The 57671-nt window shown below is 61.7% G+C and carries 37 protein-coding genes, 1 tRNA gene and 1 pseudogene (1 of these 39 running past the window's edge); 23 read left to right on the top strand and 16 right to left on the bottom strand.

Translation table 11 applies throughout. The annotated features are described in order from the left end of the window. From AAFH49_RS10850 to AAFH49_RS10865, 4 genes are all read right to left on the bottom strand, one after another. Nucleotides 1–1954, bottom strand: a 1954-nt coding sequence (locus AAFH49_RS10850; RefSeq protein ID WP_342298026.1) for a hypothetical protein, incomplete at its 3' end; no start/stop codon positions are given. A 28-nt stretch (nt 1955–1982) separates the two neighbouring features. Further along, nucleotides 1983–4961, bottom strand: coding sequence for a right-handed parallel beta-helix repeat-containing protein (locus AAFH49_RS10855; RefSeq protein ID WP_342298027.1), 2979 nt, complete (start codon nt 4959–4961; stop codon nt 1983–1985). 212 nt (nt 4962–5173) lie between these two features. Beyond that, nucleotides 5174–5488, bottom strand: a complete 315-nt coding sequence (locus AAFH49_RS10860; protein WP_342298028.1) for a hypothetical protein — start codon at nt 5486–5488, stop codon at nt 5174–5176. 726 nt (nt 5489–6214) lie between these two features. Then, entirely contained in the window at nt 6215–14578 is an 8364-nt protein-coding gene (locus tag AAFH49_RS10865; RefSeq protein WP_342298030.1) for a T9SS type A sorting domain-containing protein, read from the bottom strand. A gap of 602 nt (nt 14579–15180) precedes the next feature. Between AAFH49_RS10865 and AAFH49_RS10870 the strand changes: the two genes are divergently transcribed. The 4 genes from AAFH49_RS10870 (at nt 15181) to AAFH49_RS10885 (ending at nt 19632) form a co-directional block, all read left to right on the top strand. Continuing rightward, entirely contained in the window at nt 15181–15813 is a 633-nt protein-coding gene (locus AAFH49_RS10870; protein ID WP_342298031.1) for a LuxR C-terminal-related transcriptional regulator, read from the top strand. Between the two features lie 49 nt (nt 15814–15862). Beyond that, a complete protein-coding gene (locus tag AAFH49_RS10875) occupies nt 15863–16540 on the top strand; it encodes an NUMOD4 domain-containing protein (RefSeq protein WP_342298032.1) in 678 nt (225 codons plus the stop codon). Nucleotides 16541–16614: 74 nt separating this feature from the next. Next, nucleotides 16615–17244: a hypothetical protein gene (locus AAFH49_RS10880; protein WP_342298034.1), complete on the top strand. Its 630-nt coding sequence runs from the start codon at nt 16615–16617 to the stop codon at nt 17242–17244. A 621-nt stretch (nt 17245–17865) separates the two neighbouring features. Next, nucleotides 17866–19632, top strand: a complete 1767-nt coding sequence (locus AAFH49_RS10885; RefSeq protein ID WP_342298035.1) for an SBBP repeat-containing protein — start codon at nt 17866–17868, stop codon at nt 19630–19632. Nucleotides 19633–20025: 393 nt separating this feature from the next. Here AAFH49_RS10885 and AAFH49_RS10890 read toward each other — a convergent pair. Beyond that, nucleotides 20026–20100: transfer RNA gene (locus tag AAFH49_RS10890), tRNA-Val, on the bottom strand. A 187-nt stretch (nt 20101–20287) separates the two neighbouring features. Here AAFH49_RS10890 and AAFH49_RS10895 point away from each other — a divergent pair. From AAFH49_RS10895 to AAFH49_RS10920, 6 genes are all read left to right on the top strand, one after another. Further along, on the top strand, nt 20288–20968 hold the full coding sequence (locus tag AAFH49_RS10895; RefSeq protein ID WP_342298037.1) for a porin family protein: 681 nt from the start codon (nt 20288–20290) through the stop codon (nt 20966–20968). An 82-nt stretch (nt 20969–21050) separates the two neighbouring features. Next, nucleotides 21051–21563 carry a DUF6992 family protein gene (locus AAFH49_RS10900; RefSeq protein ID WP_342298039.1) on the top strand — a complete coding sequence of 171 codons (513 nt, stop codon included), beginning with the start codon at nt 21051–21053 and terminating at the stop codon, nt 21561–21563. Between the two features lie 247 nt (nt 21564–21810). Further along, a complete protein-coding gene (locus AAFH49_RS10905; RefSeq protein WP_342298041.1) occupies nt 21811–22932 on the top strand; it encodes an alpha/beta hydrolase family protein in 1122 nt (373 codons plus the stop codon). A 231-nt stretch (nt 22933–23163) separates the two neighbouring features. Next, on the top strand, nt 23164–24360 hold the full coding sequence (locus AAFH49_RS10910) for an efflux RND transporter periplasmic adaptor subunit (protein WP_342298043.1): 1197 nt from the start codon (nt 23164–23166) through the stop codon (nt 24358–24360). Between the two features lie 184 nt (nt 24361–24544). After that, nucleotides 24545–27814, top strand: a complete 3270-nt coding sequence (locus AAFH49_RS10915; protein ID WP_342298045.1) for an efflux RND transporter permease subunit — start codon at nt 24545–24547, stop codon at nt 27812–27814. Nucleotides 27815–27865: 51 nt separating this feature from the next. After that, nucleotides 27866–29410: an efflux transporter outer membrane subunit gene (locus AAFH49_RS10920; protein WP_342298047.1), complete on the top strand. Its 1545-nt coding sequence runs from the start codon at nt 27866–27868 to the stop codon at nt 29408–29410. 193 nt (nt 29411–29603) lie between these two features. Here AAFH49_RS10920 and AAFH49_RS10925 read toward each other — a convergent pair whose 3' ends face one another. After that, nucleotides 29604–30182: a type 1 glutamine amidotransferase domain-containing protein gene (locus tag AAFH49_RS10925; protein ID WP_342298049.1), complete on the bottom strand. Its 579-nt coding sequence runs from the start codon at nt 30180–30182 to the stop codon at nt 29604–29606. A gap of 175 nt (nt 30183–30357) precedes the next feature. Here AAFH49_RS10925 and AAFH49_RS10930 point away from each other — a divergent pair, with 175 nt between their 5' ends. Then, nucleotides 30358–30498 carry a hypothetical protein gene (locus AAFH49_RS10930; protein WP_342298051.1) on the top strand — a complete coding sequence of 47 codons (141 nt, stop codon included), beginning with the start codon at nt 30358–30360 and terminating at the stop codon, nt 30496–30498. A gap of 402 nt (nt 30499–30900) precedes the next feature. Here AAFH49_RS10930 and AAFH49_RS10935 read toward each other — a convergent pair whose 3' ends face one another. The 4 genes from AAFH49_RS10935 to AAFH49_RS10950 all read right to left on the bottom strand — a co-directional run bounded on the left by AAFH49_RS10935 (nt 30901) and on the right by AAFH49_RS10950 (nt 33443). Beyond that, entirely contained in the window at nt 30901–32208 is a 1308-nt protein-coding gene (locus tag AAFH49_RS10935; protein ID WP_342298053.1) for an acyltransferase family protein, read from the bottom strand. A 290-nt stretch (nt 32209–32498) separates the two neighbouring features. Continuing rightward, nucleotides 32499–32885 (bottom strand): hypothetical protein, encoded by a 387-nt coding sequence (locus tag AAFH49_RS10940; protein WP_342298055.1) that lies wholly within the window; start codon nt 32883–32885, stop codon nt 32499–32501. 42 nt (nt 32886–32927) lie between these two features. Continuing rightward, nucleotides 32928–33218 carry a hypothetical protein gene (locus AAFH49_RS10945; protein ID WP_342298057.1) on the bottom strand — a complete coding sequence of 97 codons (291 nt, stop codon included), beginning with the start codon at nt 33216–33218 and terminating at the stop codon, nt 32928–32930. Between the two features lie 21 nt (nt 33219–33239). Next, complete coding sequence (locus tag AAFH49_RS10950; protein ID WP_342298059.1) at nt 33240–33443, bottom strand: hypothetical protein; 204 nt, start codon at nt 33441–33443, stop codon at nt 33240–33242. 521 nt (nt 33444–33964) lie between these two features. Here AAFH49_RS10950 and AAFH49_RS10955 point away from each other — a divergent pair. The 3 genes and pseudogenes from AAFH49_RS10955 to AAFH49_RS10965 all read left to right on the top strand — a co-directional run bounded on the left by AAFH49_RS10955 (nt 33965) and on the right by AAFH49_RS10965 (nt 36557). Then, nucleotides 33965–35302, top strand: a pseudogene (locus AAFH49_RS10955) (glycoside hydrolase family 88/105 protein). A gap of 158 nt (nt 35303–35460) precedes the next feature. Continuing rightward, complete coding sequence (locus AAFH49_RS10960; protein WP_342298061.1) at nt 35461–35832, top strand: hypothetical protein; 372 nt, start codon at nt 35461–35463, stop codon at nt 35830–35832. Nucleotides 35833–35873: 41 nt separating this feature from the next. After that, nucleotides 35874–36557 carry a GDSL-type esterase/lipase family protein gene (locus AAFH49_RS10965; RefSeq protein WP_342298063.1) on the top strand — a complete coding sequence of 228 codons (684 nt, stop codon included), beginning with the start codon at nt 35874–35876 and terminating at the stop codon, nt 36555–36557. 166 nt (nt 36558–36723) lie between these two features. Here AAFH49_RS10965 and AAFH49_RS10970 read toward each other — a convergent pair whose 3' ends face one another. The 3 genes from AAFH49_RS10970 to AAFH49_RS10980 all read right to left on the bottom strand — a co-directional run bounded on the left by AAFH49_RS10970 (nt 36724) and on the right by AAFH49_RS10980 (nt 40847). Further along, complete coding sequence (locus AAFH49_RS10970; protein ID WP_342298065.1) at nt 36724–37821, bottom strand: PKD domain-containing protein; 1098 nt, start codon at nt 37819–37821, stop codon at nt 36724–36726. A 47-nt stretch (nt 37822–37868) separates the two neighbouring features. Then, entirely contained in the window at nt 37869–39218 is a 1350-nt protein-coding gene (locus AAFH49_RS10975) for a TolB-like translocation protein (protein WP_342298067.1), read from the bottom strand. Nucleotides 39219–39338: 120 nt separating this feature from the next. Then, nucleotides 39339–40847, bottom strand: coding sequence for a rhamnogalacturonidase (locus AAFH49_RS10980; RefSeq protein WP_342298069.1), 1509 nt, complete (start codon nt 40845–40847; stop codon nt 39339–39341). Nucleotides 40848–41362: 515 nt separating this feature from the next. On the opposite strand from AAFH49_RS10980, the gene AAFH49_RS10985 reads away from it, so the two are divergent. Then, complete coding sequence (locus tag AAFH49_RS10985) at nt 41363–42331, top strand: hypothetical protein (RefSeq protein WP_342298071.1); 969 nt, start codon at nt 41363–41365, stop codon at nt 42329–42331. An 81-nt stretch (nt 42332–42412) separates the two neighbouring features. Here the strand turns inward: AAFH49_RS10985 and AAFH49_RS10990 are convergent, their stop codons facing one another. Further along, nucleotides 42413–44773, bottom strand: a complete 2361-nt coding sequence (locus AAFH49_RS10990) for a mechanosensitive ion channel domain-containing protein (protein ID WP_342298073.1) — start codon at nt 44771–44773, stop codon at nt 42413–42415. A 172-nt stretch (nt 44774–44945) separates the two neighbouring features. On the opposite strand from AAFH49_RS10990, the gene AAFH49_RS10995 reads away from it, so the two are divergent. The 3 genes from AAFH49_RS10995 to AAFH49_RS11005 all read left to right on the top strand — a co-directional run bounded on the left by AAFH49_RS10995 (nt 44946) and on the right by AAFH49_RS11005 (nt 49566). After that, a complete protein-coding gene (locus AAFH49_RS10995) occupies nt 44946–46802 on the top strand; it encodes a M1 family metallopeptidase (protein WP_342298075.1) in 1857 nt (618 codons plus the stop codon). 164 nt (nt 46803–46966) lie between these two features. Further along, on the top strand, nt 46967–48082 hold the full coding sequence (locus AAFH49_RS11000; RefSeq protein WP_342298076.1) for an inorganic phosphate transporter: 1116 nt from the start codon (nt 46967–46969) through the stop codon (nt 48080–48082). Between the two features lie 221 nt (nt 48083–48303). Then, nucleotides 48304–49566: a hypothetical protein gene (locus AAFH49_RS11005; protein ID WP_342298078.1), complete on the top strand. Its 1263-nt coding sequence runs from the start codon at nt 48304–48306 to the stop codon at nt 49564–49566. A 94-nt stretch (nt 49567–49660) separates the two neighbouring features. Here the strand turns inward: AAFH49_RS11005 and AAFH49_RS11010 are convergent, their stop codons facing one another. Beyond that, nucleotides 49661–50185 (bottom strand): acyl-CoA thioesterase, encoded by a 525-nt coding sequence (locus AAFH49_RS11010; RefSeq protein WP_342298080.1) that lies wholly within the window; start codon nt 50183–50185, stop codon nt 49661–49663. Nucleotides 50186–50319: 134 nt separating this feature from the next. Here AAFH49_RS11010 and AAFH49_RS11015 point away from each other — a divergent pair, with 134 nt between their 5' ends. The 3 genes from AAFH49_RS11015 to AAFH49_RS11025 all read left to right on the top strand — a co-directional run bounded on the left by AAFH49_RS11015 (nt 50320) and on the right by AAFH49_RS11025 (nt 54458). After that, nucleotides 50320–52326 carry an FAD-dependent oxidoreductase gene (locus AAFH49_RS11015; protein WP_342298081.1) on the top strand — a complete coding sequence of 669 codons (2007 nt, stop codon included), beginning with the start codon at nt 50320–50322 and terminating at the stop codon, nt 52324–52326. 105 nt (nt 52327–52431) lie between these two features. Further along, a complete protein-coding gene (locus tag AAFH49_RS11020) occupies nt 52432–53976 on the top strand; it encodes a glycosyltransferase family 39 protein (protein WP_342298082.1) in 1545 nt (514 codons plus the stop codon). A 71-nt stretch (nt 53977–54047) separates the two neighbouring features. After that, nucleotides 54048–54458 (top strand): hypothetical protein, encoded by a 411-nt coding sequence (locus AAFH49_RS11025; protein ID WP_342298083.1) that lies wholly within the window; start codon nt 54048–54050, stop codon nt 54456–54458. Nucleotides 54459–54514: 56 nt separating this feature from the next. On the opposite strand, the gene AAFH49_RS11030 is transcribed toward AAFH49_RS11025, so the two are convergent. Beyond that, a complete protein-coding gene (locus AAFH49_RS11030; RefSeq protein WP_342298085.1) occupies nt 54515–55981 on the bottom strand; it encodes an aldehyde dehydrogenase family protein in 1467 nt (488 codons plus the stop codon). A 305-nt stretch (nt 55982–56286) separates the two neighbouring features. Between AAFH49_RS11030 and AAFH49_RS11035 the strand changes: the two genes are divergently transcribed. Then, nucleotides 56287–57432: a phosphatase PAP2 family protein gene (locus AAFH49_RS11035; protein ID WP_342298087.1), complete on the top strand. Its 1146-nt coding sequence runs from the start codon at nt 56287–56289 to the stop codon at nt 57430–57432. Between the two features lie 80 nt (nt 57433–57512). Then, nucleotides 57513–57671, top strand: the start of a protein-coding gene (locus AAFH49_RS11040) for a DinB family protein (protein WP_342298089.1). The gene runs 324 nt beyond the window's last position; 159 of the gene's 483 nt are visible here — the first part of the coding sequence; its start codon is at nt 57513–57515; the stop codon falls past the right edge of the window.

Here is a 57671-nt window from a genome sequence, read left to right on the forward strand (position 1 = left end):
AGTATTTGTTGCCCTGCGTGTCCTGCAGCGTGCTTTGGCCGACACCTTGGTAAGCGCCGTTGCCGGCATTGTAGTCCGTGCCATCCACGGGCAGCACGTCGGGGAGCACCAGCGTGGCGCTCGTGCTCACCAGCACAATGTGAAACTCGCCGTAGCCCGAAAGCCCGCTGTCGGGGTTGAAGGTGATGGATGCCGAAGCCGCGCCCGTGGTGCGGGCCGCCGTGAAGGGCGTGTCGCGCGTGGGCTCCGTGTCGATAGCCGTGCCACGCAGCTTGTTGGCATCCACGCCCGCCAGGCCGCTCACGATGGTGGTAACGGTGTTGGCCGGTGAGGCCGTCACGTCGGGCGTCAGGTATTGCAGCACGGCCTGGGCCGCTCCCACGCGGCTGGGCGCATAGGCCACGTAAATGTCCTGGTCGATGATGTTGGTAACCGGGTCCGGGGTGAGCTGAATGAAGCTGGTGCTCGGGCTGGTGGGGTCGGTGTAGGTGACCCCGTCAGTTGAAATCTGGAACTGGGCATAGCCGTTGGGGTTGCCCAGCGCGCCGGCCGACTCGCCCGAAACCAGGATTTTGGTGGGGCTGCGCAGCAGCTCCGCATGAATGCGAATAAGCTGGGGCGCGGTGCGCACAACGGACCCGATAACCAGCGGGCCTTCCGGGCTATATACTGTGCGCGATTCGATGGTGCCGATGCTGTTGGCCCGCACAATGGCGGCTATCGATGTGGCCGGGGCGCTATCGAAGGTAATGCCCGTGCCGCTTTCCGTGCTCGCCACCAGCGGCACGTAGCGGATGTACACCGTCGTGTTGCTCACCGTGCCACCCACTGCCGCAATGGCGATGGAATTGCCCGTAATCGTGCCCACTCCACCGCTGCCCAGGCCGGTAAACGCGGCATCAAGCGACACCTGAAAGTTGTTCGGGGCCTTCACCGCAATGTCCTTCACGAGGAAGCTGCCGCTCACCACCAGCGTCTGGCTGGCCGAGGCTTTTTCCGGCACTGTGTTGAAGGGCAGCAAGGGCTGGCCGCCGCTGGGGTAGCCCGGCGTTATGGGGTTGCTGGGCGGCGTGCTCACGGTAAACGTGGAGGACGTATTGGTACCCGTGAATGGGTTGTTGGCCGTCACCTGCACCACGTTGTTGGGCGCGGCTACGGCCGCGCCGCTGGTGGCCGTAATGGTGCCCGTGAAATTGCTCTTGCTCGGAATCGGGCCCACGATGCGGGCTTCGAGGGTAGTTTCGGGCACCTGGCCGCCCACCGGGGTCAGGGTGAGCGAGGTCGTGAACGGGCTATTCGCCACCGCCGGGTTGCGAATCTGCACATTGCCCGAAGTGGTGCCGCCGGTGAGCGCCGTTGCCACCGTAATAGCCGTGCTGCCGAGGTTGCCCCCGCCCACCACAAACGTCAGCACCTGGCCCGACCCGCTTTGGGAAACCGAGCCAAAGGCCAGCGTGGCTGGGTCAACAAACACATACGGTCCGGCCGGAGACGTACCGGCCACGGCCACCGTTTCGGAGGCCGTGCTGCCGCCGCTGGGGGTCGAAACCACCACGTCGGCGGCGTAGGTGCCCGTGCCATCGGGCCGGGTGCCGGAAGCCACCGGCGCAAACCGGACATCAACCGCCGTGGCGCTGAGCGTGCCCGCTGCAGGGCTGAAAACAAGGTTGCTGGTGGAGAAGGCATTATTGCCCGTGCGCAGTTGGAAGCCCTCGGGCGCGGCTATCGTCACGTTGCCCGTCAGGTTATCGCCGCTTACCAGAAACGACTGGAGCACCGAGGTGCGGTTAACCGGTACGTTGCCAAAGCTTTGCAGCGGCAGCGTGTTGCCCGGGGCCGGCTGCACCGTTACGGACTGGGCCCGCAGAGCCGCCGGCAAAAGCAGGCACAGCAAAAAGAAGCCAAACAGGTGCTGCCAGCGAGCAGCCCATACACTCAGGTATTTATTTTTCATCGGAAATAGCTAGAAATAGAATGTGGAGTTATTGAATCACGAGGCGTTGGGGCCGGCCTAAAAAGCCGGTGGCCTGCACTTGCAGCAGGTAGATGCCGGCCGGCAAAGCAGCCGGCAAACTCACTTCCGGGGCCGCCCCCGCGCGCAGGGTTTGGGCATGCACCCGGCGGCCACTCAGGTCGGTGAGCTCCACCCCGACATCGCCACGCACTGCGGCTGGGAGCGCCAGGGTTACCCGGCCATGGGCGGGGTTGGGGAACATGGTGAACTGGTCGGCCACGGCCGTGGCAGGGGCGATGGCTAGCGGGCCACTGGTCAGGAACACCGAGGCCAGGGACGAGTAGCGGACCTGCCCGGCCGCGTTGGTTTGGCGCAGCCGGTAGTAGGCTTGGCCCGGACTCTGGGCGCGCTGGTCCTGGTAGGTGTAGGTGCGGGACTGGGCCGTAAGGCCCTGGCTGGCCACAAAGCCAATCTGCTGCCAGGTGCCCGTATTACCCCATTGTTCCACGGCGTAGCCGTAGGTATTGGTTTCGTTATTGAACATCAACGTCAGGGTCACCGTGCCAGGGCGCGGCTGCACGGCATAGAAAGCAACCATCTGCAGCTGTAGGGGGTTGACGGTGCCAGAAAGCGACCCCAAGGTGTAGGCCGCAAACCCACTAGCGGGCTGCGCCGACTCCACGGAGCCCGCCTGTAGGTTGCCGCTCAGGCCACCATTGCCCGCCGTTTGCCATTGGGTGCCGTTGAAAGCTGCTACCTGCAAATCGCTCGAAAAATCATCAATGCCGCTACGAATGGCATGTTCCCAGTAAAGCCGCACGCTCACCGCGTCGGCGGGGGAATCGCTGGTCAGGGTCCAGTATTCTACCTGGCTTACTTCGCTCAGCGGCGTGGCAGCCGTGCGGTTAGCAAACCCCAGGTACGCATATGCGGCGGTAAACGCGGAGGTGGCCGTGGCGGGTGGCGAAATGCCGAGACGCGCCCACTGGCCATTTTCGCCTATCGGAAACACAAACGCCTGCTGCCCTACTTTGCGCAACGGGCCATCCACGTAGGAAGTGGCGGTGCCAGCCGTGGCGGTGGCCTGCTCCGCCAGGGTAAGCAAGTTGAGGGCCGTGGTGTGTACCAGCCCATTGGTGAGGGTAAGGGTTCCAGTCAGCATGAGCGGGGCACTCAGCGTGAGCACCTTGCCGAAGCTGTCCATGGTCAGGTCGCGAAGGGTGGTAACGCCATTGTTGTTCAGGGTCAGGCTTTTGGCGATATTGATACTTTCATCGTACCCCGCCGCTTCCAGGTTTACCGTGCCGTTTTCGGTTACCAGAGCTACAGCCTCCGTCAGGGGGCCGGCTGCGCCGGATTGGGGGCTGTAGTGGTCCGCGTTGAGGTAGTCGAGGGCGGGCTGGAAGCCGGTGGCCGGGTCTGCATCCGCCGAAGAGTTCAAAAAGGGAGAATAGTCAATCAGGCCCGTGGGGGCCATGGCCGAGCGTTGGGCGAAGCTAGTGGCGGGGCCGCCCAAGGTCACAACCAAGCCGCCAGTACCGGCCGCACCACGCACGCCAGTGGCCGTGTTGGCTCCGAGCCAGTTCAGCGACGCATCGACCGGGTTGGTCAGGTTGACGGCCCGGATGGCGGTGGCGCAGCTGTCGAGGCGGTTGCCCCGGATGCTGTCGCCCGACGACACCACCAGCCAGTTGCGGCTCACGTCGAAAAAGGCCGTGTAGCCCGCGCTGTTGGCCGGGCGGTCCTGCACCTGCACGGCCCGCTGGCATTGCGCCACTACGTTGCCAAACACTTTGTTATTAGCACCTTCCAGCACCATACCAAAGCCGTTGATGTTGAACGACGTACTAGTGGCATCGGCCAGGTAGCCCCGCACGGTATTGCCTTCAATGAATGCGCCGCCCGTGACCAAATCGCCGGTGAGGCCGCCGCCAATCGTAATAACGTTGCGGTCGCGGTCGATGAAAGCCAGCCCGGCGTTGTCCTCGCCCAGGTTGGTGGGCGCGCCCACGGTGCGCACGATGTAGTTCTGGCGCACCACGAAGCTGCCCACGCCGCTGCGGCGGCCGGTGCCGGTGCAGGCCTTCAGTTCCATGCCGTTGGAGGCATTGTTGCGCAGGGCGTTGCCTTCGATGAGGGCAGCAAAGCCGGTGAAAGTACCGCTGCTGTTGCGCGGCCCGGCAGCGCCCAGCACGATTAGGCCGCCACCTGCATTCTGGGTAATCTGGTTGTTGCGCACCGTGAGGCCGCTCACGCTGCCGTCGTTGATGTCGATGCCACTGCGGCGGTTCATCTCGAACACGCCGTCTTCAATCAGGATGTCGGCCTTGGGGCCGTTCGTCAGGAACAGGCCCCGGCCCGCGCCGTTGGCGTTGGTATTGCCGGTTTCGGCGGTGTAGGCGGCCCGCACCCGGCGCAAGGTCAGGTCCTGCACACCATTTTGGCTGACCCAGAAAATGCCTTGGCGACGGTTGTGCACGGTTTCCACGTCCTCCAGCAGGATATGAGCCTGGGGAGCGGCGCCCGTGGCTTGAATACCATAGTCATAGGCCTGAAATGTGATATCGGCTACCGTGAGCAGAGCACTGCTGCTGTTGCCGTTGGCGGCAATGAGCAACCCCGCTTCGCTGGTTTGGGTGGCGCTGGCCAGCAGGCCGCCATCAAAAATGGTGGCACTGCCGGGCCGGGCGGTGGCGGTACCTGTGCCTTGCAGGCTCACGGGCTGGTTCAGCACCACGCGCTCGGCGTAGGTACCGGCGTCGATAAAGATGGTTTGGGTGGTGAGGCCCGCCTGGGCCAGCGCACGCGCCACGGTGGCGAAGGGCGCGGCAGCCGAGCCATCGCCGGTGACATCGCTGCCGGTGGCGCTGGTGAATACATCGCCGGTAGTCGCGCCGTCGTTAACGTAAAGCGCCGCCGGGATGGTGGCTTGAGCCGCCGCACGGTGGCCCAGCCCTCCCACCAGCGACAAAGCCGCCAGCGAGGTTAATAGTAGCTGTGAATTCATGGTAGAGCAGTGTTTTTTCGGGGCGCTATTACCTGATTGCAAATAGATTATATCGCAACGACTGAATCAGACGCATCAGCGCAACGCGGTAGCGGGGGGAGCATTCAGCCTGGGTTGCCCAGTTGCTTTATAAGCCAAACGGGATCGGAGCCAACCGTGCTCTCCCTTGCGGGTGGCATAGCGGACGCTCAATTCAGGTGTGGGTGCAGGGGCTACACGGGCACCGTCAGGTGAAGCACCTGAACAACCCGCGGCAGCTGCCGCCGCTGGTGCCGCTCGTCCTGCGAGCGCCGCTGCTCAGCTTCCTGACTGGTGCGCAGGGCCAACATCTGCTCGGTGAAAACCTGGGCCTCCTGGGGGGTCTGAAAGCGCCGGGGGGTCATCCGGTAGCTGCGGCCGGTGAACTTGCGCTCTTGCAGCGGGCGCCACACTGTCCACGGCAGGAACCACAGCTGGCGACACTCCTCTACTTCGTAAGGCAGGACATTGGTGAGTGGCCGCGTCTGGGTAATGCGGAATTTATTCATAGCGTTAGGTTGGGAGCAGGCCCTTGGTTAGAAAGTAGAAAGAGGAAAATGCCGATGGTTTTGTGAGAGCGGGCACCAGGTTATGGCGACCGGATAATAGGTAGGCTGCTTATACCCGGCTAGCTGTTGGGCTTTGTGTAAATAAGCCTATTTTTACAAAGCCCAGACCACAGTAGCGACAAGCAATACCGCTGGCGATTTGCAGCCTGCAGCCATGCTAATCGTTAGTGTAGCAGATAGCCATTGCTCTGGTTTGAAAAAGCTAAATGCGCTGACTAGGCCTACGTGACATATCCGAATTGGTCGATTCTACCTTTTTCCGGGAATTCATCACCAATCTGGCATTAGACTAGGAACTGCTACCAATCCCACTAGCAGGCTTAATGGGCAGGGTATAGCAAGCCGTCAGAAGAGAGTAACAAAGCTATTGCGGCGGCCTCCCCTTGTATAAAAAAAGTCCTACCTTAAATGCGGTAGTACGCTCCTTTATCGCCGGTTTAATTTAGCCGTGAGGGCAATGCTCAACCGCATTTGCCGCTCCTTTAATCCAAGCCTACCATTTACGCAAAAAGAGCAGCAGAGCTGAAGTCTCGCGAATTCGCGGGGCCTTCAGTTCTGCTGCTCTGAATCAGTAATTGATTATTGGTATTTACTCTTGGCTTTGTGCCGTACGGTCAAACGTTGAGCTTGCGCGAATGAGGCAGGAGGCCGCTCGAATCGCTGGCATTACTGTTTTAGCAAGTGGCACACCAGTTTCAGGCTGCCCCGGCGAATGATAACCAGATATGCGCCATTTGGCAAACCGCTCAGCGGCAGCTCGTGCGCCCGCCCACCGGCCAACGTGTAGGCCTGCACCACCCGGCCGGCCATATCTACCAAGGCTATATCAAACGTAGCAGCTGGCAGGGCATTCAGGTTCAGTGTGGTATGCGTGTAAGCCGGATTTGGGAACAGACTAGGTGCTTCCGGGGCAAATACCACCGCCCGCACGGGGCTGTAGGTGGCTTTGCCCGAAAGGTCGAGTTGCTGAAGGCGGTAGTAGACGGTGCCAGGATACTGCCGTCCCACGCCGACTTCCGTGTAAGTGTATTGCTGGGACCGGGCGGTAGTGCCCGCCCCGGCCACAAAATCCAGCGGCACGAAGCGGGTCCCGTCAAACGAGCGTTCCACGCGGAAACCCTTGTTGTTCAACTCCTGGGCAGTGGTCCAGCTCAGCTTGGCATCGGCCCCTACCGCCGTGGCCACAAAGCGCGTGAGCTCCACCGGCAATGGATAATCGCCAATGCGCAGCAGCACGACCTGGGTAGTTACGCCGCCGTTGGCGTCGACGGTGGTGATGGTGACCGGGTAGGTGCCGGTCACCAGCAGAGTACGGGCGAACACGCGCACCTGACCAGCGGTGGGGTCGAGTTCCAGCCCATCGGGCAGGGTACTGCCGGTGGTCACGGTGGCGGTGCGTATGCCGTTATCGGTCACGGACGCGATGGCATCGTAAGCGCCGCCGTTGTCGTCAAATACATTGGCGATGATATCGCCGTTCTGGTACTGATTAGTGCCACCCTTGAGGGGCGTGCTGGTATAGCGGGCAGCATTGTCCTGGCCCACGGCAATGGTGTAGAAGACCGGGGCAGAGGTAGCGCCCTGGTTGTCGGTGGCCGAGTAGGCAAAGAAAGCGTTGCCCACGAAGGTAGCTACCGGGTCGAAGGTGAGGTTGGCCGCGTCGCTGTTGCTGATAATCTGACCGGCAGTAACCGGGCTTCCGTTGAGCGCGAGCACCCCGGCCGCAGTAGCCGGTAGCGCCGTGATGGTGAAGGCGGCCACGCTGCCATCGGGGTCGATGCCTTTGATGGCCGTGAGCACGAGCGGCCCGGCGGTGTTGCCCTCTGGCGCTTGCAGAATGTTAGTCACGGTGTTGGCCAACGGCATTTGGTTGGTCAGGGTCGTGGTGAGCGAGGAGCTATTGTTGGCGGTGGTGCCGGCGGGCTCCGCCGTGCCGCTGCTCACGCTGCCTACTACGGTCGAAGCCGTGGTGGGAAGAACAAAGGCAATGGTGTTCGTGACTTCGCCGGCTTTGCCCACGGCCTGCGTGGCAATGGTAGGGAAGCTCACCAGGCCGGAGGCCGCGTCGTAGCTGCCGCCGCCCGAAACCGTGACGCCGCTCAGGCCGGTGGGCAGCTGCACGGTTTGGGCCACAGCGTTAGCTGGGGAGGGGCCCTGGTTCAGCGTTACCACCGTGTAAGTGGTCAGGGCACCGGGCAGCATGGTGGCCGGGCCGCTCACGGAGGTGGCAATGTCGGCCACCGGCACAATCGTCACGCGCACCACCTGGCTGTTGTTGGCCGGCGTGGGGTCCGACACGTTGCCGGCCACACTGGCCGTGGCCACCAGCGGGTCGTTGCCGGGGTTGCTCACCGTGATGGTGTAGGTGAGCGTGGTATTGGCCGGCTGGGCCGGGGCGAGGGGGAAGGTCACGGCTCCGCTGGCGGCATCGTAGGTGCCGCCACCCGATACGAGCACGCCACTCAGGCCGCCGGGCAGGCTCACCTGCGCCTGCATGTCGGCCGCCGTGCCGCTGGTGTTGGCATTGGTGGCCGTCACGGTCAGCACGATGGGCTGGCCGGCTTGCTGCGACGTACGGTCGGCCGCAATGGTGGCCTGGAAATCCGTCTGCGCACTGGTAATGGGCGACACCAGCAGATAGGCAGTAACCGCGTTGTTGGTCAAGTTAATGTCGTTGGTGGTACCCGGAACATCAGCCGCGGCCGACGCTCCAACCAGGGGATTCGACGGCGAAATCACGGTAATGGTGTTCGTAACTACCCCTGTCACGCCTGCGGCTTGGTTAGTGATGGTGGGGAAGGTGACAATGCCGGTGGTGATATCATACACCCCGCCGCCGCTGGCCACCACATTGAGGCCGGTGGCAATACGCACGCTGGTGTTGACAACGGCCGCCGGAGCCGGCCCGTTGTTCGTCGTTGAAACCGTGAAAACCACCGGGTTGCCCACCACATTAAGGGAAGGCCCGGCAATGGCCACCGATACGTCCGAATTCCACTTAACCAGGGTCGCCACCTGCGACGAGTTATTAGAAACAACGCCATCGGGGGTGCTGCTGGTTACGGCGGCCTGGCTCAGCACCACGCGCGGGTTGCTGGCATCGGTTGATTTAAAAGCGGGGGCCACGTAGCTGTACGAGTAAGTACGCACTTCGCCCACGGCAAGCTGCGCCACGGTGGGCCAGGTGATGAGTCCCGTGGCAGGGGCATACACGCCACTGCCCGTCGTCGTCACCTCCGCCGGTGCCAGGCCGGCGGGAATGCTCACCGTTTGCACCACGTTGGTGGCGGGGGCCGCGCCGTTGTTGCGAGTGCTCACCGCGAACACCGTAATCTCCGTAGCCGAAGCTATGGCAGGCCCGATGATGGTCGTGGCCACATCGGTGGTGCTGATGATATCTACGTTGCGTATCGCCTGGTTATCGGCCGGGACCGGGTCGGCGGTGGCGGCGGTCACGCTGGCCATTGCTACTAAGGGGCCGGCAGCCGGGGCCGCAAGCGTCACGGTATTGGTGACGCTGCTACCACTGGCCAGGGTAGCTAGGGCCGGAAAAGTGACGATGCCCGTGGCCGCATTGTACGTGCCGCCACCCGAAATGCTACCGCCCGAGATGCTTAGGCCGGCGGGCAGCGAAAGCTGCTGCACCACATTTTGGGCGGGGCTGGGGCCATTGTTGCCGGTAACCACGGTAAAAATAACCGGGGCACCGGGGGCCACGTTCTTACTCGAAATGCCGAGGGTGTTATACACGTTGGCCCGGGGGTCGGTGGTAGCCACGGCCGTGGTTCCGGTGGTAGCCGGGGCCGAATTGTTGGCCGTCGCGCCGCCCTCGGCGGTGGCGGTGCTGATGCCGGCCGTGGCCGTGAAGCCGCTGGTCGGCATCACAAAACTAACGGTGTTGTTGACGCTGCTTCCGCTGGCCAGCACAGCCACGGGCGGGAAGGTGGCAATGCCGGTGCCCGCATCGTAGGTGCCCTGGTTCGAGAGAAATACCCCAATAGCCGCCAGGCCCGTGGGCAGTTGCACCGTTTGTACCACGGCGGCCGCCGGCGATGGGCCGTTGTTGGCGGAAATCAGGCTATAGGTCACTAGGTTGCCAGCAAGAGCCGAAGCCGGGCCGCTGATGGCCGTGGCCACATCGGCGAGGGGTGTAACGGCAATGGATGCGGCGGCCTCGTTATTATTGAAAAGGCCCGACGACACCGCACCAACGCCGGAGGTGATGCTGCCGCTGCTGCTGACCGGACCGATGGCAGGGGCCAGAAAAGTGACGGTAGAAGGAGCCGAGCTACCGTTAGCCAAAGTAGCCAGCGTGGGGTAAGTTACGAGGCCCGTGAGTGCATCGTAGCTTCCACCGCCGGTGACCGACACGATGCTGAGGCCCGGCGTGAGCTGGGCCGAACGGGTGACGTTGACGGCATCGCCAGGGCCGAAATTGCGGAAGTTGAACGTAAACGACGCCTGCTGGCCCGGCACAACCGCAGCGGCCGAAACCGTGATGCCGTCCGTCGTGGCATCAGCCGCCGAGCTGTTGGTAATGGCGAAGGAGAACGTATCGGGGGCAGTGGGGGCACCGGTGCCCCCTACCCCATCTTCCGGCGAAGTAGTGGTGATGCGGGAAACGATGGCCGTGCTGCCGCTCGTATTCGACGCGGTATAAGCAATGCGAAACACGCTGACATCGCGGCTGTTCCACGTAGCCACGCTGCCGAAGTCAATTATCCGGGTGTTGCTGTCGAAGGTAGCGCCCTGCGCCGTGAGGGCGCTCAGCTGAGCAGCGGTGAGCGAAGAGCCCGGAGGCAGGGTCACCGTGCGCGTCACGTTGAGCGCGGCGGCGGGGCCGTTGTTGGCAAACAGCACACCGTAAGTACCCGAAGCCCGTCCGGTGGTCGTCGTTCCCAAGCCGAAGATGACCCCTACCACATCGGCAAAACCGGTAACGGTGGTGGTGGCCGAGCTGGTGTTGTTGGTCGTCACCGGCTCGCCTGTCGCGGTGGCGATGCTGGCCGTAGCCACCACGGCGGCCGTGCCGGGCGCGGTGTACGAGATATTGAACTGGCTGCTGGTGCCGGCGCTCAGCGCCGACACTCCGGGATAGGTGATGGTCACATCGCCGGTCGTGGCATTGGCACTGATGGTGATGCTGCCGGGTGCCACCACGTTGGTTACCACATCGCCACTGGCGTTGCTGCCCGACGACAGGGTGACCACGCGGGTCACGCTGCTGGCATCCGCGCCGCCATTGTTGGCGAACACCGCCGATACAATCACGGTCTGGGCCGCCGTGGCCTGGATTGGGGCTGTCAGCACGGCCGTCACATCCGCGCTGCAATTGATGCCTGCCGTGCTCCCGGCAATGCTGTTGCTGATTTGGCTGTTGGCAATGCCGGTGCCACCGGCGCTGGCCCCGTAGGCCGCGCCGCCGGTGGTGGTGCCACTGGTACCGCTGGCCACGCTGCTGCTGGCCGGTGCCGCGTTGCTTAGCACCACGCCGCCGCCGCCGCCGCCACCGGGGCCGTGGGCGGCGGCCGCACTGTTGCTGCCGCCGTTGCCGCCATTGGCCGCCAGGCTGAGGCGGTTCAGGGTAGCGGGGTTGTTCACCGTCACCAGCACTGAGCCACCGGCCCCGCCGCCGCCGCTGCCGTCTTGCACCACGGCGCTGCTGGCCGCTGCACCATTAGCCAGTACGGCCCCTACGCCGCCCACCGAGCCCGCGCGCACCAGCACGATGCCGCCCCCGGCCGCGCCGCTGCTGGCATAGCCCGGGTTCGAGCCACCGCCGCTGCCGTCGTTGCTCACGCCCGCACCGCCGCCGCCGCCCATAATCAGGCGGCTGCTGCTGATGGGGTTGAAGCCGCCGCCGGTTTCGCCGCCTACGGCTGCATTGCTGCCAGCCGCGTTGCCGCCGCGTCCGCCGCGCGAGGCATTGGCCCCGCCGCCGCCGCCGGAATTCTGGGTGTTGCCGGAGCCGGTCGGGCCGGGGTTGGCATCGGTGCCGCCGCCGCCGGCATTGCCGGGCGCGCCACGGCCGGCGCTGCCATTGGGGTAGCCATCGAATCCTGTATCCAATAAGTCGGTGCCGGTGTTCACGTAGCGCGGCGTACCGGCAGTGCCTTCGCCCTTCATGGCGTGAGCCCCCAGCGTGGTACCGACCGAGGCGGGCGCAACGGTGCGGTAGTCGGTGCCGCTCAGGCCGGTGGTGCCGGTCAGCATCTGGCCCGCCCCGCCCCGGAAACCTTTGCCGGAGGCATCCAGACTGGCGCCGCTGGCGAAGGTGAGCTGGCCGGTTACGTCCAGCGCCAGCACGCCGCCGGTGCGGCCGTCCCAGGCTTTGGGGGCCACGGTGCCGCTCACGGTCAGGTTCTGGTACTGCGGAATGCGCACCACCTGGAAGCGCCGCTGGCCTGCCACCGAGGTAGCGTTGGCGTTGTCGTAGCTGTATTTCAGGCCGGAGCTCACCATGACGGTGCCTCCGCCGACGGGTACTGCGCTGGCGGCCACGGCGTATTCGTAGCGCCCTGCCGTAAAATTGGCGTTGTTCAGGGTATTGGAGGCGAAGCCACCCGCCACGCCGTCACCGTACGAATCGGTATTGGTCGCGTCCACTTCCGCCCCCTGCATCTGCATAATCAGGAGCAGGTCGCCGGCGGCGATGGGCGTGAGGGTGCTGCCGGTGGCCGCTCCCACCGTGAAGGCGGTAGCGCCCACGGCCACCGTTTGGTTGGCGGCCGGATAGTAGGTGTTGGGGTTGGTGCTCAGGGTGGGCGAGCCATCCTGGCCGGGAGTGGCGCAGGCGCTGGCCAGGCCCGCCGGCCCAATGGGCAGCACCGTTACCGCAAGGTTGGCGGCCGGGGCGGTGCCGTTATTGTTGGCCGGCGTGGGGTCGGCGGTGTTGCTGGTATTGGCCCCCGTGAGGGTAAAGCTGGCGGGAGCCGCCTGGACCAGCAGCGTCAGGGTGTTGGCACTGGATGCCCCGCTGGCCAGCGAGGAGATGGTATTAAAGGTCACGACGCCCGTGGTAGGGTCGTAGCTGCCGTTGGTCACCGACACGGTACTGAACGGCGGCTTGTGCGACAGCGTGATGGTGGGCACCACGCCGGTGGACGCGGCCGGCCCGTTGTTGGTGGTCGTTAGGTTATAAGTCTTCGACTGGCCTTCCACGCCCGAAGTCGAGCCGTTCATGGTCGACACCAGGTCGGCCCCCGCCGTCACGGGCACGTAGTAGGTCGCCGTGTTCGAGCTGGTATTAGCGTCGTCGGTGGCTTTGTAGGTGAAGCTGGCGCTGCCAGCAAACGTGCCGTTCGGCACGAAGGCAAGCTGGTAGCCCGGCGCGGCCGGCGTGGCCGAGGTTGGCACCGTGATAACCTGGTTCAGCGTGGCCGCCGTGCCATTCACGTAGAGCGTGCCCTGGACCGCCGGGGGCAACGACAGTACGGTGAACGACATGATGGTGGTGTTGCCGGTGGTCGCGTCCGGGTCGTTGGCGTTGAACGAGGCCAGCGTGGTCTGGCTGGTAGTGCTGCTCAGAATGGCCGGCGCGCTGGTCACGTTGTTGGCCACCGGAGTCCGGTTCTGGGCCGTGGTCAGGGTCGCGGTGTTGTTACCGGCCGTGGGGTCGTCGGCCGTTGAGGTGAAGCCCGACGTAGCCGTCACGGCCACCGTGGCGGGCATTGTGTAGGTGATGGGCTGGGCTACCGAATTGCTAGCCGCCAGGTTGCTGATGACAGGCAGCGTGAGCACGCCGGTACTCGTGGCGTAGGTGCCGCCCGTCACGCCGCTCAGGCCCGTGGGCAGCTGCACCGTGGGCTGAATGTTATTCACCGCATCGCCGCTAACATTGAGCGTGGTGGCGGTGAGGGCCACCGTGCTGCCGGCCTGCGCCCGCACCGGACCACTAAGGGTGGTCTGGATATCGGCCTGCGCGCACCAGGCAAAAGACGTAAACACAATGCCTTGCAGCGCCGGGTCGGCCTGCGCCGAGGTATTGCGGTAGGTCAGTACCAGCCGGGTGATGGCCGACGGGAAAGTGGCAATGATGTTGCTGGTGGCCAATCCATCGCTGGTAGCTGTACCGGTAAAGGTGTTGTTGCCGTTGCCACCGTTGTTACTGTAGGCGTTGGATGCTCCCGCTACGGCGCTGGCGGCCGGAATGACGACGAGGGTATTGTTGACGTCGTACCCTTGAATAACCAGCTGGTCGATGAATCCTACGCCGGTATCGATGTCGCCGGCCGTCAGGGTGAAGTTGCTCACCGGCCGGCTGAAGGCAAACGTGAGCGTGGCCGTAGCCGCCGCGCTGGCACTGTAGTCCTCCAGCCAGGTCAGGCCCTTGCTCGGTAGCCCCGCCTGGTCGGCGATGCCCAGCGTGTTGGTGGTGCCGGCCGATGCCGCGTAGCCGGAAGTAGTAACGCTAACGCCCCCCACGCTCACCGTGCGGGGCACTTTCCAGTCTTCACCAGTAGTGCGGGCGTAGTAGCTCAGCAGGTTGGCCTGTCCCACGCCGGCTCCGCAGGTGGCTTTGCTCACCGGAATGCCGTAGGTCACGGGGGCCGAAGCCGTCGCGGTGTTGTCTTTGGCCTGGTACTGAAACACGGCCGTGCCAAAGTAGCCGGCCGCCGGGTCAAAGGTCAGATTGCCCGCATCGGCGGCCGCAATTACCGTAGCCGTGGTGACGGTGGTGAGGCCGTTGATTTTCAGTACCCCGGCCGCTGCGGGCGGCAGCGTCGTTACCGTATAAGAGGCAATGGAGCCGCCGGCATCGGCATCGGTAGCCGTCAGGGGCACCGCCAGCCGGGTGTCGGCGTAGGTATTCAGCAGAATTTGCGACGTGCGGGCATAGGCTACCGGGGCCGCCAGCACTTTGTTGGCACCGGTGCCCTGTTTGGGCACCACACCCGTGCCCACAGCAGCAGGCTGGCGCGCCGATGAAGCAAGCGCATCGGTGTCGGAATGAGCATGTGCCAGCCGCCCGGCCAGCAGCAGTCCACCCAGCAGTACCAGCTTTATCAACGCACCCAACGCGTTGCGCACTTGCTGCACTACTTTTTCAGGGGCTCGAGAACCGAATAAGTGCGTTGTAGGCCGACTGACTTGTAAGTGTAAATTCATGCAAATAAAAGATTGAGATTTATAATTACCCTATTGATTACAAGCAGAATGCCTACTGCCACATTCTCATAAATCGTCAGGACAGGGAGAGGTACATTCACCGGCACAAAATTCCAGCTTAGCAGACAGGTTATCCCCTAAAAGTCCTACCCTAGATGCGGGTGTTGCCATGCCCCTCTCTTCAGGAGCCCCCGCCAGACTGCGGCAATTATTAATATATTTTAAGTCTTTTTTGAACGTAGCTACGCTAATTTCCTTTATCACAATTATGGAAATCAATTAAATAAATATTTCTACTGAGCGAGCATTAGACAATGTATTCCAGATGGCTTAGGTAGCACCTCCCGCAAATAGGGTAGGCCCGCATTCGGCAACCATCTTGGGAAACGCCTAATTTCGCATTCTCACCGAGGAGCTTTTTGGTGCTTGCGCGCAGGCATGCGCGCCCGAGCCAGGCATTCAGTAAATTCCATGTATCCAGTGTATTGACCTGGGTTAAAAATCAGATTCTACACAAGCAATTCATGGATTTAATCACGCTGGCGGTTGTAGAGGACGACGCGGTGCTGGTGAAGGTGCTGCGGGCCTACTTCGCTCAGCAGCCCGACATCCGCCTCGTGTTCGTAGCCGCCCGCGTCGAGGACCTGCTCGAAGAGCTCGACGAGGGCCTGCTGCCCCGCGTGCTGCTGCTCGACATCGGCCTGCCCGGCCTGAGCGGCACCGAGGCCCTGCCCCTGCTCAAAGACAAGTACCCCGCCCTGGAAGTCATTATGTTCACCGCCTACGACGACATCGAGCACATCTACCAAGCCCTGTGCTGCGGCGCCACCGGCTACCTAACCAAGGGCTCCCCCCTCGACCAGCTCGGCCCCGCCGTGCGCGAAGTAGCCCGCGGTGGGGCGCCGATGAGCCGCGCAGTCAGCCGCAAGGTGCTGGGCCACTTCCGTCCCACCCCCACCACCCACACGGCCCTGCTCACCCCCCGCGAGCAGCAGGTCCTGCAGGGCATCGTCGACGGCCTGAGCGACAAAGAAATCTCCACCCGCCTCGACCTCTCCACCCTCACTGTCCGCACCCACGTCAAGCACGTCTACCGCAAAATGCAGGTCAACTCCCGAACCCAGCTCCTTAGCCAGCACCTCAGGGGAGTCATTTAATGATTTCCGCCCTGCTGCCGTGTATTCTGCCCCTATTTTTCAGCTTCTTATGTATTCTGTGACCCCTACGTTGCGCGCCGGCGATACCGTCACCATCCCTGGGTCTGCTCGTGCAGGCCTGACTGATTATGCGGTGGTAGTCGAGGTATTAGCCGATGGAACCGTCGAACTGGATAATGGCCACGCGCTGTCGGCGAATGTGCTCGTTCCGGTTGCCAATGGCGAGGAATGGCTGCCGGTAGCTGGTTTTGCCGACCGTTACCGGGTTTCCTCTCATGGCAAAGTGGTCAGTTTGCGGTATAAGCGTACCACGCGGGCACGCCTGCTACGGCCATTAGGCGCAAGCCGCTACCCTTCCGTCACCTTGTGCTGTGAAGCTACCATAGCGCAGGTTGGCCTCAATCGTCTGGTTGCTCAGCACTTTTTACCTCCCCCAGTTGATGCTCGCCAGACATTCGTGCTTCCCCGCGACGGCAATCATCTCAATCTACGAGCCGATAACCTGCAATGGGTTTATCCGTGTGCATTAGAAGATGAAGCCACGACTGCGTACCTGTACAACTGTGGTGAGCTGCATCATAAAAGCCGGCTTAGCACGGCCGAAGTGGCGCAGGTGCGCCACCTCGCCGCGCAGGGCACCACGCAAAAAATCCTCGCTCAGCGGTTCAACATGAGTCGCCCGGCCATTTCCTTAATTGTAAACAGGCACACCCGCCGCTACGCCTAGCAAGGCCGTCATCTACTGGGATATAATCCCGCCACCGACTTCTCTTGCTGTTGCTTTGTGTGCTTGGAGCGCGCTTGCTCGGCCACGCCCAAGCCCACCAGCCCGCGTTGTTTCGCGAAACAACGCTGCCCGAACCGGGGAGTCCCCGCTGGTTTCGCTTGAACCGGGCCCTCAGCTATTGCGTCCGCAGAAAAGGCGACAAACTGGTTACGAGCCTGGGCAAGGACGCGCGTACCACGCAGTTGCGGATTGCCGGCGGGGAACTTCGGGGAGCGGACTACGGCGAATTTGGCGGGCGCCTGGTTTTTCAGCCGACGGATAAAAAAGCTACCCCGGTGGCGATAAAGCAAGGGAATGTGCGCCTGCTTTTTCAACGCGACGGCACGGTGTACTTTATCGAAGGCATGGCCCACTTGTCCAGCAGCAGCGGCGCGTTGTACCAGTTGACCGGCACGTCCCCCGGGTTTGGCTACACCAAGCTGGCCGACTTTGCGGATGCGCCCGAAGCGTTTTGGGTGGAAAACAACACGGTGTACATCGCCCAAAGCCGGGGCTTTGCCGTGGTGCAGCAAACCTTTTGGGGCGGACTCTACCCCAACTCGGTTGCCGTCTTTGGGGATACGGTGTATGTCGGCATGCGGGGAGGGTACGCTCAGCTGGTGCTGGCGAGCAAACAACTCAAGTTTTTTCAGCACTTGCCATAGCCGTTTAGGCCTTTTCGTTCATAAAAACGGTTGCTCGCGCAAAGTTGTCGGTTGGGATGTGCGCGACACCATGCCCGACCAGGGCCGTCAGCATACGGGCACCCGCTTCAAAGGCCTGCTGGTGTGCCACGGGGCCCGATAAAGCATGAGCCGACGCGGCAACTACTATGACAACGCCCTACCGGGCACGCCCCCTGCCGAATCGTTTTGGAGCGGGCCCAAGGCTGAATGGCCCAACAGCGGCCATCTCCCTGGCTAGGAAAAAGCCAAGCCTGAAATCAGCGACCCCGTGCCCCATTACAATTCCGAGCGCCTCCACTCAGCCCTCAGTCATTACTCGCCCAACCGCAATTGCAGACCACGCTCCACATCAGCCGGGTTTGGTTAGGCCACCTCATGATTTAATAGAAAACTAAATTATATATGATATATAATATGTTAAGTCAAAAACATTAATATTATAATTGCTTGCTATTCAGCAAATAATGCTTGAATACCCGGCGCATGCTGCTGCATAACCGTTGCTTTTTATTGTTCACTAACTACTTGTTTCCCATGCGACACTTATCCTTTATTCGCTTCCGGCAAGCCCGTGCGCGGTGCCTTTTCATGGTTCTTTCCATGTCTTTGTTTGCGTATTTGCCTGCCCTCCAGGCACAACCCGGCGGGCGGGTGGCCGCTGATGAGCCACCCGTGCCACGGCTTTTGGAAATGCCCGGCCTCCTGAATACCCCGGCCGCCTTCCCTGCGAATGCCGCTCGCTCAACCGGCGTATCTGGGCCAGTAACAGAAGAATGGGTGGCACGCTACAATCGGCTAAAGACCAATGGGACCACTGCGGTTGCCATCGCACTGGACGCGGCGGGGGATGTCTACATAACCGGCGAATCATACAACGGCACTGACTCAGACTTTGCGACCATCAAGTATGCGCGGGCAACTGGCAAACCGGTGTGGATAGCCCGCTACAATGGGGCGGCGAATGGCAACGACTACCCCACGGCCATTGCCGTGGACGCTGCGGGCAACGTCTACGTGGCGGGCTACTCGGGCTTGGGCATCAACAATGATTACACCACCGTCAAATATTCCGGGGCGGCGGGCCAACAGCAGTGGGCGGCCCACTATAATGGGCCCGCCAATGCCGACGATAAAGCCCGGAGCATATCCGTGGATGCGGCGGGGAATGCCTACGTAACCGGCAATTCCTACAATGGCAGCAACTACGACATCGCCACCATCAAATACGCCAGAGCCACCGGCCAGCCGCAGTGGGTTTCCCGCTACAATGGCCCCGCCAACGGCGGGGAGGCTGCGGCGGCCGTGGCCGTAAATGCGGCGGGGGATGCGTATGTCACGGGCGGTTCCTTCAATGGCGTTAGCTCCGACTATGTTACCATCAAGTACGCCAAAGGCACGGGCCGCGTGCGGTGGGTCTCCCGCTACGATGGACCGGCCAATCTCGATGACCGGGCCTCAAGCATATCCCTGGATGCAGCGGGCAACGTGTATGTGACCGGGGGCTCGCAGCCCACCAACGGCCGTTATGACTACGCCACCATCAAGTACGCCAAAGCCACCGGCCGGCAGTTATGGGCGTCGCGCTACAATGGCATGGGCAACAGCGACGACTTTGCCACGGCCATGGCCGTGGACGCGCAGGGGGCGGTGTACGTAACCGGCGTCAGCGCCAACCCGGTGTCTTCGGATTTTGCCACCGTCAAATACGCGAGCGCGACCGGCCAGCAACTGTGGGTTTCCACTTACGATGGGCCCGACCAGCGCTTCGACCAGGCCAGCGCCATCGGATTGGATGCTGCGGGCGAGGTTTACGTAACCGGCTTGTCCTATTCTGACACCCCCCGCATATCGGTGGATTACGCTACCGTCAAATATTCCGGGGCGTCAGGCCAGCAGCTATGGGCGGCCCGGTACAACGGGCCGGCCGGTCGTGACGACTACGCAACCGGCCTGGCCGTGGATGCCGCGGGAAATGCCTACGTGACGGGCTTTGCTGACGGCGGCGACAGCTACACCACCATTAAGTATGCCCGAAGCAAAAAGGGGCACGATTGCGACGACGCGGTCACAAAAACCGACCGCTCAACCGTCGCGGATGCGGCCCAGCCACTCGTCGCATTTGAGGCCTTTCCTGTTCCGACTCACGGCCAAGCGGTTATCCGCTTTCAGTTGGCGGCCGATTCTCCGGTGTACCTGGTGCTATATGACCAGTTCGGCACTGTGGTGGGCACCCTTTACGAAGGGATTGTCGCCGCTGGCGTTGCCCAAACCCTGGCATTGCCCACCAGCCTACCCAACGGCGTGTATCTGTGCCGCTTGCTCTACCCGGGCCATGCGGAGAGCCTACGAATTGAAGTGCAACAATGAGGGCACCCGGGCAAGGCGGTCACACGCAGGACATCTAATCCTGCTGCCGTGGTGGCAAAAACCAAGCGGGGCGTTACCCTCTACGCAAGTACGAGGAGAGTCTCAAAATACCGCCCTAAACTGTCCTACTTAGGTGGACCACCTCAGTTTTTGGCTTGCAAGTTTATGACCCATACTTCGTGAGCCGCTCAACCAGTCCGGACTCGGACTCGAGCAAACACTATAAATCAGGCAGCATGTCTACCGACTACAGCCAACATACTCCCATCAAATTTCAGCTATTTAGCCCAAGTGTTTATGAGCATATATCGGCTAATTCTACATAAAACCGGGGGCAAAACCGGGGGCTAATCAATAAAAAACCCTCATTGCGCAGTGCAATGAGGGTTTTCGTGAGGCGTATTGGGCTCGAACCAACGACCTCCACCGTGTCAGGGTGGCGCTCTGAACCAACTGAGCTAACACCCCGGAACCGGCCCTGCTAGTGGGCCGCCGCTCCAAAGGTAGCGCCGCATGGCGAATGCAGCGAAAGGAGGCCTCTTTTTTTCTGCAAATAGGGCCTTCAGGCAACCTTCTGGTCCCGGCAAAGTATAGGGGCAAACGGGAATAGTAATCTTCCCCGGCTTCTGGCCCATTACCTCACTTCATTTCACCCATGAAAAAGACTCTCCTATTGTTGCTGCTGGCCGTTACTTCAGCTTCTTCTGCGTTTGCCCAGGCGGCTCCCGGCGGTGCTACTTCTTCCAAAGACTACACCGGCGGCAAAACCACCGACTCGCGCAATACCGGCTTCGGCGTGAAAGGCGGCTATAACCTCAACGGCCTGCGCGGCGATGACATTAAAGGCATCGACCGTAACTCGCACAGCGACTTCCACGCCGGCGTGTTCGGGCAGTTTGGCTTCGATGACTTCTCTTCGGTGCAGGTGGAGCTGCTGTACTCGCGCCTGGGCTTCACGGGCAATACCGGCCCCGGCAAGGCCCAGCAAACCTACCGCACTACCTATCTACAGTTGCCCATCATGTACGTGGGCAACTTCACCGATAACCTGAGCTTCCACGTGGGTCCGCAGGCCTCGCTGCTCATCAATGCCACAAAAGACGGTTCGACTCTGGGCTTAGCCGACAATGGCTTCAACACCTTTGATTTTGGCGGCGTGGGCGGTTTGGAGGCACGCATTGGCCCAGCCCGCGTAGGTGCCCGCTACAACCTGAGCCTGGGCAAGGTATTTGAAGACAATATTCCAGCCGGCAAAGCCATCGACCCGGCGTTCGGCAACGCCAAAATCTACAACAACCTGTTGCAGGTTTACGTGGGCATCGGCTTCACGCAATAGGCTCACAGTCTTTAGCATCGTTAAAAAAAGGAAGCTCCGCAAGGGCTTCCTTTTTTTCTTCCCCCTCACTCTTCCCATTGCCATGCCCGCTGCCGCTCCTGCCGTCGATATTGCCAGCCTCTTCATGGCCCGCGAACTGCTGCTGGGCCGGGGGCTGGCCGTGCTGGCGGCCTGGGTGCTGCTGAACCTGGTGGGCAGCGGCTACTACCTGGCGCATAGCGACCGGCGGCACGAATCCTTCTACTTCCACGGCATGAACGTGGGCTGGGGCCTGGTGAATGCCGGGCTGGCCGCGTGGGGCATTCTGCACCTGCACTTTGTGGCCCCCGCCGGCCTGGTGCCCGCTGAGTTGCTGCAATCCCAGCTCTTCAACGAAAACCTGTTTTTACTCAATGCCGGGCTCGACGTGGCCTACATCATGACGGGCTACTACCTGCGGGCGCGGGCGCTGGTGCCGGGACAGACGCGCCCCGTGCGGCTGCTGGGCTTCGGCCGCTCGCTGTGGGTGCAGGGCGGTTTTTTGCTGGTGTTTGATGCCACGATGTGGAGCTTGGTGCACTGGGTAGGGCGTGACTGGTTTCAACTGTTGGGCTGAGATTTATTTCATCCCAAATTGAGACTGGCGGCCCATTTTGAGAAAACCCGGTTTTCGTTCGTGTGGCAATTGGTACTGCAAGGCGACGAAAAAGACCGGTTCGACGGAAAACCGCCCCCTTGAAAACACGGTCAGCGGAGCTTTGCGTAGCTCTCTCGCCGCTGCCCCCGCCCAGGTCTTCGGGGAAGGCCCGGTTTTCAGCCTCCTGCTTATGCGCTTTTTCTGCTCTATTCTCGTCTTTTTTTGCTTGCTGCTGACTGTTGGTGCGCAGGCTAGCACCCTCGACCGGGTAGAGGCCGTGGTACTCTCATCGCCAGCCGGCGGCACGCGCCTCAATGGCATTCTGCGGCTGCCCGTTGGGCCCGGCCCTTTCCCGGCCGCCGTGCTGCTGCCCGAGCACGAAGCCGGCACCCTGCCCCCCAGCGAGGCCGATAAGCAGCTGATGAGCAGCCTGGCCGACTACCTCGTGAGCCAGGGCATGGTGGTGCTGCGCCTCCAGGAGCGCGGCCCCGGCGAAGGCCCCGGCACGGTGGCCGACCGCTCGGCCGATGCCCTGGCCGCCCTCAACTACCTGCGCACCCGGCCCCAGGTTGATGTGACACGGCTGGGCCTCATCGGCCACGGCGAGGGCGGCAACGTGGCGCTGCTGGCCAGCGCGCAACTGCTGGCCCCCACATTTGTGGTGGCCCTGGCAGCGGCTGGGCTGCCCGGCCGCGAGCTACTGGCCGCCCAGCCCACCATGTACGGCAAGGTGCTCGGACAGGACTCGACCGATGCGCAGCGCCAGCGCAAGTACCTGCTCGACCAGGTGGCCGCCGAGCAGGAAGCCGCCAAGCTGCGCGCCCACGGCTCGAACAGCGCCCAGGTGCAAACTTACCTCGACCAGCAGCGCCTGCGCCAGAAAATGGCCATGCGCCGCGACGAGGAAAACCTGGTGAAGCACCAGCGCGCCATGCTGGAAATAGTACGCCAAACGCCCGATAATGCCCAAGCCCAGGCTATTCTCAGCAACATGCTGCGCCAGCGCTACCCCGGCATCGCCCCGCGCGATGTGCAGGCCAGCGTGCAAACCCTGACTACGCCCGCCTACCGCAACTACCTGGCCTTCGACCCCGTGGCCGCGCTGCCGAAGGTGCAATGCCCCGTGCTGCTGCTGCACGGCGACGACGATGCCGAGGTGAACACGCCGGTCAATCTGGCCCTGCTCAAAAAAGGCCTTCGCAACAATGCCCGTGTGACCGAGATGCACGTGCCAGGCCTCAACCACGCCTTGCAGTTGAGCAAAGCGGAAGCCGCCGGAATGTCGCCCGCGCCCATCTCGCCCGATGCCCAGGCCGACATCTACACTTGGATTATGAGCCAGAAATAGCCCTGGCGACTTCCAGACTTCATCCCTAAAACGGAGCAGTGAAGCCCGGCAATTTGGTTTGTCGGGCTTTCCCATTGCTTGCGGGCACAGCTGGCTTGGTCAGCAAAGTTGGGCCGGTGGTCGGGCGGGCGCGAGGCTAGGCCGATTACGGAGAGTTGAAGTCGACTTTTTGCAACCTGCTTTCGTATCGGTAAACGGCTCGCGTACAAACGCGGAGCACTGCTATTGTATATGAATAGATTTTTGCCCGGCCGGGCAGCTCTGCTGCTGGTACTACTGAGCGTGGCGGCCTGCAACTCGAAGAAGAAAGACGACGAAGCCGGCGGTCCCGGTGGCAAGGGCGGCAAAGACGGCGGCCCCGCCCCCATCAAGGACTACCCGGTGCTGGTGGTGCGGCCCGATACAGTGACGCTGTTCCAGGACTACCCCGCCACCATTCAGGGGCAGCAGAACGTGGAAATCCGGCCCAAGGTGGACGGATTTGTGGAAGCCATTTACGTGGATGAGGGTGCCAGTGTGAAGAAGGGCCAGAAGCTCTTCCACATCAGTGCGCCGCAGTATGAGCAGGAAGTGCGCACAGCCCGCGCCGGCATCAAAACCGCGCAGGCCGACGTGGACGCTGCCCGCATGGGCGTGGCCAAAGTGGCCCCGCTGGTGGCCAAAGGCATCATCAGCAAATACCAGTTGGAGGGCGCGCAATACACGCTGGAATCGAAAGAAGCCGCACTGGCGCAGGCCCAGGCCACGCTTTCCAACGCTAATACCAACCTGGGCTACACTACCATCACCAGCCCGGTGGATGGCGTGATGGGCACCATCCCCAACAAAATCGGCAGCCTGGTGAGCAGCACCTCGGCCGACCCGCTTACCACCATTTCCAGCACCGGCAACGTGTACGCCTACTTCTCGCTCAGCGAAAAGGCGCTGCTGGATTTTGCCCGCCGCCGCCCCGGCAACACCCTTCAGGAAAAACTCTCAAACGTGCCCGACGTGCTGCTGGTGCTGGCCGACGGCAGCGTGTACCCCTACCACGGCCGCGTGAAAACGGCTATTGGTCAGATTAACACCGAAACCGGGGCCAGCAGCTTCCGCGCCACCTTCCCCAACCCGCAGGGTTTGCTCCGCAGCGGCAGCAGCGGCTCAGTACGCACACAGCACCCAATTGATGATGCCCTCATCATCCCGCAAAGCGCTACATATGAGCTGCAGGGCAAGCGCTTCGCCTACGTGGTGGGCCGCGACACGGCCGCGCACGCCGCCGCCATCACGGTGGTGCCCACGCCGGATGGGGCCTCGTTTGTGGTGCAAAAGGGCCTGAAAGCGGGCCAGCAGGTGGTGCTGGAGGGCATCAGCGGGCTGAAGGAGGGCTCGAAGATTCGGCCCAAAGTGGTGAAGGCAGTGCCGAAGGAGGATGTGGCGGGCGGGTAGGCAGGAATAGTCTGAACCCGCCTTAGCCGTCATGCTCATCTGGCGTCCGCGCAGTCGAAGCATCTCTACCGCGCAAGTAAATCAATCGACGCAACGAAGCGATAGAGATGCTTCGACTGCGCGGACGCCAGATGAGCATGACGTTCCGACTTATAAAAAGCTACCTGATACCCAGTAGAAGATTATGCTAAAAGTATTCATCGAGCGCCCCGTGCTTTCCACCGTTATTTCGGTGATAATCGTGCTGCTTGGCGTGCTGGGGCTGTTGCAGCTGCCCATTGCCCAATATCCCGACATTTCGCCGCCCACCGTGCAGGTATCGGCCAGCTACGCGGGCGCCAATGCCGACGTGGTGCTGAAAAGCGTGCTGGTGCCGCTGGAAGAGCAGATAAACGGTGTGGAAGGCATGACCTACATGACGTCCTCGGCCACTAATGAGGGCGCGGGCAGCATCCAGGTGTACTTCAACGTGGGCACCGACCCCGACCAAGCGGCCGTGGACGTGCAGAACCGCGTGGCCAGCGCCACCAGCCTGCTACCCCAAGAAGTGACCCTGGCGGGCGTGACGGTGCGCAAGCAGCAGAGCAGCAACCTGCTGATTTTCGCCCTCTACTCCGATAACCCGGCCTACGACCAGACTTTCCTGCAGAACTACGCCCAGATTAACATCGTCCCCCAAATCAAGCGGGTGAACGGCGTGGGCAACTCCAACGCCTTCGGCTCGCGTGACTACGCCATGCGGGTGTGGCTGAAGCCCGATGTGATGGCCATTTACGGCCTCACGCCGGCCGATATCTCGGCCGCGCTGGCCGACCAGAACGTAGAGGCTGCCCCCGGCAAATTCGGCGAAAACTCCGACCAGAGCTTCCAGTACGTCATCAAGTACACCGGCAAGCTGCAATCGGTGGAGCAGTTCGAGAACATTATCCTCAAAAGCACCGGCCAGGGCCAGTTGCTGCACCTCAAGGACGTGGCCCGGCTGGAACTGGGCGCTCAGGCCTACAGCAGCAACAGCGCCACCTACGGCAAGCCCTCGGTGGGCATCTCGGTGAACCAGACGCCGGGCTCCAACGCCCGCGATGTAATTGAGAAGTCGCTGGCCGTGCTGAAAGAGGCCGAAAAGTCGTTTCCGGCCGGCATTCACTACACCAATCTGGTCAACATCAACGACTTTCTGGATGCCTCGATTGATAAGGTGATTCACACGCTGTTGGAGTGTTTCGCACTGGTGTTTCTGGTGATTTTCATTTTCCTCCAGGATTTCCGTTCCACGATTATCCACGGCGTGTCGGTGCCGGTTTCTATTATCGGCACGTTCTTCTTTCTCAAGGTTTTCGGATACAGCATTAACCTGCTCACGCTCTTCGCGTTGGTACTGGCCATTGGCATCGTGGTCGATGACGCCATTGTAGTAGTGGAGGCCGTGCACGCCAAGCTGGAGGGCGGTTATACGTCGCCGCGCAAGGCCGCTATTGATGCCATGAACGAGATAACCGGGGCCATTCTCAGCATCACGCTGGTGATGGCGGCGGTGTTTCTGCCGGTCACGTTCATTTCGGGGTCGGTGGGGGTTTTCTATAAGCAGTTCGGCATCACGCTGGCCATTGCCATTCTGATTTCGGCTGTGAATGCTTTGACCTTGTGCCCAGCGCTGGCAGCGCTGTTTCTGAAGCCGCCGCACCACGAGGGTGAGGCCAAAGAAAGCAAGGACAATCCGGACCCGAATGCGGCCAAAGACTCCAAAGAAGCCCCGAAGAAAAAAGGCTTCATGCAGCGGTTCAGCATCGCCTTCAATGCAGCTTACGATGCGCTGGTGGGCAAATACACGAAGGCCGTTACGTTCCTTTCGGCTCGCAAATGGATATCCTTGATTGCGGTGGCGGGCTTCGGCGCGGGCCTGTATTTCCTGATGACAACCACGCCCAGCAGCTTTGTGCCGAACGAGGACATGGGCACCATTTTCGTAAACGTGAGCCTGCCGCCGGCCTCCACGCTGGAGCGCACCACGGCCGTGAATACCGAAGTCGATAGCCTGATTCGGACCATTCCGGCGGTGCGGGGCACGCTACGCATCACGGGCCAGAACTTCCTGGCCGGGCAGGGCAGCGCCTACGGCATGGTCATCGTGCGCCTCAAGCCCTGGGACGAGCGCAAGGACACGAACAACGAAGCCGTTATCAAGGAGATAACCAAGCTCACGGCCCACATCCGGGCCGGCGATATTCGCAGCATTTCGCAGCCCACGATTACGGGTTTTGGGGCCACGGGCGGCTTCACCTTTCAGCTGCAGGACAAGGGCGGGCACACCACGGCCGAGTTCTTCAAAGTGGCCCAGGATTTCCTGGCCGAGCTCAACAAGCGGCCCGAAATCCAGTACGCCAGCACGGCCTTCAACCCCGGCTTCCCGCAGTACCAGATGGCCGTGAATGTGGCCAAGGTGAAGGCCGCCGGCCTCACCGAAAAGGACGTACTGAACGCCATGCAGGTGTTCTACGGCGGCTCCTACGCCTCCAACTTCAACCAGTTCGGCAAGCAGTACCGGGTGATGGTGCAGGCCGACTCAGCCTACCGCGCCAACCCGGAGGGCTTGAGCAAAGTCTTCGTACGCAACGCCGCCGGCGTGATGGCCCCACTCACCGAATTCGTGACCCTGACCCGCATCTACGGCCCCGAAAGCCTCTCGCGCTTCAACCTGTTCACGTCGATATCGGTGAACGGCTCGCCCAAGGAAGGCAGCAGCTCGGGCGAGGCCCTGATTGCCATTCAGGAAGTGGCCCAGAAGCTGCCGGCCGGCTACGGCTACGAATTTTCGGGCATCAGCCGCGAGGAACAGGGCAGCGGCAAGCAGTCGCTCTACATTTTCGCGCTGTCGCTGGTGTTCGTGTACCTGCTGCTGAGCGCGCAGTACGAGAGCTATATTCTGCCGTTTGCGGTGCTGTTTTCGATTCCGATTGGCTTGTGCGGCACGTATTTGTTCGCCAAGATTTTCGGCATCGACAACAACATCTACCTCCAGATTTCGGTGATTATGCTCATCGGCCTGTTGGCCAAAAACGCCATCCTCATCATCGAATTCTCGCTGGCCCGCCGGCGCGACGACGGTATGGAAATCATGGAAGCCGCGCTGGAAGGGGCCAAAGCCCGCCTGCGGCCCATCCTGATGACCTCCTTCGCCTTCGTATTCGGCCTGATGCCGCTGCTGTTTGCCAGCGGCGCGGGGGCCAACGGCAACAAGAGCATCGGGGCCGGGGCCATCGGCGGGATGCTGTTTGGCACGCTGGTCGGGGTGTTTTTCATCCCGGTTTTGTTCGTGGTTTTTGAGGGCTTACAGGAAAGCATCAGCGGCCCGCCCAAGACCAAGGAGCAACTCGAAAAAGAGGAAACCGAAGGCGGCCCGCCCGCTAAGGACGGCGAGAAGAAGCCGGAGGAGGAGGCGCAGCCTGCGCTGGCGTAGCGGTTGCGCTGCCGCTTCAGCCAACCGCGTACAAGTATTAATTCCATTGCTATGACTGCCAGCAAATTCCTTCGATTATTTTCTCCCGTGCTTGCGCTGGCGGCGGGCTGCCAGCTGCTGCATCCCTACAGCCGCCCCGAGACGGCCACCACCGGCCTCTACCGCGACGCGGCCACCACCGACACCACCACCCTGGCCGCCCGCCCCTGGCAGCAGCTCTTCACCGACCCGCAGTTGCAAAAGCTCATCACCGAAGGCCTCGCCAACAACCGCAACCTGCAAGTGGCCCTGGCCCGCATCGAGCAAAACCAGGCCCTGCTGGCCCAGAGCCGCGCCGCCTTTCTGCCCAGCCTCAGCGGCCGGGCTACCACCACAATTTCGCGCATCGGTGGGGCTTTCGTGAGTACCGGCACTGGTGGTAGCAGCACCACTACCACTGGCGGCACGGGCGGGACCGGGACTGGCGGGACTGGAGGAACTGGTGGCACCGGAACAGGCGGTACGGGCACGGGTACCGGAACCGGAACCACCACCGGCACGACCACCACCGACCAATCTTCCGTCGTAACCGGCGGCACGGCGCACCAGTACCTGCTGGGCCTGAGCAGCAGTTGGGAAGCCGATGTGTGGGGCAAGATGCGCAGCACCAAACGCTCCTACGCCGCCGCCGTGCGCCAGAGCGAAGCCTACCGCCGCGTGGTGCAAACCCAGCTCATCGCCGATATCGCCGATAATTACTACGCCCTGCTGGCCCTCGATGCCCAGCTCGACATCACCCAACAAACCGTCCAGAACCGCATCAAGGACGTGGAAACCATGCGCCTGCTGCTGGAAGGCGACGTGGTAACCGGGGCCGCCGTGGTGCAGAGCGAAGCCCAGCGCTACGCCGCCGAAGTCACCATCCCCGACCTCCAGCGCAACATCCGCGAGACGGAAAACCTGCTGGCCACGCTGCTGGGCCGCACGCCCGGCCCCGTGGCCCGCGGCACGCTGGCCGCTCAGGATGCCGCCCCGTCCCTGCTCACCGGCGTGCCCGGCCAGCTGCTGCGCAACCGCCCCGACGTGCAGCAGGCCGAATTCGCCTTCGAGTCCACCTTCGAGCTCACCAACGCGGCGCGGGCCTACTTCTACCCCAGCTTCACCATCACGGCCAACGGCGGCCTCACCAGCACCACGCTCACGGATTTGTTCTCGCCCACGGCCGTTTTTGCCAGCATCGTGGGCGGCCTGGCCCAACCCATTTTCAGCCAGGGCCTCAACCGGGCACGCCTGCGCCGGTCAGAGGCCTTGCAGAAAGAATACCTCTATACCTACCAGCAAACGATGTTCGTGGCCGGCCAGGAGGTTTCCAACGCCCTGTTCTCCTACCAAAGCGCCACCGACAAAGCCCGCCTGCGTGCCCTGCAGCTGGAGTCGCTTCGCAAGTCGGTTGAATACACCCAAGAGCTGCTGCGGGCCGGCTTTGCTAACTACACCGAGGTGCTCACGGCCCAGCAAAACCTGCTGCAAGCGCAGCTAAATGCCGTGAACGACCAACTGCAACAGCGCCAGGCCGTGACGGATTTGTATCACGCGCTGGGCGGCGGTTGGCGGTAGTGGTTTGGTTTTTGGGCCTAACTAAACAAAAAAGGAACGTCATGCTGAGCGTAGCCGAAGCATCTCTACCGCATAACTAATCCAATTGATAGGGATTACTACTGCGGTAGAGATGCTTCGGCTACGCTCAGCATGACGTTCCTTTTTCCGACGTTCTGAGGAGACGTTCAATCAACGCCACCCGAAACCCGGCCTAATTCTGCCCGCCGTGCTGGGGCTCCAGCATCTCCTCCACAATCTTCTTATTGAAGGCCGGAATGTCCTCCGGCTTGCGGCTGGTGATGAGGCCGTGGTCGCACACCACTTCCGAATCTTCCCACTGGGCGCCGGCGTTTTTGAGGTCGGTATGCACGCTGGGCCAGCTCGTCACGCGCTTGCCGCGCACCACATCGGCTTCCACCAGCAGCCAGGGGCCGTGGCAGATGGCGGCCAGCACCTTGCCCGAGCCGGCAAATTCCTTCACGAAAGCCACCACGTCTTTGTTCACGCGCAGGATGTCGGGGTTCATCTGGCCGCCGGGCAGCACCAGGGCGTCGTAGTCGGCAGGCTTCACGTCGGTGATGACTTTATCAACGTCGACTTTATCGCCCCAATCTTTCTTGGGTCCGTCCCAGCCCTTGATGGAGCCGCTTTTGAGGGAGATGACGTGGGTTTCGGCGCCCTCGCCTTCGAGGTATTTTTTGGGCTCGTCGAGCTCGGCTTGCTCGAAGCCGTCGGTGGCAATGATGGCAATTTTCTTGCCCTTGAGTTTGTCGCTGCTGAAGATGCTCATAGTGTTTTGGAAAGTAAGAATACAGGCCCGGAAGAATGCCCGGCCGCCTGAGTTTACGCTCCAAAAAGCACCAGGTTTAGCAAAATTCGGGCTTTCTGAGCCGCATTGCTGCTAAGCAGAGCCATAGGAATTGCATAAGGCACTGGTCGCATTCCCCTCATCGCCCCAATCCGCCTTGGGTCAGGCCGTCCTCACCGATACTTTCCGGGGCAATGGCGTGGCCGTGCCCATCGCCAACATGGCCGCCGGCCTCTACCTGCTCAGTGTGCAGGCCGATGGCACCGCCCCCGCCACCCAGCGCGTGACGGTGGAGTAGTAGTTGTTTTTTTGTCATTGAAACGGCCCGTCTGGAGATTCCAGGCGGGCCGTTTTTGGTTCGATTAGCTAATTTGGGTAGCTATGCCCGCGCTGAACCGATTCTCCCTCTCCCCAAGGAGAGGGAGAATCGGTTCAGCGCGGGCATAGCTACAGTGGCATAGTGCCTGTGCATATTGCGCGCTACAGTGCACTAGACAAGCTATACCACCATAAGTTTGGAATTGGAGAGGCGTCTCGCGGTGGTTGCTGTCGCTCGCGAAGCTAGTATCGCTGCCATAATGGGCCCAATGCCGAAAAGTTAGCCGCACTCCTAAAGGTTTAGCTGTTTATCCGCTACACAACCCGCATGCCTTGAAAAATCCCTGGTACACGATTTAGTGGAATTGGCTATTTATTGTCACTACATTAATTTCTCTTTCAACCAAGGCTGTAAGCGGCGTTCTAATGCCCAACCCAAGAATATCACAAGCACTAGGTATAACAATAAACGCACTAAAAAAGAAGTAGCCGTTCCACTAAATGTTTTTACTTGATGAAATAGAAAGAAAAGGGGGAAATGAATAATGTAGATTCCGTATGATATATGGCCCAATGGTGTAAGCTTTTGAATTATAGCCTCTCCCAACAATGTGGAATGGTGGCGCAGTAAATAAGCTGCTATGGCTAACAAATAGAAAACAGCAGATATTATCACCGTATTAAACAGCTGGGTTTGTTGAATTTTACCAGAATATATATACGATAAAAAATATAAACCTGGCGTCGCAAATGCTGCTAATTCCATCCATCGCCTCCCAGGCATAGTTCGGTTCGTAAAGCAGAGAAGCAATGGAACACAGTATAACAGAAGGGAGAAGTCAGAGAATACAATAGCGCGGTCGAACCATGAGGGGGCCTGGGCTTCGGTTACGTCCAATTGGAGGCTGTGTAATGCGCTAAACATAAGGTTCATGCGCTGAAAGGATAACATAAGTAGCAAAAAAGCCAGCATCGTCCCGAATTGCAATGGGTTAGTGCTTTTAGGCATTCTGCTAAGAAATTGACCAAGAAACCAAAAGACGGCGCCGTAGGCATAAGATACCAAGATAATTGGCTGTATCGCCAATTGACTAAGAATTAGTCCAAATGCTAAAAATGCCACTGCTACCCAGCCTGGAGCCCACCTTCTGGCCGAGACAACTAGAAATAGCACATAATAGAGTATCTCATAACCCAATGACCAAATAGGGTTGTTATATGCTGGCACTTTCACCACCAAGCCTTGTAAGAAAAGCAAACATCCGATTATCGTACCCGCCCCAGCAGGAGTGTGGTACATGACCGCTACGGAAAACGTAGCCGCAAGCGTGAGCAGATACAGCGGATAAAGCCGCACTATTCGCTTCTTCAAGTATAATTTCCGCCCACTATTAGTGGTGATTGGCTTGGAATTAGCCAAGCCGATTACATACCCTGATAGCATAAAAAACACCATCACGCTCAAGTGCCCTGGAGGTGCATACTGCCAAAAGCCAGAAATATGGTAGCTAGGGTCCGGAGTTGGGCCATTTCCTATTGAGTGCTCAAATACTACGAGTAGAGCAGCCAGACCGCGCAACGCTTCTAATGAATAATCAAAAATTGGACGCGATATGTCTGCGCTAGATTTTGATTCTGTCGAAGATTTTAATGCAGTATTAACGGCATACGGGTTTGCGTGAATGGCCATATTTACTTTTCAAGAATCGGAAAGGATGTGTTTCGGCAGAACCGCAAGTATGCCCGATAGCCCATAAGCTAACTCAAGCCTTATGTGCTGCGAATCTGCTGGGTAGAATAAAAAAAGCCCCTTATCCTCGGTAGAGGGACACGGAGCTTTTGCCATAAAATGTAGTAGGCAACTAAACCCGTAGACTGCGTAAAGGTAGGAAACTGCTTCTAGGCAATTGATTTTATTTTTTTAGCAAATTGATTTTTTTCTAATATTAAACTGCGGCCGCGGCCGCTCCGCCGGGTCCGTCAGCCAGGCCCACACGTCGCAAGCCGCGTAGTAGTCGGCCAGCGCCCCGTGAGCAGCACCTTGGCCATGGGCGCGTCGGCGTTGCCATAGTCCTTCACCACGGCTTCCTCGGTGCACACATCGTCGATGCACAGGTGGCGGCCGTCGCCCCTGCCCAAGGCCTGCTGCTGCTTGCGGCTCTCCTCACCGGCCCGGTAGGCCGACTCCACGGCTTCGTCCGACGTCATGCGGTACCCACGGATGGGGTTGGCCGAGAACATTTTCAGCAGCATCGTTTTGCCTACGGGGCCCAGCATGCACAGTCCTTTGCGAATGTCGAGGCCGTGCAGCCCCATCGCCTTGCCCTGCGTGAGAAACGCGGCCTCGTCGCCGGCGAAGTAGTACACCAGCAGGTCAAACAGCTTGCCGCCGTCCGGCGTGAGCGAAAACTAGAGCGGCGGCATCAGGTGGGCCGTGAGCTGCTGGCCTTTGGCCCACGCCCACCGGGCCAGCGCGCCGGCGTCCCACGGCATTTTCGGCAGCTCCCGGGTGGCCCGCTCAGCAGCGGCGCGCTGGGCCGAAACCGACGAGGCGCTGCACACGCGCTGCTGCATCGTGTACAGCGCCTCGTCGGTTTCGGCCGTGGTGAGCAGCACCTGGTCGCGGTCGGGCAATTCCGGCGGGTCGGTGCTGTTGTCGCGGCGCACGTCGTGCCAGGTGTCGGTTTTGGGGTCCTGCACTAGGTCCGTGTTCAGCGCCCGCTAGCTAACGAACGCCTGGTAGAGTTGGCCCCATTTCTCGCCCCGGGCCTGGTGCAGGGCGTAGTTGACTTGGCCGGACTGCAGCTCGATTTCGTCAGGCAGCGGAGGTGCGGTTGCGCCCGCCGGTGTAATCCGAAGCAGAGCGGGTGTTGACGCGGCTGGCTGCCGCAGCCGGGCCATTGTTGCACCGATTGGAAGTGCCATGGGATTGCTGATGAAGGGCGAGGTTTTTCCGGCCGTTGGCAATGGAATCCGTGATGATTTTCAGGGCGAGGGCTTCGTCGGTGTCGGCGAGTGAGCTTGATGAGGGCTTCTTCTTCGTAGCTGTCGCCCCGCAAGGGCTTTTCGAAGTCAATCATGTGCTTGCGCCACTTCACCCACGTGGCCCGAAACTCGTCGGAGTCGAAGGGCAGGTGCAGTTGGGGCAGGAAGGACCCCGCGTCGCGGCCAAAGGGGCGGGGTTGGGGCTGACGCCGGGGTTTTGAGCTACCGAATTTCAGCTTCGAGCTCTCCTATTTTTTTGAGTTCAACCCGCACCCGTTGGGAGTCTTGTGAGTCTAATTGAGAATAATGAGAGTCTCCAAATTACGCGCGAGGCGTTTTGACTATAGTCATGGTCCATTTTGGCTATAGGGAGGAGAACCATCAGGGCGAAGCAGGACACCGCAGGAGAATCCGCTCCAACCCGGCTTCTACCTTGGCCAGCCAACGCCATTCCCACCGCCATGCGCCAACTCCTCCCGGCCCTGTTCCTGTTCCTCGCCGCCGCGCCCGCCCACGCCCAGGTAAAAGCCAACGACACCACCACGCCGCTCCACCTGCTAAAACCCGACTATCCCGTCCCCTACGGCCAGACCAAAGCCGAGGACGTGAAGCAGGTGCTCGACCGCGTGTACGCCTACCTCAACGCTGCCACGCCGGCTGAGCTGGTCGATAAAAAGACCAACGCCCCCATCACCGACCGCCGGAAATTCAACCCCGACGCCATCATCAAGCCCGGCGATTTCCGCCTCACCAGCTATGAGTGGGGCGTGACCTACGCCGGGATGCTGCGCGCCTCCGAAACCACCGGCGACCCCAAATTCGCCGCCTACACCCGCAGCCGCCTCACCTTTCTGGGCGAGCTGGTGCCCTACTTCCGCGCCTACCAAACGGCCCACCCCGAGGCGGCCACGCCCGTGCGCTCCATCGTGCAGCCCCACGCCCTGGATGATGTGGGTGCCATCTGCGCGGCCATGATAAAGACCCAGCGCCTCGACCCCACCGCCAACCTGCGGCCGATGATTGACCCGTTCGTGAGCTACATCATGACCAAAGAATTCCGCCTCGCGGATGGCACGCTGGCCCGCAACCGCCCCCAGCCCAACACCCTCTGGCTCGACGACCTGTTTATGAGCATCCCGGCCCTGGCCCAGATGGGCAAGCTCACCGGCGAGGCCCGCTACTACGACGAGGCCGTGAAGCAGCTCACCCAGTTTGCCCCGCGCATGTTCGACCGGCAAAAGGGCCTCTACATGCACGGCTGGGTGCAGGGCATGGCCGAGCACCCCGAGTTCCACTGGGCCCGCGCCAACGGCTGGGCCATCCTCACCACCGTGGAACTGCTCGACGTGCTGCCCGCCGACCACCCCGGCCGCCCGGCGGTGCTGGAGCTGCTCCGCGCCCACGCCCGCGGCCTGGCCGCCCAGCAAAGCGGCACCGGTTTCTGGCACCAGCTCCTCGACCGCCCCGACAGCTACCTCGAAACCTCGGCCACGGCCATCTACGCCTACGCCATCGCCCACGCCGTGAACCAGGGCTGGCTCGATGCCCCGGCCTACGGCCCCATGGCCCTGCTGGCCTAGAACGCCGTGAGCACCAAAGTCACCCCCCAGGGCCAGGTCGAAGGCACCTGCGTGGGCACCGGCATGGGCTTCGACCCGTCTTTCTACTACTACCGCCCCGTGAACGTGTACGCCGCCCACGGCTACGGCCCCGTGCTGCTGGCCGGCGCCGAAATCACCCAGCTGCTCAAGCAGCACCCGTATGGGATTAATGACAGCTCCGTGCAGATTTTGAAGTAGGCCGGGTAATATTTTAGAGTACGGTCATGCTGAGCGCAGCCGAAGCATCTCTACCGAATGATTTTAGCTCAACAAAGCAATAGAGTCAGTTCAACAAATTACGCATTACATTCCAACGGCTATTTAACTATTTCCAACTGCGCAATTCCTCATCTCTAATGAAAACGCTGCTTCTTGGCTTCGCTTTTTTGATAGCTCTGACAGGGTTTGTATGGAGTCGTTACCATAATAAATCGCATCTGCAATTTTCGTTTCCATTACGCGCTAATAAAGCGCTGTTCATTGAGCAATACAGTGCCGGGTTGGCTAATAACCTAACTGCTGAATACTTGACAGACTCCACTCATTTCAGAAAATACTTAGGCACCTTGGATGATGAGAGCGAAATAATATCTGTAGTGGTTCAAGGCGACCAAATTGTAGTCGATAGAAATAGCAACTACCGGAACTCTGAAATGCACGAGCCGAGCAAAATCCGAGAAACTGTTTACAGTCTCCGCGCCTTGCAAGAAGCTCATGAATTTGAATAGGAGGACTTCTGCGACGCGCCGCCTAACTATTATCCATTCCCATGAAAAAGCTTCTATTGTTTCTGCTGCTCCTGCCGGCCCTGCTGCCCGCGCAAACTCCGGTGGCGTCGGACAAGCCCCTCAACATCTTTACCCTGGGCGACAGCAACGGCACGTTTCCCCACAGCTGGCCCAAGCAGCTGGAGCTGGCCCTGCCCCGGGCGCAAGTCTTCAACCTCAGCAAATCGGGCCGCACCATCGGCTTCGTGAACAACGGCGACAGCACGTTGAATTCGCTGCTGGTCATCGACGAAAATCTGCGCAAAGCCGCCGAGTTTACCAAGGACCGGCCGTTCGACTTCGTAGTGCTGGAGCTGGGCACCAACGACGCCAAAGCCGTTTTTGCCGAACGCCAAAAAGAAGTCCCGGCGAACCTGGAAACCCTCATCAAGAAAATTAAGAACTGCCCCTACCCCGCCATCAGCAAAGCCCGGATTATCATCATCTCCCCGCCGCCCTACGGCACGAAAGCCGAAGCCCTGCCCAAGTACCAGGGAGGCAACGAGCGGGTCCGCCACATGGCCAAAACTTTCCAAAAAGTGGCGCACCGCACCCACTCCCTCTTCGTGAACGGCTACCAAACGCCGGGCCTGGACATCAACACCATGACCGCCGACGGCCTGCACCTGGATGCCACCGCCTCCCGGCTGCTGATAGCGCCTGTGCTGGCCATTATGGCGCGGTAGGTTATTTAACAGCGGTTTTGCAAGTAGTGTACATCTGAACGACGTAGGGGCGGGGCCTGCCCCCGCCCGCCATTGAACGGAATCGTCGCGTGGTGCGAACGGCGGGCGGGGGCAGGACCCGCCCCTACCTCCGACTCTGAAATGGCCTTAAAATGTGGTTGCGGCCTCACTTCACGGCCACGTCCCACACTTTGGCCATGCGGGCTTTGCCGGCCGGGCCTTCCACATTCAGCACCACGATGTACTTGCCGGCATCCTTGTAGCGGTGCACCGGGCTTTGCTCGGTGGAGGTGGTGCCGTCGCCGAAATCCCAGTGCCAGCGCTTGATGGGGCCCCAGCTTTCGTCGGTGAACGTGACCTGGCGGTGGGCCATGTCCGTTACTTGGGACGACCATTGGGCCGCTAGTTTCGGCAGGTACTGCGCGGCCAGCGGCAGCAGCGTGAAGACGGTACCCAGGCTGGAATTGCCGTACATCTTGTGGTTTTTCGAGAGATTCCAGAAGCCTTTTTTGCTTTCGTCGGCCACGTCGTCGTAGTCAATCACGGCCCAGGTGAGACCGATTTTCTTGCCCTCCATCAGCACCGATTCCACGGCGCGGGCCGGCCCTTCGGCCCCGGCGTAGTCAAAGGGCGTAATCCAGAACTCGGCCGTGAGCTTGCCGGGTTGGCCGGGTTTAAAATCGTAGCTGTAGGCGATGTTGGAGTAGGGCAGCTTTTTAATCCAGGGCTGCGCGCCCCAGGCCAGGGCCCAGTCTTTGCCCTCGGCGGGCATGAAAACATGGTAGTTCTGGGCGTGCACGCCGTGGAAGGTGAAGTAGCGTTCCATCAGCGGCAGGTCCTGATTGGGGTGCATTTCGGCGGTTAGCGGGCCGCCGGAGAGGTCGCCGTCTACCACGATTTCGAAGGTGTCGTTGTGCAGGCCCGGCAGGCTGAAATCCCAGTAGTTGTCGTAGGCTTCGTAGAGGAAATAGAGGCGGTTGAGGCCCGCCACCCAGGCCACCCGCACCTTCACGGCGAGGTTGGTGGAATCAGGTTTGGGGTAGTGGCCGGAGTCGTCGCGCAGCTGGTCGGTGCCCACGATGTACTCCTTCGGGAACGTGGCCCAGTCGTCGGCCTTGCCGTCGATGCGGGGTATCATGTTGGCCGGGAATTGGTAGACTTTGAAGCCCCGGTCTTCCTGCGCGTGGGCGGCGGGGGTGAGGGCGCAGAGGACGAGGGCGAGGAAAATTTTGTAGCAGCAGGAGCAGTTTGTTGCAGCGTTCATTGGTTGACTGGCTTGTAGCGTGGACTCTGCGAGTCCGCGCTACGGTTCTAATATTTCCGCTTCAGCCACGCCTCGGGCACCGGAATCACACAAATATTCATGCTCCGCCCATCAGCCGAAAGCATGGCCGATTGAATCTCAACCCGCGTCCCATCGGGGCTCATGGTGGGGTGCGGGTGGTCGGCGGCGGTGGTTTTGTGGCCGGTGGAGAGCAGCAGCATTTCGCGGGTATGCCGGTCTATCAAATAAATATTGCGGGCGAAGTCGTCGCCCACCGCCCAGCGGCCGTCCGGTGAGCCGCTGACGTGCCAGAGGCCGCTGCCGCTGGGCGTCTGGCCCACGATGGTCATTTCGCGGGTGCGGTGGTTCACGATGGCCAGGCCGGTGGGCTTTTCGCGGGTGCCGGATGGGCCCCAAGCGGCCTCCTGACCGGGATTGGCCCCGGCTACGGGCGTGCCGGGGGCCACGTCTTTGGCCACGGCCGGAATGGGGCGGTGGCCCATGATGGCAAAGGCCGTTTCGTCCTTCGTAATCACGGCCTCGTGCGTCACCCACTCATATTCTGCCTCAGGATAGAGGGGGCGCAGGCCGCTGCCGTCGGCCTGCACCGTCCAGGTGCGCTGGGGCGACTTGCCGCCCGTTTCCCAGCAGAATACGATTTCGCCCGGCACCCAGGGGTTGGTCTGGATGTGCCCAATCTGGAACGGTACCGACACCACGTATTTGATGGCCCCGGTATGCACGTTCATGGCCGCGATGCCGGCCGGGCCCGCGCCCATGTGGCGCGGGCCAAACTCGGTTTCCAGCTTGGTGCCGGGGGCCAGGTGGCGGGCGGCTTCCTCCTTGCCCACGCGGAAGTAGGCCCAGTTTTCATCGCCGTCGAGGGCCATGTCGCCGCCGGCTTTTAGCTCGGGCGGCGTGGTGCCGCAGATGCGTTGGTAGGCGCTGGCGGGCTGCATGTGGCCGGCCTTGCTATCGGCGAAGACTTTGGCAAGGTCCACTTCCACGATTTGCAGGGCGGCAGGCTCTTTGCCGCCGTCGTCCGCGCCGTTGGGGTTGCGCATGAAATAGAGTTTCATGGCGTGGCGGGCCACGTTGAGCATGCCGGTGTAGCCACCCTCGCTCACCTGCACGATTTCGCCGGTTTTCTCATTCACCGCCATCGCCTCGTTTTTCGCCCGGCCGGAGCGGAAGATGAGCCATTGCAGGTCAGAAGTCCACTGGTTGTGGGTTTGGTAGATTTTGGAATCGCCGGCCGGCGTGCTGGTGAGGAAGGTGAGCGGCGTGCCGGTTACGGGGTCTTTGATGACCTTCTTTTCGGAAGGGAAGCGGCGACCGATTTGGGCGTGGGCGGTGGTGGCGAGGAGGAGGATGGCGAGAATTAAAGTGTGTTTCATAAGTAGGGTGCGGGGTCGTACCTGAAAGGCTTGCCCCCGCCCGTCGTTGAACGGAATCGTTGTGACGGCGCGGGGGAATTGGTATTTGGCGCGAACGGCGGGCGGGGGCAAGCCCCGCCCCTACCTCGTTCTGGTGGATTTTTTCAGCGGCTCACTGTCACTAATAACCAGCCCGCGCACGCCCTTCAGCACCAACCCGGCCTTATCGGCCGAGACGTTGCGCAGGCGGGCCCCGTCCACGTCCGTCAGCATCAGCGCGGGGCGGGTTTCGGCCCCCAGCAGGTGAATGTTCACGTCGTGCAGCTCGATGTTTCGGGCGTGGCGGATGTAGAAGCCGTAGGCCGGGCCCACGCCCAGCTTCTGGGGCTCGGGGTAGCCTTTCTCATCCTCCGGCAAGTCTTGGATGGCAGCAATCGAAGCCGCGTCCAGCGGCCGGTACCAGATGCTGATGTTGCTCAGCCGCACATCCTCGATGGGGTGGCCGGGCACGCCGCTGATGAGCGTGGCAAACCGCGAATCGGCATTATAGACCGTGATATTGCTGATGTTGATGCGGCGCAACGCCCCCGTAACCGTGCCGGCTGGCCCGCGCAGCCGGCTGCCCAGCCGCAGGAAAATGGGCGAGTTCACCACATCGCGCATCGTGATATTGGTGATGGTCACGTCTTCGAGCAGGCCGCCGTCCACGGTTTCCAGGGCCAGGCCGCGGCAGTAGGTGAACACGCAGTTGCTGATGGCAATGTTCCGAAACCCGCCGTTCGATTCGGTGCCGAACTTGATGCGGCCGGTGGGGCCTTCGTGGTCGGGCACGAGGGCGGCTTCGTTGCGCCGGTAGGTGCCGTTGAGCAGGCTCCCCCGGTCGAAACCGCTCACCTGGCAGTTGCTGATGGTCACGTTTTCGGTGAGGCGGGCGTAGCCGAGGGCGAAGGAGCTTTTCAAGCAAATGCCGTCGTCCCAGGGCGAATTGACGGTGCAATTGCTCACCCGCACGTTCTGACAGCCGTCGATATCGAGGCCGTCGCGGTTGGTGTCGAGCTTCAGGTTATCGATGGTAAGATTATCCACCCCCGTCGCCAGCAGCGCAAAATGCCCGCCCTGCCGCACCGTAAAATCCTTCAGCAGCACGTTGCGGCACAGCTTCAGGGCAATGGCCTTGTTGCCCACGGGGGCCTGGTGCGGCCCCTCCCGCGTGAGGCCCAGCCCATAAATAGTGCCCGGCCCGAGGATGGAAATGTCCACCAGATTTTCGCCCCAAATGAGGCTATTGTGCCAGTGGCTGTGCCCGAAATCCTGAAACTTGTCGTTGGCCGCCGGCTCCGGCGCATCGTAGCCGACAGCGCCCACGGGCGCGGCCGCCAGCAGTACGGTGCCCTGGTCGAGATATAAGGAAATATGGCTTTGCAGCCGAATGGAGTAGCTGCGGTAGGTGCCCGCCGGGAAATACACCGTGCCGCCACCCGCCTTCGCCGCCGCCCCAATGGCCCGGTTGATGGCGTCGCTGTCGATGGTGGCGCTGTCGCCCTTCGCCCCAAAATCCCGGACGTTGAAGCCGCCGGCGGGCGGGGCGGCGGCAACGTTTCGGAAGCAGCTGAGCAACAGCAGGAGCAGGAAAGCGGCGCGGTGTAGCATGGGCGCAAGCACCGGGTTTTTCGGGCCGCAACCCTCCTGTACTGTGCTGAGTGGGGGGAGGTGACAGCTGTAGGGGCAGGGCTTGCCCCTGCCCGCAAAGGAGAGGGGAGCCATGTAGGGTGCGGGGCTTGCCCCCGCCCGGACGTTGAACGGAATTGTTGGAACGATGCGAGCGTCCGGGCGGGGGCAAGCCCCGCCCCTACACCTGTTGATTTTAGAATGTTTATAGTTTATACATTCAATAATAAAGTTGCTTTAGATTAATTAATAGCTGTTTATATAAATCCAATAGTTAGTAGAATTTAATACTTAGTTAAGAAAAGTAATTACATAGTTGCTATTTTCCATTGATGGAAAACAACAACTATGTAATAAAAATCAATAGCTATTGATTGGAATCAGCTAACTAGAAAATAAAATTTATCAACTATTAACTGGATGAAACTAAATAAGTATTAATTATTGATAATAAACGACTTACTTTAGCCATCATCCTTCCTTCTTTTCTCTTTTCGATGGCGGTTTCAGACAACGCGGCACGGCGCGGCTACATCGTGGCCGATGCGACGATGCACCAGGACCAGCGCACCATGCACGCGCACTACCTCAATCACGAAGCGGCGTTTCGGGCCTTCAACCCGGAGTTTGACGCGGGCTTTGGGGGGCGGTGGCTGGCGGCCGTGGAGGCGGCCGAAGCAGCCACCGGCCACACCGAGCGCACCGGCGCGCTCATGGAGCTCACCGCCGGGCTCAGCGCCACCATGGACCAGGCCCGGCAGGCCCTCCAGCGGCTGTTTTATTTCGTGGGGCAGGCCTTTCCGGACAATGGGGGCCACCTCGACCAGTATGGCCGGCGCGGCTACCTAGCCGCCCGCAAGCAGACCGATAAGATGAGCGGGCTGCTGCAAATGGCCCTGGCGGCGGCCACCCGCGACGCGGCGGCGCTGGCCGCCAAGGGCTTTTCGGCCGCGCTGCTGGCCGAGCTGGGGGCGCTGGCCACGGCGCTGCCGGCGGCGGCCTCGGCCAAGGCCATCCAAAAAGGCACCAATGCCGAGGACCGCGCCCGCTACGTGGCGGCCCAAAATGCGGCCTACGCCTACGGGCAGGCCGCCAGCGCGGCGGCCAAAATCTGCTTCACCGAGCGGGCCACGGTGGCCCTGTTCCGCCTCAGCGGCCCGGCCGCCACGCCCCCGGAGCGCCACGCCATCACGGCCCCGGCGGGCGGCTCCAAGGCCGTGGCCTTTGCCACCGCGCTGCTGCCCGATACCCCACTGCGCCTGCGCCTGCCCGCCCCCAAAAAGGGCCAAACGGCGACGGTGTACCGGGTTTCGGCCCCGGATGAGCCGCTGGTGGGGGGCGTGCTATTGGCCGCCGGTGAGCGCCGGCTTGATGTGCTGGCCGGCGAGCTGGGGCCGGCCGGGCAGCTGCTGGTAGTGCTGAGCGGCGGGGCCTACCCGGTGCGCGTGGCGCTGGCGGTGCGGTAGGGTGCGGGGCTTGCCCCCGCCCGTCGTTGAACGGAATCGTTGAAACGGTACAGACGACCGGGCGGGGGCAAGCCCCGCACCCTACCCTAGCTGCAAGCCCTCGGCCGTGAAGCGCCGGTAGATGCCGGATAGAATCTCGCTTTTGGTGAGCTGCTCCTGGCGGATGTTGGTAATCCAGAACAGGACTTTCAATTCGTAAACCTGGCCGTTGATGCTGCTGAGCAGGATTTCGGGGGGCAGGTTGTGCATGGTGTAGGGGCTGGTTTTGATTTCTTCCTGGATGAGCTCGCGGGCTTTTTGGAGGGTGGTTTGGAGGTCGTCGGTGCCGGGGGTCATCTTCAGTATCAGGTCGACGCGGATGTGGTCGTTGGTGCGCGTCCAGTTGATGACGTGGTTGGAGAGCAGGTCGCCGTTGGGCACGATGATTTCGGAGCCGGTGACGGACGTGAGCTTGCTGGACCGAATGCCGATGTCCTGCACGCGGCCCGATTTGCCGGCCACTTCAATGAAATCGCCGACGTGAAACGGGCGCTCGAAAATCAGGATAATGCCGGATACGAGGTTGTTGACGATGCTTTGCAGGCCCAGGCCGATGCCCACGCTGAGCGCGCCGAACACGATGGCAATTTTGCTGAGCGGCAGGCCGGTGGCGGCGGTGGCCAGCGCGAAGCCCACCAGCACGAGCAGCAGCCGCAGCGCCACCAGCCAGGAGCCGCGCTTGCGGGCATCGGAATTATCGTCGCCCACCTCGCCGAAAAAGTAGCCGATATACCGTTGCAGCAGGGCCGAAACGTAGAGAATGAGGAAGAACAGCAGGATGTTGCCGAAGGTGAAAACGGTGCTGCCGAGGGTGTGCGGGGCCGTGAGGGCCTGGTCGAAAAAGCCGTAGACGGCGTTGTACACGTTGAGGTTGGAGGTGAAGACCATCAGCCAGAGCACACCGGAAAGCACCGTGAGCAGGCGCATGAGCTGGGGCTCGATTTTGTCGTAGTCGAAGGCGGCGGTGCCGCCCTCGCTGCCCCGGCTGCACAGAATCTGGAGGTGGAAGGCTTCGGTGAACAGCTCAATGAACACGCCCAGCCCGATGCCCTGCGTGAGCCCGAAAATGGCCGCCGTGCTGAACATCTTGGCCAAACTGAGCCGCCCCACCACGTTGCAGATGATGGCGAGGCCATTGAGCCCGATGAACAGCCAGGAGATGGGGATGAGGAAGCGCATCTGGGCCAGGGTGTCGCGCAGCTTCCAGAGCAGCAGGGCGCCCACGGCCACGGCCAGCGCATTGAGCCCCAGCAGGCCCCAGCGCGCGCCCAGGCCGGTGGTGGCGTTGGCATTGGTGATGGATAGCCACACGAAAAACGCCACCATCCCCAGCCAGTACAGAAACAGCCGGCGCGGCCAGCTCCGCGCAAATACCGCCGTGAGGGCCACCAGGAGCAACAATTGCAGCACCGCCAGGTACACGGGCGGCGGGTGCAGCTCCAGGGCCGGGGCTAGGCTGAACATGACCACCAGCGTGGCCGCGATGGGGCCGGGCCGCAGGTAGTGGAAGGGCTCGGTGAGGACTAAATCCTGCCGGCGCACCCGGCGGTAGTTGAAGGACACCCAACCGTAGAACACCAGCCCGATGAGGGCCATGTAGGCCCAGTTGTCCCAGTTGTTGGCGAAGTAGTAGTTGATGATTTCGCGGCGGTACTGGCCGGCTTTGCGGGCCTTGGGGTCGGCGGGCGGGGCGGGCGTGGACTCGGCTTCCCAGAGCGGCGGGTAGCTCAGCTTGGTGCTGGTGCGGCTGTAGCGGCGCAGCTGGTCGCCCACCTCGTCCTGCAGTTCCATGCCCTGGATGTAGCTGGCGGCCACCTGCGTTTGCAGCTGCTTCACCTTGAGAAACCGCTTGGCCAGCAGCCCGCCGATGCGCTGCTGCCGGGCCAGCAGGGCCGAATCGGAGCGTTCCAGGGCCAGGGTGGTGGCATCGGCATTGGCAATGCGCGGGGGCGGCGGGGCAATGGTTTTGAGGCGGGCCTGCATGGCGGCCAGCTGCGTGTGCGCCTGGGCCAGCTCGGTGCGCCAGTCGGCCAGCTGCTCCTGGAGGGTAACGAGCATGAGCTGGCACATTTGTAGCTGCTTGATGTCGACCACTTCGCCCTTCTGCTTGAGGGTGTACTGGATGGCCTTGAGGTTTTCGACGATATCGGGCAGCTCTTCGGCCAGCGGGCGGGTATCGAACACCTGCCGCACCTGTCCCGAAATGCTGCTGAGCGTGGTATAGCCTACTTCGAGGCGGTAGGAATCGTCGTGGGCCACGGTGGTGTCCACGGCCATGCTGTCTTCTTTCACGACGGTGCTTTGGGCGTGGGCCGGGGCCAGCGCCAGCAGCCACAGCAGCAGCGGGAGGAGGCAGGTTTTTATCGACTTTGGGAAAGCCGATGAGGAATTTGGAACGGGCATACAGGAGCTTTAGACCTGAAAAGTACGCGCCAAAGGGTGGGCTTTATCCCGGCAAAAGATGTGGCCGGAGGTTCTGCCGCTGAACGGGGGCTTTGCATCGACGGGGCCGCACCAGCGAAAACCTGTGTGACATCTTTGCAACGCTCATCCCCTATTCCCGTCTGTCCCAACTATGATTCGAACTCTTCTTACCCTCCTCCTCTTCGCCGGCCTGGCCGATACTGCCACCGCGCAGTCCCTGTACCAGCCCCGCGACATTAAGGCCGCCTTCGCCAAAGGCACCCGCAGCCCCGACGGCCGCCCCGGTCCCAAGTACTGGCAGAACCGCGCCCGCTACGACATCACCGTGCAGGCCGCGCCGCCCGCCCGCGACATCCGGGGCCGCGAAACCATCACCTACTTCAACAACAGCCCCGATACGCTGAAGCAGGTGGTGCTGCGCATCATCCAGAACATCCACAAGCCCGGGGCCTCCCGCGACGGCGATGCCTCGCCCGACTACCTCACCAGCGGCGTGGTGATTGACACTTTCCGGGTGGCGGGCCAGCTCAAAGCCTTGCCCCAGAACCTGGGCACCGCGCCGGGCGTGCGCCTGCCCCGCCCGCTGGCCCCGCACGATTCGGTGAAATTTGCCGTGGCCTGGCACTTCCCCATATCGGTGGAAAGCGGCCGTGAGGGCATGATTGACCCCACCACTTACTTCTTGGCCTACTTCTACCCGCGCATCGCGGTGTACGACGACTACAACGGCTGGGACCGCCTGCCCTTCGTGGACAGCAAGGAGTTCTACAACGATTTCAACGACTACACCCTGCGCGTGCAGGCCCCGGCCAACTACATTGTGTGGGCCACCGGCACGCTGCAAAACCCCAAACAGGTGCTGCAACCGGCAGCCGCCAAGCTCTTGGCTAAGTCGATGACCAGCGACGCGGTGCTGCACATTGCCACCGCCGCCGATTTGGCCAAGAAAAACATCACCGCCCAGCAGCCGATGAATACCTGGGTCTGGACCGCGAAAGACATTTCCGACGTCACCTTCGGCCTGAGCGACCATTACGTGTGGGACGCTGCCAGCGTGATTGTGGATGCCAAGGCCAAGCGCCGCGCCAGCGTGCAGGCCGCTTACGCCGATTCGACGGTGGATTTCCGGCAGTCGGTGAAGAACGCGCAGTACGCGCTGGGCTGGTTCTCGAACCCCAATAACTGGCCCGGCGTGGCTTACCCCTTCCCCAAAATGACGGCCTTCCAGGGCTTTGCTGACATGGAATACCCGATGATGGTGAACGACAGCCCGCAGAAAGACCCCAAGTTTGCGCAGTTCGTGCAGGACCACGAAATCGCGCATACCTACTTCCCCTTCTACATGGGCATCAACGAAAGCCGCTACGCCTACATGGACGAGGGCTGGGCCACCACGTTCGAACTGCTCATCGGCCGCACCGAAAACGGCGTGGCCGAAGCCGACAAGCTCTACAAGATGTTCCGCGTGAACCGCTGGATTAACGACCGTGCCACGGCCGAGGACCTGCCCATCATCACGCCCAGCAGCGAGCTGCGCGCCGGCTACGGCAACAACGCCTACGGCAAGCCCTCGCTGAGCTATTTGGCCCTGAAAGACATGCTCGGCGATGCCCTCTTCAAGAAAAGCCTGCACGAGTACATGGACCGCTGGCACGGCAAACACCCCATTCCGTGGGACTACTTCAACTCGATGAGCAGCGCCAGCGGCCAGGATTTGAATTGGTTTTTCAACAACTGGTTTTTCACGAATAACTACATCGACCTGGCCGTGACGGCCAGCGGCAGCACCGTCACCGTGCAGAATATCGGCGGTTTCGCCGTGCCGTTTGATGTAGCCGTAGAGTACGCCGACGGCACCAAAGAGACGCTGCATCAGTCACCCGCCGTGTGGCAAGCCAACCAGAAGCAAGCGGTGATTACGGTGCCCAAAGCCGTGAAATCGGTGAAGCTGGACGGCGGCATTTTCATGGATGCCAACGAGAAAGACAACACTTGGGCGCAACAATAGCCAGCCATTTCGCACGCGCACTACCACCGCCCAGCGCGTAACAATTTCTTAACATTTTGGTAACATTGGAGAACCAATAGCTAGACTCCCGCCGTAAGTTGTGCTCCAAAGCCCCACGTTGTTGGTCAACGTGGGGCTTTTTGCAAACATCCAACCCTGGCTCTATGCTGCTAATTCTCCTCTTTCTGGCCGTGCTGCTGCTCACGTATTCCAACGGGGCCAACGACAACTTCAAAGGCGTGGCCACGCTTTGGGGCAGCGGCACGCTGGCCTACCGCCCGGCCCTGATTCTGGCTACGGTGGCCACGTTTGCGGGCTCCATCTGCTCCTATTTCTTTGCTGAGGAGCTTATTAAGAATTTCTCCGGCAAGGGCCTGGTGCCGGATGACATTATTCAGTCGGTCGATTTTATTCTGGCGGTGGCGCTGGCGGCTGGCGTCACGGTGCTGCTGGCCACGCGGCTGGGCTTTCCCATTTCGACCACCCACGGGCTGGTGGGCGCGCTGGTGGGCGCCGGGCTGGTGGCAGTGGGCACGGCCGTGAACTTTGCCAAGCTGGGCACCACCTTCTTCCTGCCGCTCATTCTCGGGCCGATTCTGGCCGTGGGCGTGGGCAGCCTGGTGTACGTGCTGTTTCACAGAGGCCGAAAAGCAGCGGGTATCACCGAAGAATCCTGCGTGTGCGTGGGCGACGTCTGGGTGCCGGTGGCCGCCGCGCCCACCAGCGCCTTTGCGGCGCTGCCCACCATTCAGGCCAACGTGGGCACCACGGCCGAATGCCAGAACCTGTATCAGGGCACCTTTATCGGCCTCAATTTTCAGCCCCTCATCAACAACCTGCACTACCTGAGCGCCGCTTCCATGAGCTTCGCCCGCGGCCTCAACGACACGCCCAAACTGCTGGGCCTGCTGCTGGTGTGCAAGTTTTTCGCCATGCCCGTCAACGTGGTGATTCTGGCCGTGGCCATGGCCATCGGCGGCTGGCTCAACGCCAAAAAAGTGGCTGACACCATGAGCAAGAAGATTTCCAAGCTCAACCACGGCCAGGGATTCACGGCCAATATGGTGACCAGCCTGCTCGTCATTTTCGCCAGCAAGCTGGGCCTGCCGGTGTCCACCACCCACGTTTCGGTAGGCAGCATCTACGGCATCGGCCTAGTGAACGGCACGGCCAACTCCAAGGAAATCGCCAAAATCGGCTTGTCGTGGCTGCTCACGCTGCCGGTGGCGGCGCTGCTGAGCGCGGGCTTCTACTTCGCCATTCACGCGCTGCTGCGCTAAGCTATTCCCCGGCCCGGCCCGCCGGCCGGAACGAGTCTTTTTTCATTGCAAAAACAGCGTTACCAGCCACGTTTTGGCTGTGTCATTTTTAATAATTAATGCTTTCACTTTTAACGCGTAGCTCAGTAGCCGTTCGCACAAAAACTGCTCTTCTTGCTGCCCTCCTTTGTGGGGCCAGCCCCTCCTTTGCCCAGATTGCGCCCACGCTCCCCCCGCCAACCGTGCCGCCGGGCATCCGGGACGGCCTCAAAACCTACCTCTCGCCCGACAGCGTCACGTACCTCAAGCTCAACTTCCTGGCCCAAACCTGGGTGCGGCTGAACGAGAGCAACCCGGGCACCACGGTGAACGGAGAGTTGGAGTCCCAAACCGTTGACATGGGCATCCGGCGGCTGCGCCTCGTGCTGAGCGGGCAGCTGACGCCGCGGCTGTACGTTTTTCTGCAATTCGGCCAGAACAACTTCTCGTATCTGTCGCCTCGCAAAACGGGCGCGTTTTTTCACGATGCCACGGCCGACTACGCCCTCATCAAAAAGCACCTGAGCCTGGGCGTGGGCCTCAACGGCTGGAACGGGCCTTCGCGGTTTGCCAACTCGTCCACGGCCTCGATTCTGGGCCTGGACCTGCCCATTTTTCAGGAAGCCACCAACGACGTGAACGACCAGTTTCTGCGCCGGATGGGCGGCTACGCCAAGGGCAAGCTGGGCAAGCTGGACTACCGGCTGGCCGTGGGCCAACCCTTCACGACGCAAACGGCCACCGCCGTGCCCGAGCCCATTTCGCGCAACTCCACTTATTCGACGCGCAACCCGCGCGCGGTGGTCCACAGCTACCTGATGTACCAGTTTCTGGATTCGGAAAGCAACGCCGGGGCCGGCAACGTGGGCTCGTACCTGGGCCGGAAGCGCATTTTCAACATCGGGGCCGGCCTAGTGCACCAGGGCCGGGCCATGTGGCACCGCAGCGCGGCCGGCGACACCATTACCCAAGCCATGAACCTGTGGGCGGTGGATGTATTTTATGACACGCCGCTCAACCAAGCCACCGGCACGGCACTCACGGCCTACGGTGGCTATTACCACTACGATTTCGGCCCCGGCTACATCCGCAATGTTGGACCCATGAACCCGGCCAACGGCGTGAAAGCCGGCCAGGGCTCCTTCAACGGGGCCGGCAATAATGTTCCGCTCCTAGGCACGGGCAACATTTTGTATGCCCAGGCCGGCTATCTGCTCCGGCGCAACCTGCTCGGCGGGCTCGGCACGCTCCAGCCCTACGCCCAGGGCCAGTGGTCGAACTACGACCGCCTCGCCGACCCGATGATGGTCTGGAACGTGGGCATCAACTGGCTCATCCTCGGCAACCTCAGCAAGCTGTCGGTCAACTATCAAAACCGACCCATCTTCACCACCCAACCCAACGGCGACATCACCGCCACCAGCCGGCGCGGCGAGTACGTGCTGCAATACCAGGTCGCCTTTTAGCGCGTTTGGGTAGTAAGTTGAGCTAAAAAGGCCGTCATGTTGAGCGCAGTGCTCAACATGACGGCCTTTTGGCTTGATTACAAGTCCTTCTCCCCTACTCGTCGCTCCCCGCGTTCCGCCGCTGCTTCTTCAGTTGCTGGCGCACCTCTTTCACGCGGTCGTCGAAGCCGTCGGGGTCGTAGTTCACGTTATCCACGTCGAGCTGTTCGAGCAGGTCCATCATGGCGTTGGCGTGGTCGGTGCGGGTGCCGGCGGGCATGGCCACGAAGGTCATTTCCGACCATAGCAGGGCCAGCAGGCGCGTACCGTCCTCGTTGCGCATCTGCATTTCGAGCACGAGGTTGGAATTATCGAAGTGAATGAGCTGGCTCAGGATGCGGACCTGCGTGCTTTGTTTGGCCGGCTTGAGGTAGCTGATGTGGTGCTTGGTGATGACCCAGGCCGCATTTTGCTCACGGGCCAGCTCGCCCATGTTCAGGGAATAATGTGCCGTGGTGTGGTCCTCGCGGGCGTTGAGGAAATAGTCGAGGTAACGCGCGTTGTTGAGGTGGCCCAGCATGTCGCAGTCCTGAAAGTAGATACGGTGCGTGGTTTCGGGCGTTTGGATGAGGCGGGGCATGGGTGGCGAGGGTGTATTGGGGAGGCAAAGGTCGGCATGACGTGCTTTTCTGCCCGCTCAATCCAAAAAATACTCGGCACGCCTAACACTTCGCGGAAATTTCCTTACCTTTTACCACCCAAAATTCCCGCCCCATGTTTTCGCTTACGCCCGCCCGCTCTGCCATCCTCCAGGCCCTGGCCGACACCTTCATTCCCGCCCTGCCCGATGGCAGCCCCGCCGGCTCCACCGGCCTGAACCTGGACAAGTTGCAAGAGGCCATTCGCGAACAGCCGGAAGGCGCGCAGAACGAATTCAGTCAACTACTCGACCTGCTGGAGAAGCCCCTACTGGGCCTCACCTGGTTCGGCCCGCTGAAACCCTTCCGCAAGCTGGATGCCGCCCAGCGCGAACAGCTGCTGCAAAGCTGGGCCGCCAGCAACGTCCCCCAGCTGCGCAAGGGTTTCAACGCGCTGCGCAAGCTGTGCACGCTGCTGTACTACGGCGGCAGCATGAGCGAGGTGCCGGCCGCCTGGGGCCGCCTCGGCTACCCCGGCCCCGATGAGAAGCCGGTGGATTCGCCCAAACCCATTCGCACCCTGCACCCTACGCAGGATACGGTGTATGAGTGCGACGTGCTGGTAATCGGCTCGGGCGCGGGCGGCGGCGTGGTAGCCGGCGAGCTGGCCGAGGCCGGCCATGATGTATTGGTCATCGAAAAAGGCCCTTACTGCCACGGCTGCGACTTTACCCAGCGCGAAGTCGACATGCTGGGCAAGCTCTACGACGCCAAAGGCACCCTCTCAACTCAAGATGGCAGTATCGGCATCCTAGCCGGCTCCTGCCTGGGGGGAGGCACCACCGTGAACTGGGCCGGGGCCTTCCGCACGCCCGATTATGTGCTGCAGGAATGGGCCCGCGAGCACAATGCGCCCCACTTCACCACTCTCGAATTCAAGGAAAGCCTCAACGCCGTGGCCCGCACCATCGGCGTGAACACCAACTACACCCGCCACAACGGCCAGAACCAGGCCCTCTGGGACGGCTCGACCAAGCTGGGCCAGGAAGTAAAGCTGATTCCGCGGAACGAAAAGGGCCTAACTGATTCGGACAGCCACTTTCGCAGCCTCGGCTACACCACATTGGGCGATGCCTACGGCATCAAGCAGGGCACGCTGAATACGTATTTGCTCACCGCCTTCGAGCACGGAGCCCGCATTCTGGCCGATACTAAAGTCGACCGCGTAACTATCAGCCAAGGCCGCGCTACCGGCGCGGCAGCCGTACATACCACTGCCGACGGCCGCGCCATCCATATCACCGTGCGGGCCAAGCGCGTGGTGGTGGCAGGTGGGGCCATCCAGACGCCCGCGTTGCTCCTGCGCTCCGGCCTGAAGCACCCGCACCTGGGCCGCCACCTGCACCTGCACCCCACGGTGGTGGTGGGCGCACGCTACCCGCAGGCCATGAACTCCTGGCACGGCCCCAGCATGAGCGTGGTGAACGACACCTACACCATGCTGCACGGCACCAATTTCGGCGCGAAGCTGGAAACGCCGCCCACCCACCCCGGCCTGCTGAGCATGGTGCTACCCTGGCTCTCAGGCAAGCAACACCACGAGCTACTGCGCGATGCCGACCACCTCGGCTCGTTCATCGTCCTCACCCGCGACCGCGACGGTGGCCGCGTCAGCATCGACAAAAACGGTGCGCCGCTGATTGACTACACCCTCTCAGATTTCGACCGCGCCAACATGCTGGAAGGCGTGCGCGCCGCCGCGCAAATCCACATCGCGGCCGGAGCCGAAAAAGTATATCTGCCCCACGGCACCCTGCCAACTTTAGAAGCTAAAAACGGCGTTTTACTCAATCCCGAAGTGCTCGACAAGCTGCCGCATCTGAGCTGGAAACCCAACCAGTTTGGCCTCTACAGCGCCCACCAGATGAGCACCTGCCGCATGGGCGGCGACGCGGCGACGCACCCGCTCAAGCTCAACGGCGAAACCGTGGAGGTGCAAAACCTCTTCGTAGCCGATGGCTCGGCCTTCCCCGCGTGCAGTGGCGTGAACCCTATGCTGACAATCATGGCGCTGGCCCACTTCACGGCCCAGGGCCTGAAAGCCAGCCGCGCAGTGGAAACACCAGCCGCGGCCCTGGCATGATGCACCCCGCCGGAGGCTACCTTTGAGGTCGATTTTAGGCACTTCATGGGGAAGATTAACGATAAAAACAGGCGGATAATAACCGGCCTGTTTTTCGGGATTTTATTGTTGCTCGGCCCGCTGCTGGTGCGCGACTACGGCATGGGCTGGGACGAGCGCGCCGACCGTATGGTGGGCTACATGAGTCTGCGCTACATGGCGCAGCTGCTGGCCCCGCAGGTGCTGGCCGCCGGCCACTTCACTGGCATCCACGAGCTGGCCACCCACGGCGATGCCGACCACGGCCCGGTCTTCCAGATGCTGCTGGCGGGGCTGGAAATTGCCTTCTTCCGCCACGACCCGCGCGGGGCCGGCTGGATGCGGCACCTGCTCACCTTCGGCGTATTCGTAGCCGGCGTGTGGGCTGTGTACCGGCTGGGGCGGGCGCGGTTTTCCAGCTGGCGTTGGGGCTTGGTGAGCGCGGCCCTGTTGGTGCTCTCGCCGCGCATCTTCGCCGAGGCGTTTTATAACTACAAGGACATTGTGTTCCTGAGCCTGTTTGCGCTGGCCATCCTCACGCTCACACGGTTGCTGCACCGGCCCACGGTGCGCGGGGCGCTACTGCATGCGCTGGTCTGCGCCCTGGCCACCGATGTTCGCACGATGGGCATTCTGTTGCCGGGCCTCACCGTCGCCTTTGGGGCGCTGGAAATGTGGGCGCGGCCGGCCCGGCGGGCGGCCCTTCTGCGGGCCGGAGCGTGGTATTTGGCGGCGCTGGGCCCGCTGGTTGTGCTGTTCTGGCCGTTTTTGTGGGAAGCGCCGGTGGCGCGGTTCTGGGCGTGTTTCGGCAGCTTCCGGCGATACCGGCAGACGATGAAGGTGTTTTATCTGGGCGAACTGATATCCTGCCAGCGGCTGCCGTGGCACTACCTCTCGGTGTGGCTGCTGGTGACCACGCCGGTGGCCTACACCGCACTGGCCGTGGGCGGGGCCTGGGCGGTGCTGCGCGGGCTGCTGGCCCGGCCCACGGCATGGCTGCGCCACACCACCAACCGCCAGGGCCTGCTGTTCGGAGCCTGGCTACTGGGGCCGCTGGTGGTGATAGTAGTCATTCAATCAGTAGTATACGATGGCTGGCGGCACGTATATTTTATCTATCCGGCCTTCGTGCTGCTGGCCGTGCGGGGGCTGCGGGCGGGGGTGCGGGCCTGGCAGGCGGCTCCCCCGGCCTCGGCGGCCCGGCGCATGTGGTGGTTAGCGGGTGGGATGCTGACTTTGGGCATTGCGCACACGGTTTTCCGGCAGGTGCACGACCATCCATATCAGTACGGCTACTTCAGCTTTCTGCCCGGGCCGGTGGCGCAACGCCTGTTCGAGCGGGACTACTGGGGCGTATCGGGCCGCGACGGGCTGGCCTGGGTGCTGGCCCACGACCACAGTGCCACGGTGGCCATCAGCGACACGCTGCCCCAGAAAATCACCCTGCACAACAATTCGCTGCTGCTACCGGCCGCGCAACGGGCCAGGCTGCGCTTCGTGCCCCATGCGCAGGCCCGGTATTTTCTGGGAATTTACCGCTGGCATCCGGGGCCGTATGAGCCGCAGTTTGGCACGCCGGTACACGACATTCGGGTTGATGGCATGACGATTCTGACGGTATTTCGGCGCTGAATTTTTGCGGCTGAATGGACCTTACGGCCCTTTCTTCCGTACTGGTTGGAATATTGCTATTCCCGCTTCTTATGCGTCCAGTTCGTTTTGCCGTGGTGCTGTCATTGAGCCTGACCGCCGCCAGCTGCTCCATCTTTCATCACCGCGACAAGGCTGCGCCCGTGGTCGAGACCGTGCGCACCGCCGATTCGCCCACGCCGCCCACCGCCGCCCGCGACCTCGCCGACGTGATGGCCACCGACCTCCAGCTCACCCCCGAGCAAACCGGCCGGGTCCGCAGCATCCTCAGCAATACCGTGGCCCAGGCCAACGCCGCCAAGGAGAAATTCCCGCCCCAGTCGCCTCAGCTGCTGGCCGAGCAAAAGCGCATCAACGCCGCTTCCCAGCGCGAGCTTCAGCAAACCCTCGGCCCCGTCAAATTCAAGCAATTCATCGCCAACCAGCGCAAAATGGCTGCTGAGATGCAACAGCGCCAGAAGTAGCAACGGAGTAAATTGGACAGCGGCCAAGCACCCGCCAATAACCGGCCAGATAACCGCTACAAGTACTTCACCAGCAGCGCCACCAGCTTCTGTACACGGTCGGTATAAGGCGGGTACATGGCCTTGATGCCGGTGAAGCCCACGCGCTGCCGCATCACGCCCTTCTCGTTGCTGAACGCCAGGAAGCCCGCGTGGCCGTGGGCCTTGCCGAGGCCGGAGTTGCCCACGCCGCCGGTGGGCAGCTCGGGGTGGGCGAAGTGCAGCACGGTTTCGTTCACGCCCGCGCCGCCGGCCGAAACGTTGTTGAGCAAGTAGCTGCGGTTTTCGGCATTGGTGCTGAACACGTATTGCGCCAGCGGCTTGAGGCGGGCGTTGATGTAATCCGTCGTTTCGCTCAAGGTTTTGAAGGTGAGTACGGGCAGCAGCGGGCCGAAAATCTCCTCCTCCAGCACGCGGGCCGTGGCCGGCACGTTGGTCAGAATGGTGGGCTCGATGTAGTTCTGGGTTTCGTCCACGGTGCCGCCGGCGGCTACGGTAGCGCCTTTGGTCTGGGCATCTTCCAACAAGCCGGCGAGGCGGGCGAAGTGCTGCGCGTTCACGATGCGGGCCAGCGAATCGGACTGCTCGATACCCGCGCCATCGGGATTATAGGCCCGTTGGATGGCTGCCGTGAGTTCGGTGAGCAGCGCGGGCTGCACGCTTTCCTGCACCAGCAGGTAGTCGGGGGCCACGCAGGTCTGGCCGTTGTTGAGGAACTTACCCCACACGATTTTCTCGGCGGCATCGCGCAGGTCGGCAGTTTCGTCTACCACGGCGGGGTTTTTGCCGCCCAACTCTAGCGTGATACCTGACAGATGCTCGGCAGCGGCGCGCATCACAATCTTGCCCACTGCCGGGCTGCCGGTGAAGAAAATGTGGTCCCAAGGCAGCTTCAGCAGCTCAGTGGCGACTTCTTTGCCCCCTTCGAGCAGCAGTACTTCATCGGGCCGAAACAGGTCTTCGCACAGTTGGCGCAGCAGCGCGGAGGTGGCGGGCGTTTGCTCGGCGGGCTTGATGACCACGGCGTTGCCGGCCGCGATGGCCGAAATCAACGGCCCTACGGCCAGGTAAAACGGGTAGTTCCAGGGCGCGATGATGAGCACCACGCCCTTGGGCTCCACCTGCACCCAGGAGCGGGTGCCCAGCAGGGCCAGGCTCGCGCCCACTTTGCGCGGGGCCATCCACTTTTTGAGGTGGCTGCTGGTATGCTTGAGTTCGACCAAAGAGGTCCAGATTTCAGTTAAATCAGTTTCGGTCGCGGGCTTGCGGAAATCGGCGTAAAGGGCTTGCTGAATGTCGGTGCGGTGCGCGTGCAGCCAGCTGCTGAGCTTTTGCAGGCGGGCGCGGCGGGCCGCCACGCCTTCACTGCGCAGGACGGGCGTGCGCAGTCGCAGCGCATCGAACTGCGCCTGAAACTGGTTGCCCGGCTTCGCAGCGGCAGCTTGGCCTTCGCCACCATCATTCACTAAAACAGCAGGTTGCATAATAAGCGTCATTAGCTCTGCCGGCCTTCGCGACCAGCCTCGCAGAAAGATACGCGGCGTGCACAACATTTCCCGGAGCTGTGCGTCTGCACACTCGGCTGTGGCCCGCAGGTTCATCCAACATCAAGTAGGTGTTACCTTTGCAGCTTGCTATTTGGGCTCCGGCCCGCGTTTTTTCATCCTATACCACCCGCCGGGCCGGCGCTAAAACCGGCTCAGCCCGCTGATATTACTGGTACTTTTTTTTCGTGATTTCTCTTTATCCCCGTCGCACTTCGCGGCTGTTTGTTGCGCTTCTGGTTCCCTTGCTTGCTACTTCCACCGGCCTTACGCAGGCCCGGGAGCGGCGCGCCGAGAACCCTGACTCGCTCATTGCCAATACCCTGCCCGCCGACACGCTGGCTGTGGAAGCCCAGAAGCCCAAGCCGACCCGCCTGACGCCCCTGCCGATGGACTCGCTGCCGCACATCCACCCGCGCGACGCCAAAGGCCGCATCACCGACTATACCGTGGCCCCGGGCGTGACCTGGCACTACGACAAGCCCAAGCCCTTCGAGTGGGCCTACCACATTCCGCGCGATTTGGGCCAGTTTCCCGGCTTCGCATTCCGCAAGGAGAATAAGGAGACGCTGATTGAGCTGGCGGCGGGCTCGGTGGCGCTGTGGGTGGCCGACCAGGCAATCATCGACTGGAGCCAGGATTTCGGCAAATTCATCGGCCTGAAAGCCGCCAGCACCCAGAAAACCCTGATTCACATTCCGTTCAGTGTAGGCTCGGCCAACCTGCCCTTCGAGTTCAACGTGCCCGATAACCTCAACAGCACGTTTTACTTCCTCGGCGATGGCTGGACGCACCTCACCGTGGCCAGCAGCTTCTGGATTTACGGTGGCATCAAGAAAGACAACCGCGCCCTGCGCACCTCCAGCCAGCTCGGCGAGGCCATTTTCAGCACCGGCCTGGTGGTGCAAACCATGAAGCGCCTCACCGGCCGCCAAAGCCCCTACGTGGCCACCAAGGACCGCGGCGAGTGGCACCTGTTCCCGTCGTACAACACCTACCAGAACTTCGTCCCGAACTACGACGCCTTCCCCACCGGCCACCTGGCCACGGCCATGGCCACGGTCACGGTCATCGCCGAAAACTACCCCGAATACCACTTCATCCGTCCCGTGGGCTACGGCCTGATGGGCCTGCTGGGCTACTCCATGCTCAACAACGGCGTGCACTGGGCCAGCGACTACCCGGTGGGCATCGCGCTGGGCTATGCCTTCGCCAAAATTGCGGTGCGCAACGGCCGCACTCGCGTCGAACAGCCCGAGTCCACCGACCCGGCCGCCCACGGCACTGGCTTCCAGGTGCTGCCGCACCCCAAGCCGTGGTACCGCCGGGGCCTGTTTTCGCCCTACACCTACGGGCCGTTCACGGGGGCCAGCTGGTCGCTGCGCCTCTAAGTCGCGCAATCCTACCGAGGGCTTTTATCGTTGATTAGTTGACCCGGCACGGGCCGGAGGTATGTTCAATCCGCTATTCTATGCCTGATTTGCGCTCCGATTTCCCCAATCCGGACTTGGCCACCTGCCAGTCTGAGCTGACCCGGCAACTGGCCTTGCTGGGCCAGCACTGGCCCACATTTTCGGAGGCTGAATTGGTCGAATTGCCTGGCCCCGGCCGCTGGAGCCGCAAGGAAATT

The sequence above is a fragment of the Hymenobacter segetis genome, assembly GCF_038448715.1.
Lineage (GTDB): Bacteria > Bacteroidota > Bacteroidia > Cytophagales > Hymenobacteraceae > Hymenobacter > Hymenobacter segetis.

What these genes read in the sequence shown, in the direction of transcription:
- AAFH49_RS10855 (WP_342298027.1), bottom strand. Translation starts at nt 4,961, where the DNA reads ATGAATTCACAGCTACTATTAACCTCGCTGGCGGCTTTGTCGCTGGTG.
- AAFH49_RS10860 (WP_342298028.1), bottom strand. Translation starts at nt 5,488, where the DNA reads ATGAATAAATTCCGCATTACCCAGACGCGGCCACTCACCAATGTCCTG.
- AAFH49_RS10870 (WP_342298031.1), top strand. Translation starts at nt 15,181, where the DNA reads ATGGATTTAATCACGCTGGCGGTTGTAGAGGACGACGCGGTGCTGGTG.
- AAFH49_RS10875 (WP_342298032.1), top strand. Translation starts at nt 15,863, where the DNA reads ATGTATTCTGTGACCCCTACGTTGCGCGCCGGCGATACCGTCACCATC.
- AAFH49_RS10885 (WP_342298035.1), top strand. Translation starts at nt 17,866, where the DNA reads ATGTCTTTGTTTGCGTATTTGCCTGCCCTCCAGGCACAACCCGGCGGG.
- AAFH49_RS10895 (WP_342298037.1), top strand. Translation starts at nt 20,288, where the DNA reads ATGAAAAAGACTCTCCTATTGTTGCTGCTGGCCGTTACTTCAGCTTCT.
- AAFH49_RS10900 (WP_342298039.1), top strand. Translation starts at nt 21,051, where the DNA reads ATGCCCGCTGCCGCTCCTGCCGTCGATATTGCCAGCCTCTTCATGGCC.
- AAFH49_RS10910 (WP_342298043.1), top strand. Translation starts at nt 23,164, where the DNA reads ATGAATAGATTTTTGCCCGGCCGGGCAGCTCTGCTGCTGGTACTACTG.
- AAFH49_RS10915 (WP_342298045.1), top strand. Translation starts at nt 24,545, where the DNA reads ATGCTAAAAGTATTCATCGAGCGCCCCGTGCTTTCCACCGTTATTTCG.
- AAFH49_RS10920 (WP_342298047.1), top strand. Translation starts at nt 27,866, where the DNA reads ATGACTGCCAGCAAATTCCTTCGATTATTTTCTCCCGTGCTTGCGCTG.
- AAFH49_RS10925 (WP_342298049.1), bottom strand. Translation starts at nt 30,182, where the DNA reads ATGAGCATCTTCAGCAGCGACAAACTCAAGGGCAAGAAAATTGCCATC.
- AAFH49_RS10935 (WP_342298053.1), bottom strand. Translation starts at nt 32,208, where the DNA reads ATGGCCATTCACGCAAACCCGTATGCCGTTAATACTGCATTAAAATCT.
- AAFH49_RS10950 (WP_342298059.1), bottom strand. Translation starts at nt 33,443, where the DNA reads ATGGCACTTCCAATCGGTGCAACAATGGCCCGGCTGCGGCAGCCAGCC.
- AAFH49_RS10960 (WP_342298061.1), top strand. Translation starts at nt 35,461, where the DNA reads ATGAAAACGCTGCTTCTTGGCTTCGCTTTTTTGATAGCTCTGACAGGG.
- AAFH49_RS10965 (WP_342298063.1), top strand. Translation starts at nt 35,874, where the DNA reads ATGAAAAAGCTTCTATTGTTTCTGCTGCTCCTGCCGGCCCTGCTGCCC.
- AAFH49_RS10970 (WP_342298065.1), bottom strand. Translation starts at nt 37,821, where the DNA reads ATGAACGCTGCAACAAACTGCTCCTGCTGCTACAAAATTTTCCTCGCC.
- AAFH49_RS10975 (WP_342298067.1), bottom strand. Translation starts at nt 39,218, where the DNA reads ATGAAACACACTTTAATTCTCGCCATCCTCCTCCTCGCCACCACCGCC.
- AAFH49_RS10980 (WP_342298069.1), bottom strand. Translation starts at nt 40,847, where the DNA reads ATGCTACACCGCGCCGCTTTCCTGCTCCTGCTGTTGCTCAGCTGCTTC.
- AAFH49_RS10985 (WP_342298071.1), top strand. Translation starts at nt 41,363, where the DNA reads ATGGCGGTTTCAGACAACGCGGCACGGCGCGGCTACATCGTGGCCGAT.
- AAFH49_RS10990 (WP_342298073.1), bottom strand. Translation starts at nt 44,773, where the DNA reads ATGCCCGTTCCAAATTCCTCATCGGCTTTCCCAAAGTCGATAAAAACC.
- AAFH49_RS10995 (WP_342298075.1), top strand. Translation starts at nt 44,946, where the DNA reads ATGATTCGAACTCTTCTTACCCTCCTCCTCTTCGCCGGCCTGGCCGAT.
- AAFH49_RS11000 (WP_342298076.1), top strand. Translation starts at nt 46,967, where the DNA reads ATGCTGCTAATTCTCCTCTTTCTGGCCGTGCTGCTGCTCACGTATTCC.
- AAFH49_RS11010 (WP_342298080.1), bottom strand. Translation starts at nt 50,185, where the DNA reads ATGCCCCGCCTCATCCAAACGCCCGAAACCACGCACCGTATCTACTTT.
- AAFH49_RS11015 (WP_342298081.1), top strand. Translation starts at nt 50,320, where the DNA reads ATGTTTTCGCTTACGCCCGCCCGCTCTGCCATCCTCCAGGCCCTGGCC.
- AAFH49_RS11025 (WP_342298083.1), top strand. Translation starts at nt 54,048, where the DNA reads ATGCGTCCAGTTCGTTTTGCCGTGGTGCTGTCATTGAGCCTGACCGCC.
- AAFH49_RS11030 (WP_342298085.1), bottom strand. Translation starts at nt 55,981, where the DNA reads ATGCAACCTGCTGTTTTAGTGAATGATGGTGGCGAAGGCCAAGCTGCC.